Source organism: Paraburkholderia graminis C4D1M, from assembly GCF_000172415.1.
GTDB classification, from domain to species: domain Bacteria; phylum Pseudomonadota; class Gammaproteobacteria; order Burkholderiales; family Burkholderiaceae; genus Paraburkholderia; species Paraburkholderia graminis.
On record NZ_ABLD01000037.1, the window covers coordinates 1 to 42,613 of the forward strand.

The 42,613-nt window shown below is 65.3% G+C and carries 36 protein-coding genes; 15 read left to right on the forward strand and 21 right to left on the reverse strand.

Annotated features, from left to right (window positions below):
- Positions 1–392: 392 nt before the first annotated feature.
- Entirely contained in the window at positions 393–569 is a 177-nt protein-coding gene (locus BGRAMDRAFT_RS35730; RefSeq protein ID WP_232292393.1) for a hypothetical protein, read from the reverse strand.
- A 40-nt stretch (positions 570–609) separates the two neighbouring features.
- Here BGRAMDRAFT_RS35730 and BGRAMDRAFT_RS30625 point away from each other — a divergent pair, with 40 nt between their 5' ends.
- Both BGRAMDRAFT_RS30625 and BGRAMDRAFT_RS30630 read left to right on the forward strand, forming a co-directional pair.
- On the forward strand, positions 610–1,446 hold the full coding sequence (locus BGRAMDRAFT_RS30625) for a helix-turn-helix transcriptional regulator (RefSeq protein WP_232292394.1): 837 nt from the start codon (positions 610–612) through the stop codon (positions 1,444–1,446).
- Between the two features lie 181 nt (positions 1,447–1,627).
- Positions 1,628–4,603 carry an ATP-binding protein gene (locus BGRAMDRAFT_RS30630; RefSeq protein ID WP_006052795.1) on the forward strand — a complete coding sequence of 992 codons (2,976 nt, stop codon included), beginning with the start codon at positions 1,628–1,630 and terminating at the stop codon, positions 4,601–4,603.
- A 47-nt stretch (positions 4,604–4,650) separates the two neighbouring features.
- On the opposite strand, the gene BGRAMDRAFT_RS30635 is transcribed toward BGRAMDRAFT_RS30630, so the two are convergent.
- From BGRAMDRAFT_RS30635 to BGRAMDRAFT_RS30650, 4 genes are all read right to left on the reverse strand, one after another.
- On the reverse strand, positions 4,651–6,495 hold the full coding sequence (locus BGRAMDRAFT_RS30635) for an HAD hydrolase family protein (RefSeq protein ID WP_006052796.1): 1,845 nt from the start codon (positions 6,493–6,495) through the stop codon (positions 4,651–4,653).
- Positions 6,496–6,533: 38 nt separating this feature from the next.
- Entirely contained in the window at positions 6,534–7,589 is a 1,056-nt protein-coding gene (locus tag BGRAMDRAFT_RS30640) for a glycosyltransferase family 4 protein (RefSeq protein WP_006052797.1), read from the reverse strand.
- Between the two features lie 174 nt (positions 7,590–7,763).
- Positions 7,764–8,039: a hypothetical protein gene (locus BGRAMDRAFT_RS30645; protein WP_006052798.1), complete on the reverse strand. Its 276-nt coding sequence runs from the start codon at positions 8,037–8,039 to the stop codon at positions 7,764–7,766.
- 53 nt (positions 8,040–8,092) lie between these two features.
- A complete protein-coding gene (locus BGRAMDRAFT_RS30650) occupies positions 8,093–8,344 on the reverse strand; it encodes a DUF2934 domain-containing protein (protein ID WP_006052799.1) in 252 nt (83 codons plus the stop codon).
- A gap of 250 nt (positions 8,345–8,594) precedes the next feature.
- On the opposite strand from BGRAMDRAFT_RS30650, the gene BGRAMDRAFT_RS30655 reads away from it, so the two are divergent.
- Entirely contained in the window at positions 8,595–9,320 is a 726-nt protein-coding gene (locus BGRAMDRAFT_RS30655; RefSeq protein ID WP_006052800.1) for a DeoR/GlpR family DNA-binding transcription regulator, read from the forward strand.
- A gap of 78 nt (positions 9,321–9,398) precedes the next feature.
- On the opposite strand, the gene BGRAMDRAFT_RS30660 is transcribed toward BGRAMDRAFT_RS30655, so the two are convergent.
- From BGRAMDRAFT_RS30660 to deoC, 7 genes are all read right to left on the reverse strand, one after another.
- A complete protein-coding gene (locus tag BGRAMDRAFT_RS30660; RefSeq protein ID WP_232292395.1) occupies positions 9,399–10,433 on the reverse strand; it encodes an ABC transporter permease in 1,035 nt (344 codons plus the stop codon).
- A gap of 75 nt (positions 10,434–10,508) precedes the next feature.
- Positions 10,509–12,056, reverse strand: a complete 1,548-nt coding sequence (locus BGRAMDRAFT_RS30665; protein WP_006052802.1) for a sugar ABC transporter ATP-binding protein — start codon at positions 12,054–12,056, stop codon at positions 10,509–10,511.
- Between the two features lie 60 nt (positions 12,057–12,116).
- Complete coding sequence (locus BGRAMDRAFT_RS30670; protein WP_006052803.1) at positions 12,117–13,121, reverse strand: autoinducer 2 ABC transporter substrate-binding protein; 1,005 nt, start codon at positions 13,119–13,121, stop codon at positions 12,117–12,119.
- A 130-nt stretch (positions 13,122–13,251) separates the two neighbouring features.
- Positions 13,252–14,325: an ABC transporter permease gene (locus BGRAMDRAFT_RS30675; protein WP_006052804.1), complete on the reverse strand. Its 1,074-nt coding sequence runs from the start codon at positions 14,323–14,325 to the stop codon at positions 13,252–13,254.
- Positions 14,326–14,374: 49 nt separating this feature from the next.
- Positions 14,375–15,343: a ribokinase gene (locus tag BGRAMDRAFT_RS30680; RefSeq protein WP_006052805.1), complete on the reverse strand. Its 969-nt coding sequence runs from the start codon at positions 15,341–15,343 to the stop codon at positions 14,375–14,377.
- Positions 15,344–15,506: 163 nt separating this feature from the next.
- Complete coding sequence (locus tag BGRAMDRAFT_RS30685; RefSeq protein ID WP_044022012.1) at positions 15,507–17,921, reverse strand: aldehyde dehydrogenase family protein; 2,415 nt, start codon at positions 17,919–17,921, stop codon at positions 15,507–15,509.
- A 14-nt stretch (positions 17,922–17,935) separates the two neighbouring features.
- Complete coding sequence (gene deoC / locus BGRAMDRAFT_RS30690; protein ID WP_006052808.1) at positions 17,936–18,943, reverse strand: deoxyribose-phosphate aldolase; 1,008 nt, start codon at positions 18,941–18,943, stop codon at positions 17,936–17,938.
- Positions 18,944–19,411: 468 nt separating this feature from the next.
- Here deoC and BGRAMDRAFT_RS30695 point away from each other — a divergent pair, with 468 nt between their 5' ends.
- The 3 genes from BGRAMDRAFT_RS30695 to BGRAMDRAFT_RS30705 are packed head-to-tail and all read left to right on the forward strand — an operon-like array spanning position 19,412 to position 24,758.
- Positions 19,412–19,975, forward strand: coding sequence for a DUF2760 domain-containing protein (locus BGRAMDRAFT_RS30695; RefSeq protein ID WP_006052809.1), 564 nt, complete (start codon positions 19,412–19,414; stop codon positions 19,973–19,975).
- Positions 19,972–21,831, forward strand: a complete 1,860-nt coding sequence (locus BGRAMDRAFT_RS30700; protein WP_006052810.1) for an Hsp70 family protein — start codon at positions 19,972–19,974, stop codon at positions 21,829–21,831. Before BGRAMDRAFT_RS30695 ends, BGRAMDRAFT_RS30700 begins: the two co-directional genes overlap by 4 nt.
- The gene (locus BGRAMDRAFT_RS30705) at positions 21,828–24,758 is read left to right on the forward strand and encodes an Hsp70 family protein (RefSeq protein ID WP_006052811.1); all 2,931 of its coding nucleotides are present in this window, start codon (positions 21,828–21,830) and stop codon (positions 24,756–24,758) included. Before BGRAMDRAFT_RS30700 ends, BGRAMDRAFT_RS30705 begins: the two co-directional genes overlap by 4 nt.
- A gap of 22 nt (positions 24,759–24,780) precedes the next feature.
- Here BGRAMDRAFT_RS30705 and phnX read toward each other — a convergent pair whose 3' ends face one another.
- Positions 24,781–25,584: a phosphonoacetaldehyde hydrolase gene (gene phnX, locus BGRAMDRAFT_RS30710; RefSeq protein ID WP_006052812.1), complete on the reverse strand. Its 804-nt coding sequence runs from the start codon at positions 25,582–25,584 to the stop codon at positions 24,781–24,783.
- 40 nt (positions 25,585–25,624) lie between these two features.
- Positions 25,625–26,857: a 2-aminoethylphosphonate--pyruvate transaminase gene (locus BGRAMDRAFT_RS30715; RefSeq protein WP_006052813.1), complete on the reverse strand. Its 1,233-nt coding sequence runs from the start codon at positions 26,855–26,857 to the stop codon at positions 25,625–25,627.
- A gap of 133 nt (positions 26,858–26,990) precedes the next feature.
- On the opposite strand from BGRAMDRAFT_RS30715, the gene BGRAMDRAFT_RS30720 reads away from it, so the two are divergent.
- A complete protein-coding gene (locus BGRAMDRAFT_RS30720) occupies positions 26,991–27,860 on the forward strand; it encodes a LysR substrate-binding domain-containing protein (protein ID WP_006052814.1) in 870 nt (289 codons plus the stop codon).
- A 73-nt stretch (positions 27,861–27,933) separates the two neighbouring features.
- Here BGRAMDRAFT_RS30720 and BGRAMDRAFT_RS30725 read toward each other — a convergent pair whose 3' ends face one another.
- Complete coding sequence (locus BGRAMDRAFT_RS30725; protein WP_006052815.1) at positions 27,934–28,680, reverse strand: glucose 1-dehydrogenase; 747 nt, start codon at positions 28,678–28,680, stop codon at positions 27,934–27,936.
- 489 nt (positions 28,681–29,169) lie between these two features.
- On the opposite strand from BGRAMDRAFT_RS30725, the gene BGRAMDRAFT_RS30730 reads away from it, so the two are divergent.
- On the forward strand, positions 29,170–30,510 hold the full coding sequence (locus tag BGRAMDRAFT_RS30730) for a TAXI family TRAP transporter solute-binding subunit (protein ID WP_006052816.1): 1,341 nt from the start codon (positions 29,170–29,172) through the stop codon (positions 30,508–30,510).
- A gap of 31 nt (positions 30,511–30,541) precedes the next feature.
- Here the strand turns inward: BGRAMDRAFT_RS30730 and BGRAMDRAFT_RS30735 are convergent, their stop codons facing one another.
- Positions 30,542–31,405, reverse strand: a complete 864-nt coding sequence (locus BGRAMDRAFT_RS30735) for a ProQ/FinO family protein (RefSeq protein WP_006052817.1) — start codon at positions 31,403–31,405, stop codon at positions 30,542–30,544.
- A gap of 494 nt (positions 31,406–31,899) precedes the next feature.
- The gene (locus tag BGRAMDRAFT_RS30740; protein WP_006052818.1) at positions 31,900–32,103 is read right to left on the reverse strand and encodes a cold-shock protein; all 204 of its coding nucleotides are present in this window, start codon (positions 32,101–32,103) and stop codon (positions 31,900–31,902) included.
- A gap of 306 nt (positions 32,104–32,409) precedes the next feature.
- On the opposite strand from BGRAMDRAFT_RS30740, the gene BGRAMDRAFT_RS30745 reads away from it, so the two are divergent.
- Complete coding sequence (locus BGRAMDRAFT_RS30745) at positions 32,410–33,855, forward strand: NAD-dependent succinate-semialdehyde dehydrogenase (RefSeq protein WP_006052819.1); 1,446 nt, start codon at positions 32,410–32,412, stop codon at positions 33,853–33,855.
- Between the two features lie 107 nt (positions 33,856–33,962).
- The gene (locus BGRAMDRAFT_RS30750; protein WP_085962968.1) at positions 33,963–34,541 is read left to right on the forward strand and encodes a GNAT family N-acetyltransferase; all 579 of its coding nucleotides are present in this window, start codon (positions 33,963–33,965) and stop codon (positions 34,539–34,541) included.
- 59 nt (positions 34,542–34,600) lie between these two features.
- Here the strand turns inward: BGRAMDRAFT_RS30750 and kdgT are convergent, their stop codons facing one another.
- Positions 34,601–35,617, reverse strand: a complete 1,017-nt coding sequence (gene kdgT, locus BGRAMDRAFT_RS30755; protein ID WP_006052821.1) for a 2-keto-3-deoxygluconate transporter — start codon at positions 35,615–35,617, stop codon at positions 34,601–34,603.
- Positions 35,618–35,935: 318 nt separating this feature from the next.
- Here kdgT and kduI point away from each other — a divergent pair, with 318 nt between their 5' ends.
- From kduI to kdgR, 3 genes are all read left to right on the forward strand, one after another.
- On the forward strand, positions 35,936–36,772 hold the full coding sequence (kduI, locus tag BGRAMDRAFT_RS30760; protein WP_044022015.1) for a 5-dehydro-4-deoxy-D-glucuronate isomerase: 837 nt from the start codon (positions 35,936–35,938) through the stop codon (positions 36,770–36,772).
- A gap of 85 nt (positions 36,773–36,857) precedes the next feature.
- Positions 36,858–37,658, forward strand: a complete 801-nt coding sequence (gene kduD / locus BGRAMDRAFT_RS30765; RefSeq protein WP_006052823.1) for a 2-dehydro-3-deoxy-D-gluconate 5-dehydrogenase KduD — start codon at positions 36,858–36,860, stop codon at positions 37,656–37,658.
- Between the two features lie 110 nt (positions 37,659–37,768).
- Positions 37,769–38,647 (forward strand): DNA-binding transcriptional regulator KdgR, encoded by an 879-nt coding sequence (gene kdgR / locus BGRAMDRAFT_RS30770; RefSeq protein WP_006052824.1) that lies wholly within the window; start codon positions 37,769–37,771, stop codon positions 38,645–38,647.
- 58 nt (positions 38,648–38,705) lie between these two features.
- Here the strand turns inward: kdgR and BGRAMDRAFT_RS30775 are convergent, their stop codons facing one another.
- The gene (locus tag BGRAMDRAFT_RS30775; RefSeq protein ID WP_006052825.1) at positions 38,706–39,260 is read right to left on the reverse strand and encodes a cytochrome b; all 555 of its coding nucleotides are present in this window, start codon (positions 39,258–39,260) and stop codon (positions 38,706–38,708) included.
- A 658-nt stretch (positions 39,261–39,918) separates the two neighbouring features.
- Between BGRAMDRAFT_RS30775 and BGRAMDRAFT_RS30785 the strand changes: the two genes are divergently transcribed.
- A complete protein-coding gene (locus BGRAMDRAFT_RS30785) occupies positions 39,919–40,290 on the forward strand; it encodes a hypothetical protein (protein ID WP_006052827.1) in 372 nt (123 codons plus the stop codon).
- 114 nt (positions 40,291–40,404) lie between these two features.
- Complete coding sequence (locus tag BGRAMDRAFT_RS30790) at positions 40,405–40,674, forward strand: hypothetical protein (protein ID WP_006052828.1); 270 nt, start codon at positions 40,405–40,407, stop codon at positions 40,672–40,674.
- 87 nt (positions 40,675–40,761) lie between these two features.
- Here the strand turns inward: BGRAMDRAFT_RS30790 and BGRAMDRAFT_RS30795 are convergent, their stop codons facing one another.
- Both BGRAMDRAFT_RS30795 and BGRAMDRAFT_RS30800 read right to left on the reverse strand, forming a co-directional pair.
- Entirely contained in the window at positions 40,762–41,013 is a 252-nt protein-coding gene (locus tag BGRAMDRAFT_RS30795) for a hypothetical protein (protein WP_006052829.1), read from the reverse strand.
- Between the two features lie 178 nt (positions 41,014–41,191).
- The gene (locus BGRAMDRAFT_RS30800) at positions 41,192–42,370 is read right to left on the reverse strand and encodes a 4-hydroxybenzoate 3-monooxygenase (protein WP_006052830.1); all 1,179 of its coding nucleotides are present in this window, start codon (positions 42,368–42,370) and stop codon (positions 41,192–41,194) included.
- Between the last annotated feature and the right edge of the window lie 243 nt (positions 42,371–42,613).

Below are 42,613 nucleotides of genomic sequence, written 5' to 3' on the forward strand. Positions count from 1 at the left end.
AGACGTATTGCCGCAATCGAGCGCGTGTCAAAAATTCAGCGCCGACAACAGTCATGTATTTGAAGCGCACCCCTTAATCGGCAACCCGCGCCTTCTTCGTGGCTGCAAAGCGCGCGTTGCCGATTAATAGATGCACTTCAAATACATGACTGTTGTCGGCGCTGAATTTTGACACGCGCTCGATTGCGGCAATACGTCTAAAGAAATCACAAAATCAATTGCCGCCGGGCGTCCGCCATCCCGCTCCTGCGCGCAAAGCCAGTCCCGGCGCGGCTCTCGCCCTTCTTATCGCGCTTCTTATCGCGCTTTTTGCCTATTGTTTGTGCATATGGCGAATGAGCCGCCATCCCCAATTCGCCGGAAAACCCGGCATAATGACAATTCACTTACATTTAATTATTTCCGAGTAAATTAACGGCATGCAGTCGGGCGCTGCGACGAACAGGGGTAACGACCATGCTCAACGATAGGCTTGCATCCGCCGCTTCTTCCACTGGGGCTTCTTCCACCGTTTCTTCCACCGTTTCTTCCACCGCTTCTTCCACCGCTTCTGCCACAGGGTCTGCCACCGCGGCTCGCGAGGATTCGCTCGGCTGTCTGTCGAGCCGCTTGCAGCATGACCGCGAACTCGATACCGGCGAGTTCAGGTTCTATCGCAAATGCACGCTCGGCAGCGACACGAACCCGGTCGTCATGGACGGCTCGGGCCGCGGCTTTCTGATCGGCGTATCGCTGAGAACGGGACATCGGCGGCGCATCCACTCGCAGCATCGGTGGACCACGCATGAGTTCGAGCGCGACTCGGTGTACGTGCGCGATCTCGCCGACGACTATCGCGCCGAACTGCTGGGCGGCTTCGACTTCGTGCTGATCGAACTGTCGCGCGCGTTCGTCAGCGACACCTGCCATGAACGCGGCCGCGGCCTCGCACGCATCGCGACCGTCGCGGGACACAAGGACCCGGTGCTCGGCCATCTCGCTCAGGTGCTCGCGCTCACACTCGACGCAGAGAACAACGCAAGCCCGCTTTTCGTCGAACAACTTGGCGTGACCATCGGCACGCATCTGCTGGATCGATATGGCGAGCCCGCGCGTGGAACGGGTCAGGCGAGCCGCCGTCTTTCACCCTTGCAGGAAGCGCGCGCGAAGGAGATGCTGCTCGCCAGATCGCAGGGCAATGTCTCCATTGAAGAGATCGCGGGCGCGTGCAATCTGTCGCGCAGTTATTTTATTCGCGCGTTTCGCGAGACCACGCAGCGCACGCCGCATCAATGGCTGCTCGAGCGGCGCGTCGACCAGGCGCGCGAACTTCTGAAACGATCGGACCGTTCGCTGTCCGACATCGCCATGGCTTGTGGGTTTTCGGATCAGAGCCATTTCACGCGCACATTCTCGCAACTGGTCGGCACGCCCCCTGGACATTGGCGTCGACAGGCTGGGCGTTAAGGCGCGCCACACGCCGCACGCAACGCCCCGCCGGCATGACAGCCGTCTGCGCTCGCCATCGCGAGACTTTCCTACAAAGCATCGCACTAACCGACAAGACGCCGAGGCGCGGACGCGGTAATTTCTGCCCTACCGCCTGCACGTTTTTCCCTCAGCCCGTTGTCCGGAAATTGAAAACGACATGATTGAACTAGGCCGCTTTCAAATCGATCTGGAACTGCGCACCTTATGGTGTGACAGCGAACGTGTGCCGCTCGGCTCGCGCGCCTTCGACATTCTCGCGATGGTCGTCAAGGCCGGCGGTCGCCTCGTCACCAAGGACGAGCTGATGGACGCCGTGTGGCCGAACACCATCGTCGAGGAAAACAATATCCAGGTTCATCTGTCCGCGTTGCGCAAGATTCTCGGCGCCGACCGCGACCTGATCCTGACCGTGCCTGGCCGCGGCTATCAGCTCGTGCAGCGGCACCGCGTGGCGAGCGTGGCGGCGCCTTCGCCAGAGGCACAATGCGCGCCGGCCGGACGGCCGCTTCCGCCGTTGCGCATGCAACTGGTCGGGCGCGAAGCGGACGTCATGCAGATCCGCTCGATGCTGGCCCATACGCGCGTGCTGACGCTCGTCGGCGCGGGCGGCATCGGCAAGACGAGTCTCGCCGTCGAAGCCGCGCGCCAGGCCGCGGCAGATGTCACTGAGCCCTTCACGGAACCGGTCTGGTTCGTCGAACTCGCGACGCTCGGCACGCGCGACGAAGTGCTCGCCGCCATCGCGCAAGCTTGCGGACTGCCGGTCGAACACGCAACGCCGGGCCTCGCGCAAATCGCTTCTGCGCTCGCCGGCCGCCGTCTGCTCGTGCTCGACAATGCCGAACACGTGATCGAGCACGTCGCCGAGGCCGTCGAGGTATTGGCCGCCATGAACGCGGATCTGCGCATGCTCGTAACGAGCCGCGAGCCGCTGCGGATCATGGCGGAAGCGGTGTTTCGCGTCGAGCCGCTCGACGTGCCGCAGCCCGGCAGCGCCGATGCAGACATCCTGCGGCGCTCCGCCGTCAATCTGTTTCTGCTGCGCGCCAACTCGATGCAGCGCGAGGTGGCCACGGACAGCGCCGAACTGCGGCTCGTCGGCGAAATCTGCCGGCGGCTCGACGGCATTCCGCTCGCGCTCGAACTGGCGGCCGCGCGCGTCGTGACGCTCGGCGTGGTCGGCGTGTATCAACGGCTCGACGATCGCCTCGCGATACTCGCGGGCGGCTATCGCACTGCGTTGCCGCGTCACCAGACCTTGCGCGCGACCTTCGACTGGAGCTTCGCGCTGCTCGACGCGAAGTCGCAGGCGCTGTTCCGGCGAAGCGCGGTGTTCGGCGGCGTATTCAGCTTCGAAGCGATGTGCGCGGTCGCATGCGATGCGTCGCTGACGGTCGCCGATGCGATCATCGCGATCAGCGAACTGCTCGCGAAGTCGCTCGTGAATGTGGAGTTCGACGGGCCGGTCGCGCGCTACCGGTTGTCGGAATCGACCCGCGCATACGCGCTCGACAAGCTGCAAGCCGAAGGCGAGCGCCAGGAACTCGCGGTGCGCCACGCGCGCTATCTGTCGCAGTGCTTCATCACGCACACCGCGCAAACCGTGCGCGGCAACGCTGACAGCGCCGCCGCACTCGCCGCCGCACTCAAACACACGCTCGACGACGCGCGCCATGCGTACGACTGGGCGTTCTCGCCCGACGGCGACCTGCAACTCGGCGTCGAGTTGGCATCGACGCTGTCGGCTGCGCTGCTCGACGGCGGCATGATCGCGGAATGCTGCGAACGCGCGACGCGCGCCGTCGACACGCTCGACGCGCTCGACGCGCTGCCCGCCGCGAGCATCGATGCGCGCGACGAAATGCGTGTGCGCGCGGCGTTGGCTTCGGCGTTGCCGCATGTGCGCGGCTCGGTCTCGAAAGCCGAGCAATTGTGGCGCAAGGTCTATGCGCTCGCAACGGAACGCGCCGACGACGCGTACCACGCGCGCGCCCTGTGGGGCCTGTGGACCACGATGATTTCAAGCGGCAACATCCACGCATCGGCGGAATTCGCAGTGCGCTTGCGGCAGCTCGCGCAGCAACGCGAGAACGCCTGGCAGGAAACGTTAGCCGATCAGATCGCCGCCATTTCGCAGCATTGCCTCGGCCGCCATGCGGAGGCCAAGGCCGAACTGCTTCGCACGAGAAACCGCTTCGCCGAGCTCGAATACAGCGGACAGCGCGACAACACGATTGCCGTCGATCCGCTCGTCTACTGCAATGGCACGCTCGCGCGCATTGCATGGCTCGAGGGACATTGCGGCGAGGCGATGCGGCTCGTCGACACGCTCGTCGGCCTCGTGCGGCCCGACATCATGGAGCCGTCGCTCACGCATACGCTCGGCGCTTCGGCCGCGCCGCTGTCGCTGATGTGCGGCGACCTCGGCCGCGCCGCCGTGTATCTGGACATCATGCGCTCGCAAGTGGCGCTGCATGGGCTCGACGTGTGGCGCGACTACTGCAACTGTTTGTCCGCGCATCGCGACATTCTCGACGGTCAACTGCAACGAGGCGTCGCATTGCTGGAGAGTTCGCTCGACGCGCTGATCGCGCGGGGCTTTCGCCGGCTCATCACGCTGTTCATCGCGGCCTATGCGGAAGCGCTCGTTGCAGCAGGACGAATCGACGAAGCGGTGCGCCGGCTCAACGACACGTTGCAGTTCTGCGAGAACAACGGCGAGATGATGTTCGTCCCTGAACTGTGGCGCGTGCTCGGTATCGCCGCGCGCGCACGACGCCGATCCGCCGACGCCGAAGCGCATTTCACCACGGCCATACAAATGGCCCGCAGGCAAGGCGCGACAATGTGGGAGCTGCGCGCGTCGCTGTCGCTGGCCGCGCTGTGGCGTGAAGAATCTCACGACGCGCAGCGCGATTCGCAAGCGCTGCACATGCTCGAGCGCCTCGCGCTGTGTTTCGATGCGCCGTCGAATGCCGCCGATGTGCGTGCGCTGTTCGACACGCTCAGCACGATGCGTGGAGCGGAACGCACGGTGAGCACTGCGTCGCCGATGCTGACAAGTCCCGCGCCGCTCGATGCTCGTCGCAAAGCCGCGCGCAAACCGAACGCGAGCCTCGCGCGCGTCGATTAGATTAGCGTCGCGCAAGCCCCGAGCGCGGATTTATTACGCCATCCGAACTATTCTTTTTTTCCATCCGCGTCTTCGCCATCTGCCGCCGCCACATCCGCATTCTTCGCCGTCAGCACCGCGGGCATCGACGGATTCTCCGGCTGCGTATAACGCTCCTGCACGGCGGCCTTGATGCGCGCGAGGCTCGCGGCTGCATCGAGCGAAGCGTCCTGCTCGATCTGCCGCGCTTGCGCCGCGAGATCCGGATCGCCGATTTCCTTTTCGAACCAGCGCGAATAGTCGCCGCGCTCGCGGTGATACTGCCAGGTGCCCGCATCGACGCCCTCGGCGATTTCGACGAACAGCACGAGGTTATGCGCGCGCAGGTTCAATGCGTTCTGCGGCCCGCGGAAATAGAAACTGCGCTCGGGAATCAGCAGCCCTTCCGCGTATTTGCGCCGATGCCTTAGGCGATGCTTGCTGCCCGGCTCGAGCCGGATCACGCCTTCGGGCTCGGGCTCATCGAGCCGCCATAACAACGCCTGCCCTGTTTCGATCTGCGTTTCCTGAAGCTGCGGCACGGGGCGGCCGGTGGCGTTCGCGAGTTCCTGCACCGCCTTGCCGGCGCTCGGGCCCATTGCGAGTATCAGGTTCACCTGACGCAGGAACGCGCCGTCCAGTTGCTGCGGAGAAACGGTGATCGCGAGCGCGGTCTCGAGCGCCTGCGGAATCGCCTGGTTCGCGCCGGCCCAGCCAGCCGGAAACAGATGATGCGCCTCGTCGAATACGAGCCAGTGCGGCCGCCCGGTTCGCAGACGCAACTGCTGCACTTCGAGCAGCAGCGACGCGCAGAACGCGGGCCGCTCGGGCAACGGCACACGCAGCAGATTGACCGCCACCGCCGGACGCGGAGGCCGCAACAGCAACTGCACGACTTCATCGATGACCGGCGCGGTGTGCGCGTCGCCGATCACGATCGTATCCTCGTCGTTCTGATAGTCGCCTTCCGGATCGATGATGCACAACTGCTGATGCATGCCCGCGAGGCGTTCGAGCAGACCCGCGCACGCGGTCGACTTGCCGCATCCCGATTCGCCGGCGAGCAGCGCGACCGTGCCGTGCGCCGGGCAGTAACGGTCCGCGGGTTCGCGCGTGTCTTGCCTGCCTTGCGTGTCTCCCGCGTCTTTTGCATCGCGTGCATGTCCGATCAGCACGCGGCTCTTCGGCGCGGCGCACGCGCGTTCGCGCAGGTCGTCCTTTACGATCGCGTCGACCAGTTCCGCGACGCCCGCGCCCGCCGCCTGGCTCGTGACCATGTCGGCGTGCTGCTTCAACGCCGGCAGCGCATTCGCCACCGCCACCGAGAAACCGCATGCGTCGAGCAGCGCGTGATCGTTTTCCGCGTCGCCGACGCCCGCGACGTTGAAGGCCGACAACGCGAGTTCGTCGAGCGCCTCATGCAAGCCGGTTGCTTTCGATATGCCCGGCGACACGATCATCACCGCGTCGCCGTTGAAGATGATCTGCAAGCCGAGGCCCAGATCGCGAATCGCCGCGAGCGCGATCTGTTCCGCGGGCTTCATCATCGCGACGAGCGTTTCGCTGACGCTGAAATGGCGCAGGCCGCGGCTTCGCAATTCGTCGACGAAAGCCGGCGGCGGCGGTGGAGCGAGCAGGCGCCGCGCGCCCGTCGACGGCGTGTACAGCACGCCGCCGTTTTCCGCGACGACTCGCGAAAACAGATCGAGCCGCGGACAGATCGCGAGCAGATCGTCCATCTCGCGGCCGCTCACGAGGATCGCCTGGCGGCCCGACGCGCGCAGGCGTTCGAGCGCGGCCCACGTCGCGTCGGCAACGCGTCCGTCGGATGCAAGGGTGTTGTCGTAGTCGGTCGCAATGGCAAAAAATCGCATGGAAAGCGCTCCGTGATCGCGTGTTGTTCAGCCTTGTTTCAGCCGGCCTCGAGCGGTTGCGCGTCGCACGCGTCGCGCAGCATCGCTTCGTAAATGCGGACGTACCGGTCGACCATTCGCTCGACGGTGAAGCGGCGCTCGAAGGCCGCGCGGCACGCGGCGCGGCTGATGGTGTCGATCTTCGCGAGCGCGTCGACCGCTTCGTCGACGGAGTGAACGAGAAAGCCGGTTACGCCGTGTTCGACGATTTCATGCGCCGCGCCATGATCGAAGGCGATCACCGGCGTGCCGCACGCGAGCGCTTCGATCATCACGAGGCCGAAGGGCTCCGGCCAGTCGATCGGAAACAGCAACGCACGCGCGCGTCCGAGGAAATCGTTCTTGTCGGAATCGCCGACTTCGCCGCAATACTCGACATGCGGCAGCTCGAACAGCTCCGCGATTTCCTGCTCAAAATACGCACGATCGCCGTTGTCGATTTTTGCGGCGATGCGGATCGGCCAGCCCGCGCGCCGCGCAATTTCGATCGCGCGGTCGGGGCGTTTGGTGGGCGCGATGCGGCCGAGAAACGCGACGTAGTCGCCCGGCTCTTCATGAAAGCGCAGCAGGTCGACGGGCAAACCGTGATGCACGGTCGCGCGCCAGTTGAGCCACGGCAACGGCGCGCGTTGCGCGGCGGAGATCGAGACCACCGGCATGTCGGCGAACTGCCGGTAAAGCGTGCTCAAGCCAGGCACGTCGAGCCGCCAGTGCAAGGTCGTCAGCGACGCGCAGTTCAAACGCCGGGCGAATGGAAAGCTCGCGTAATCGGTATGAAAATGCACGATGTCGAATTCGTCGGCGCGTCGCACCACGTCCTCGAGCATCGCGAAATGGAAGGCCTGCGGGTCGGCGGTATCTTCGATCAGACGAACCGCGCAGTCGCTGCCCGAGACGAGCCGCGCGCGCGTGCGCGAGTCGCCGCTTGCAAAGAGCGTCACGTCGTGGCCCCGCGCGACGAGACCGTCCACGAGCCACGCCACCACTCTTTCGACGCCGCCATAGGCCACGGGCGGCACCCTCTCATACAACGGCGAAACCTGCGCGATACGCATGCCCTGCTCCATTCGACGAACCTATGTTCGGAAGCCGCCGCATCGTGCATGCCCGGCGCCGTCACGCGCGAGCCGCAATGCTTTTCGCCGATGGAAAAATGTACAGGCCGGCGATGAAATTAAGCGGTACGCGCGGCAATGGTCATTCTGAACCTGAGCGGACTGCATGCGCCGCTAGCTGATCGGGCCGCTATAGCCATCGGCGGACGCCGCGGGCTCCGCTCCGTTTGCCCGTTCGACGTGCTCGTCGATCCATGCCGTCGCGCGTTCACGTGCGAATTCGAGCGCCTCGTGTTCATCGACGAAATCGCGGTGAAACTCCATGTCGTGCGTATCGTCGCCCGAACTCACGCTGCCTGGCGTGACCTCGATCCTCGCATGTGCAACGATCGCGCCGCCGTCGACGCCTGCCGTCAGATGAACGATGCACCCTCCGTATTCGAAATCCATGATGTTCTCCCGCGTGTCGTGGTTGTGTCGCTCAGTTGTGTTGCCAGGTGCCCTCACGAACCGTTATCGGCTCGCGGTTCGCTGTCTTCGCCGACGGCTTCGTCCGCGCGTCGCCCCTTGCTCGACTGGTCGACGGCAACCGGCGGCTCGGCGTTGCCCGTATCGCCTTCGGCTTCGATCTGCGCCTGAGCGCGTGTCCAGTAATCGTCGGCGCTTCCTTCCGGCGAGCCGTCGCTCTGCCATAGCTCATACGCGCGCTTGCGGATTCGGTCCTCTACGGTGGGTTCGCCCGGCAGGCCGTCCATGGCAATCTCCAAACGTTTGTCGTCAGTCGAAAACAGCGCACGCGATGCGGGCCGCTGCGCCGGTGAGGTGAGCAAAGCGCGTTCCCATGCGCGATGCGCGCACGCTGCATGTGAAGTCTCGAAGCAAGCGCTTTTGCGCGACTGCGTTGGCTTTCCGCTCGCCTCACGATGAGCCTGTCGTTATAATCGTTTCAGCAAGCATGAATCAAATCTAACGACATTCACATTCTCTCCACGCGCCAGGACCTCCATGCTCAAACCCGATCGCCTTCGCGCTCTGGCCGACGCGCTGACACGGCAAAGCGTGATGCGCCTGCGCGATGCCGCGACGCTGCTCGGCGTATCGGAAATGACGGTGCGCCGCGACATTGCCGCGAATTCGGATCGCTTCACGTATCTCGGCGGCTATATCGTCAGCGCGACCGATGTGCCGAATAACGCCGGCTATTCGCTGGAGCAGGAAAAGGATCACTTCGCGCAGGCCAAGGCCGACGCGTCGTCGATCGCGGCGGGGTTGATCGGCGACAACGAAACGCTTTTCATCGATTGCGGCACGACGCTCGCTGCACTCGCGCGCCTCGTTCCGCCGGAGCGCCATGTGACCGTGGTCTGCTATTCGCTGAACGTCGCGGAGATTTTGCGGCGCAAGCCGAACGTGCGCATGATTCTGCTCGGCGGCGTCTATGTGCCTTCGTCGGATTCGTTCGCGGGCGAGGAAAGTCTCGAGATGCTGCGCCGCATGGGCATCAACAAGGCGTTTATCTCGGCGGGCGGCGTGGACACCGCGCGCGGCGTGACCTGCTGGAATTTCCACGAAGTCGCAGTGAAGCAGGCCGCGATGGCGAGCGCCGTCGAGCGGCATCTGGTCGTGGACAGAAGCAAGTTCGGCGTCGTGAAAGCCGTGCGCTTTTCACAGATCGAAGACTTCGATTCGATCATCACCGAAGAAGGCCAGGCGCCGCGCAAGCGCACGTAATACGTTTAGCGTGAAGCGGCAGGCGCGCATCGCGACGCGCCTTCCGCTCGCACGAACGCAACCCCGCGCGGCGCGTTTTCAGCGCTTGCGTTGCAGCGCGAACAGCGTGCCGGCGAGCAGAATAAACGCGCCGATAATCACCTTCTGCCACGTAGTCGGCACGCCGACCAGAATCAGCACGCTCTTGATCAGCGTAACCAGCACCACGCCGAGCAGCGTTCCCACCACCGTGCCCGTGCCGCCCGTAATGCGCGCGCCGCCGAGAATCACCGCGGCGATCACGTCGAGTTCCGAGCCGACCAGATCGAACGGATTCGCGAGGCGGTTGTTCGACACATGCAGAATGCCCGCGATGCCGGCAAGCATGCCCGTATAGCCGAACACGAACAGATGGATCGCGCGCAGGTTGTAGCCGAGCCGCTCGGCAATCGCAAGCGAGCCGCCCATCGCGTAGACGCCGCGGCCCATCATCGTGCGGTTGAGCAGCCACCAGGTGACGAACGCGGCGGCGACGAGCGCCAGCACCGAGACCGGCAGCACCGCGCGCAAGCCGTCCGCGGTGTGATAGAAAAACAGCGGAATGCGGCCGAAGCGATCCATGCTGTGCGGAATGTTCATGAAGAACGTCGTGCCGATAAACGTCAGCAGCAAGCCGCGATACAGGTATTGCGTGCCGATCGTGACGATCAGCGAAGGCGCTTTCAGCCGATGCACGAGCAAGCCGTTGACGACGCCGAGCATGACGCCGCCCACTGCACCCGCGACGAGAATCAGCGCGAACGGCGCGTCCGGCCAGAACGCGAATACGGCCTTGGTGATGCCGTACATGGTCAGCGCGGCAATCGCGGTGAACGACACGTCGATGCCGCCCGACGCGAGCACGACGAGCGTGCCGAGCGCGAACAGCGACATGGTCGTTGCCGAATGCAGCAGATCGAACAGCGTCGCCAACTGAAAGAAGCGCGGGTTGATGGCGCCGACGATCAGACACGTGACCACGATCAGCGCGACCGTGAACCACTCGGGGTTGCGCGCGAGCCGCATGCGCAAGCCTCCCGGTTCGACGCTCGGCGCGACTTCGACGACATTCGGAGTGGTCATGGTCTGCTTCATGGGCGATTCGGTGGACGAGTCGGTGGGCAAGTCGATGCGCGGCTGGATGCGCGAGTTCATGGCGGTTGACGTCCTCTAGGCCGCTTCGGAAAGCAGCGCGTGATACAGATCGGCCTCGCTCAATGCGTCGGCCTGATATTCGGCGGCCACGCGTCCCTTCTTCATCATCAGAATGCGGTCGCAGTTTTGCAGAAGCTCGGGCAGGTCGTCGCTGATCAGAATGATGCCGATGCCGCGCTGCGAAAGCCGCTGCATGATCCGGTAGATGATGTCCTTCGAGCCCACGTCGACGCCCACCGTGGGGCCGTGCAGGATCAGCACGCGCGGGTCGATGGCGAGCCAGCGGCCGATCAGCACGCGCTGCTGGTTGCCGCCGGAAAGAGATTGCACGGGCTTGTCGACGCCGGGCGTCGCGATCTGCAAATCCTTCACCGTCTGCTCGGCAAGCGCCTGCGCACGCGCGCGGTCGATCTGGCCGAAGCGGTCGCGCAGGCTCGAAATCATCGCGGTGATCACGTTGTCGCGAATCGGCTTGTCGAGAAAGAGCCCTTCGTTCAGCCGGTCTTCCGGCACATAGCCAATGCGGTGGCGTTTTGCATCCGACGGCGTGCGCAGCGCAATCGGCTTGCCGTCGAGCCGCGCCTCGCCCGCTTGCGCCGGCGCGACGCCCGCCAACGCGCGCGCGAGTTCGTTGCGCCCCGAATCGAGCAGTCCGGTGACGCCGAGAATCTCGCCGCCGTGCAGCCTGAACGTGACGTCGCTGAACTGACCGGCGCGCGTGAAGCCGCGCACGTCGAGCACGACGTCGTCCGCGTGCGCGCTTTCGCGATACCGCTCGTTCGACAGATGGCGGCCCGTCATCAGTTCGCTGATCTGCGCCTTGGTGAACTGCGCGATCGGTCCTTGCGCCATCTTTTGTCCGTCGCGCAGCACGATCACTTCGCCGCCGATCGCATAGCACTCGTCGAGCTTGTGGCTCACGAACAGCACCGTCACGCCTTGCGCGCGCAGATTCGCGAGCACCGCGATCAGATTGTCGACTTCCTTTTGCGTGAGCGACGTGGTGGGCTCGTCCATGATGACGAACTTCGCTTCGCTCGCAATCGCTCGCGCAATCGCGACAAGCTGCCGCGTGGCGAGCGGCAGTTGCTCGACGAGCGTCGCCTGGAAATCCGCGTTGCCGGGCAGGCCCACCGCTTCGAGCGCGCGCGCGGCCGTGGCGGCGAGCACGCGGCGATCGAAAGTGCGCGCGAGCCGTCCGGCATGCGTCGCGAGTTCCGATGTGAGCGCAACGTTTTCGGCGACGCTCATGTTGGGCAGCAGCGACAAATCCTGATACACGGTTTCGATGCCGGCCGCGAGCGCCTCGAGCGCGGAGAGCCGCGCATGCGGCACGCCCTCGATCACGAGTTGGCCTTCGTCCGGCGGCTGCGCGCCGGAAATGATCTTGATCAGCGTGCTCTTGCCGCAGCCGTTTTCGCCGAGCAGGTGATAGATCTGCCCGCGTTCGAACGCGAGGCTCACGCCGCGCAACGCATGTACGCCGGTAAAGCGTTTATGCACGCCGACCACTTGCAGAAAGGGTTGCGAAGACTGGGCGGAAGAGACGTCTTGTCGATTCATGATGAGCGGTCGCGGTGCCGGGGCGCGCCCACCGGACGCGCCCCGAAGTGAACAACGGAATCAGAACGGATACTGCTTGTAGTTCGACTTGTCGACGTTCACCCAGCCCTGGCCGCGCACGATGATGCCCTTGCCCGGCCCTTTCGCGACCGTCACTTTCGTGTAGCCCGGAATGCCGAGGTCCGCGCCGTTCTCCACGGTCTTGCCGTCCACCAGCATCTTCGCGACCTTGTTCATCGCGATGCCCGCGAGTTTCGGGTCCCAGAACGCGATGCCGTTGATCGCGCCGCTCTCGAGGAACTTGCCCGCCTCGGTCGGCAGACCCGTGCCGTACACGCAGATCTTGCCCTGCATGCCGGCTTCCTCGACGGCGCGGCCGATGCCGATCACATCCAGCGACGACGAGCCCTGGAAGCCCTTCAGATCCGGATGCTTGCGCAGCACTTCTTTGGCGACTTCGTACGCGCGCTCGCCGTCGTTATTGGTTTCGAGCTTCGGCTCGACGAGATTCATTTTCGCGTATTTGGCCTTGGCGTTCCCAATGCCGCCGTCGGCCCATTGCACCTGCGAACGGCTGCCGAGCGAGCCGACCAGCACCGCCCACTTGCCTTCGTTATGCATGCACGACGCGAGCCGTTCGTTCAGACCCGCACCGTAGGCCGTGTTGTCGAACGCCTCGATGTCGACCATCGTGTTCTTTGCGTTGTCCGCTTCATGCGTGACGACCTTGATGCCGCGATCCATCGCCTTCTTGAGCGCCGGTTCGAGTGTCGGCGGATCGTAGGGCACGACTGCAATTGCGGTGACTTTCTTCGCGATCAGATCTTCGATGATCTTCAGTTGCTGCGCCGCGTCCGCGCGGCCCGGGCCCGTCTGGTACGCGGTGATGCCGGTGTTTTCCTTCGCGAATTCCTTGACGCCGTCGTCCATCCGGTTGAACCAGTTGATGCCCGTCACCTTGACGACCGTGACAATGGTTTCGTTGGTGGCGGCCTGCGCTGCGGCGATCGCGCCCACCGCCACTGCGCCTGCTGCGAGCGCGGCACCCAGTCGAGTCAGTTTCATGCAATGTCTCCTTTATCGTTCGATGTCGCCCGTGCTGGCCGTGTCAGCCGTCGCGAACAGGGAGGGCACCTTGTTCGCCTTCATCCGTTGCGTTGCGTTGCGTTTGCTTTTACCGATACTTCGCTATGCGTTAGCGCTTTGGCGGCGTGCCGCCGTCGGCGCGAGCCGCTGCCGGTTCCGTTGCCGGATGCGCGCCACCGCCGCCGAAGCCGAAGATTGCGCGCACGCGTTCGCCGCCCGCAAAGGCCAGCGAGAGCAGCAGCAAAAAGCCCCACGCGCAGTCGCCGAAAAACTGCGAGACGCCGAGCAGATTAAAGAGGCTCGACAGAAACTGCAGCACTGTCGCCGCAAAAAACACGCAGACGATGCGCCCATAACCGCCTGCGGGATTCACGCCGCCCATCACCGCAATGAGGATTGCGATCAGCAGATACGAGTTGCCGTAATCCCATTTCGCGCTGGACGTATGCGTCGCGCTGATCAGGCCGGCAAGCGACGCGAGCACGCCGCACATCGCATAGGTCGTGATGAGCATGCGCGCGCGCGGAATGCCCGCGTAAAACGCGGCCTTCGGATTCGTGCCCATCAGATAGAGACGCAGGCCGAAGGGACTGCGCCTGAGCAGCCATCCCAGCACGATCACCGCGGCGATGAAGATGCAGAACGCAATCGGCACCTGCAACACGGTGCCGTTGCCGATGTCCGACAGCGGCTCGACATAGTCGACATGCACCGATGCGCCGTTGCTGATCACGACCGCGAAGCCGGTGAACAGCAACTGCGTGCCGAGCGTGCAGAGAATCGGCGTGAGTCTGAGCCGCGCGATCACGACGCCGTTGAGCAGCCCGCCGAGCAGGCCCATGATGAGCACGATCGCGCAAAAGAGCGACGTGTAAAGCATCGGCGAATCGTCGCCATTGACGAAGCGCGGCACCACGATCGCCGCGACCATGCCCGACAGGTTCGCGAGGCCGACACCGGACAGGTCGATGCCGCCGTTGCCCGACACCATCGACAGCATGATGCCGAGCGCGAGCAGACCGAGTTCGGGCAACTGGCCGCCCATCGACTGAAGATTGTCGATGTCGACGAACTGGCCGCGCGAGAGCCACGTCGCGACCAGCACGACGAGCACGTTGACGATCAGAAGGAAGTTGAGTTGCCGGTCGGCAAACAGTTTTCCCGCAGCAAACGAAGACTTCATGGCGCTCATGATCTCCTGACACTGCACTGCACGTTACTGCACGGATGAGTTACGACACCTGCGCGGTCTGGCCCGACTCGCTGTACTCGCTCAACACCTGGTTCACTTCGGCAAGCGTGGGCATCGAGGGCGCGGTGCCCGCGCGCGTGACCGAGATGCCCGCGAGCGCGCAGCCGAAGCGCATCGCCGCAATCGGGTCTTCGCCGCGCGCAAGCGCAGCCGCGAAGCCGCCCGTGAAGCCGTCGCCCGCGCCCGCCGTTTCCACTACCGTACCGCAGCGGAACGCGGGCAGCCACACCGATTGCGTGGCGTCGTGCAGCAACGCGCCGCCTTCGCCGAGCGTCACGATCGCGGCGCCCACGCCTTTTGCGAGCAGCACATCGGCCGCGCGCCGCGCATCGTCGACATTCGCGATCGGCACGCCGGTGAGCGCGGCCGCCTCGCTTTCGTTCGGCGTGATGTAGTCGCACAGCGGGAAGATGTCGTCGTCGAGCGGCATGGCCGGTGCGGGATTGAACACTGTGATGACGCCATGCTTGCGCGCCACTTCGAGTCCGCGCCGCGCGGCCGCGAGCGGCTGCTCGAGCTGCGTGACGAACACGCGCGCGCCGGCAATCTCGGCTTCTATCGCATCGACATCGGCTGCGCCGAGCGTGCCCGCCGCGCCGGCCGCGACGATGATCGCGTTCATGCCCGTGGTGTCGTCGACGAAGATGTGCGCCGCGCCCGTCGCCACGCCGGGCACCACCGACGCGCGCGCCGTAATGCCCTCGCGCGCCCAGGTGGCCTGTGCGATGGAGCCGAACGCATCGTCGCCGATGCGCGTGCAGAACACGACCTGAGCGCCTGCGCGCGCCGCCGCCACGGCCTGATTCGAGCCCTTGCCGCCAGGGCCCATCGCGAACGCGGAGCCCGCAATCGTCTCGCCGATCGAAGGCATGCGCGCCGCGCGAAACGTCAGATCGGTCACGTAGATGCCGAGAATGACGACGCGTCCGCTCGCTTGCTGCGCGCTCATGACGGCAGCCCTTCGTGCGCCGCGTGCTTCGTCATGCGGCGCGCCGCGTGCGATGGCGCAGCGTTCGTCAACAGCAGGAAGTCCAGAATGTTCGGCACGTTGTCTCCTTCATTTTGTGATCGACGCGCATGCTCTGCGCTGCGGTGCGTGTGCTGCTGTGCGGTCAATCTCCGTACGGTATCCAGATGTTCTTCACCTGCACGGCCTGGCGCAGAAACGGCCTGCCCTCGCTCGCACGGTCGAACCAGTTGAACTGGTGGCCGTAGTCGGTGAAGGTGCGCTTCAGATTGCCGACCGATGCGCGCTCGATCAGCGCCGAATCCGCCGCGTTGCCGAAGCACCAGACCGCGTCGACGTCGTCGTGGCTCGCGAGCGCCGGCAGCAGCGCCGCGCGTTTGCCTGTGACGATGTTCACCACGCCGCCGGGCACGTCGGACGTCTCGACGACCTGATAGAAATCCGTCGCGGCGAGCGAACCGGCCTCGCCCGGCAGCACGACCACGCGATTACCCATCGCGAGCGCCGGCGCGATCAGCGAAACGAAAGCCAGCAACGGCGCCTCGTCCGGACACGCAATGCCGATCACGCCGAGCGGCTCGTGCATCGCAAGCGCGACACCGCGCAACGGCGGCGTGTGCACCGCGCCGTCGAACTTGTCGGCCCACGCCGCGTACGTGAAGAGGCGCGTGACCGACGCCTCTACTTCCGCACGCGCCGCGTCAGCCGTCACGCCATGCCGCAAGACGAGCCGATGCGCGAATTCATCGGCGCGCACCGCGAGATTCTCGGCGAGATAGAACAGCACCTGCGCGCGGTTATGCGTGCTCGCCTGCGACCACTTGTGCCCGGCGCGCGCCGCTTCGACCGCGTTGCGTATGTCCTTACGATTGCCTTCGCTCACCTCGCCGACCGGCGTTCCGTCCGGCGCGTGAATCGTCAGCGAATAGCCGCTGTCCGGGCGCACCTGCTTGCCGCCGATAAAGAGCTTCGCCGTGCGGTCGATCGATACGATGTTCGCGATGTTCGCCGTGTCCTGCTCGGCAGCCGTCTTTACGCCGTCGCTGTCCTCTTGCGTCGCGCTCGGCGGCCGGCGCTTCGGAAGATTGAGCCACGCGCGCGGTTTCAGATATTCGTAAATGCCCTCACGTCCGCCCTCGCGGCCAAAGCCCGACTCGCGATAGCCGCCGAAGCCGACCGCTGCGTCGAACAGGTTCGTCGCGTTGATCCACACCACGCCCGCCGCGAGCCGCGGCGCGACGTCGAGCGCGCGGCCGATGGTCTCGCTCCACACGCTCGCAGCGAGTCCATAGCGCGAATTGTTGGCGAGCGCGACCGCTTCTTCCGGCGTGCGAAAGCTCATCGACACGAGCACCGGGCCGAAGATTTCCTCCTGAGCCAGAGTCGATGCGGGCGCAACGTTCGTGACGAGCGTCGGCGGATAAAAGCAGCCGTTGGCAGGCAGCGTCGTATTGCTCGCCTGCCAGATCGCGCAGCCCTCGCGCCGCCCGCTTTCGACGAGCGAGCGAATCCGCTCGAGCTGCACCGGATCGACGATCGCGCCGACGTCGGCATTCTTGTCGAGCGACGTTCCGACGCGCAGCGACTCCATGCGACGCTTGAGCTTCGCAATGAAGCGCGCTTCGACGCCCTCCTGCACCAGCAGGCGCGAACCCGCGCAACACACCTGGCCCTGGTTGAACCAGATCGCGTCGACCACGCCTTCGACCGCGGCGTCGAGGTCCGCGTCGTCGAATACGATGAAGGGCGACTTGCCGCCCAACTCAAGCGTCAGCGATTTGCCCGAGCCCGCCGTGACCGAGCGGATCAGCTTGCCCACTTCCGTCGAGCCGGTGAACGCGAGCTTGTCCACTTGCGGATGCTCGACGAGCGCCGCGCCCGTCGCGCCGTCGCCGGTCACGACATTGAGCACGCCCGCGGGCAGGCCGGCGCGATGCGCGAGCTCCGCGAACAGGAGCGCGGTGAGCGGCGTGTATTCGGCCGGCTTCAGCACGACGCAATTGCCCGTTGCGATAGCCGGCGCGATTTTCCACGCGAGCATCAGCAGCGGGAAATTCCACGGCACGATCTGGCCGATCACGCCGAGCGGCGCATGATCGGCGAACTCGCTGTCCTGCAACTGCGCCCAGCCGGCGTGATGCAGAAAATGACGCGCGACGAGCGGCACGTCGATGTCGCGCGTCTCGCGAATCGGCTTGCCGTTGTCGAGCGCTTCGAGCACCGCGAAGAGCCGGCTGTGCCGCTGCACCATCCGCGAGAGCGCATACAGATGCCGCGCGCGTGCCGCGCCGCCCGCCGCGAGCCAGCCGGGTTGCGCGGCGCGCGCGGCGGCTACCGCGGCGTCGACATCGGCCGCATCGCCCTGGGCGACTTCGGCAAGGCGCTCGCCACTCGCCGGCGCGTGCGACACAAAATGCGCGCCGCTTGCCGGCGCGTGCCACGCGCCGTTGATGAAATGCCCGAAGCGCGCGTCATGTTGCGCGAGCCAGGCGCGCGCGGGCTGGTCGCCCTCGGACGAGGGGCCGTATTCCATCGAAGAAAAATACTCCGCTACGCTCATGGGTTGGGTCTGCTTCAGGCTACGGGGTGACGGTTGAAAGCGGAATAACGGCCGCTCACGTGATGTTCGAGTTGCCGCTCGATGTCGGCGAGCAGGCTCGATGCGCCGATGCGCAACAGCTCCGGTTCGAGCCACGCGCGGCCGAGTTCTTCCTTCATCAGGATCTGGTACGACAGCACCGACTTCGCGCTCGACACGCCGCCTGCCGGCTTGAAGCCGATGAGCACGCCGGTGCGCTCGTGGTATTCGCGGATCATGCGCGCCATGACGAGCGACACGTCGAGCGTCGCGTTCACGCCTTCCTTGCCCGTCGACGTCTTGATGAAGTCGGCGCCGGCCATCATGCAGACCATCGACGCGCGCGCCACGTTCGACAGCGTGCGGATGTCGCCGGTCGCGAGAATCGCCTTCAGATGCGCGGGGCCGCAGGCCGCGCGAAACTCGCGCACTTCGTCGTACAGCGCCTGCCAGTTGCCGGTCAGCACGTATTCGCGCGTGACGACGATGTCAATTTCCGCGGCGCCGTCGGCGACCGACGCCTCGATTTCCTTCAGCTTCAGCGGATGCGGAATCAGTCCGGCCGGAAAGCCGGTCGACACCGCCGCGACGGGCACGCCGCTGCCTTCTAGCGCATCCACGGCGGCGGCGACGAAGCGGTGATAGACGCATACGGCGCCAGTCGTGATGCGCTGCGGCGCCATGCCGAGCGCGTCGAGAATATCGGCGCGCACCGGCTGGCGCGCCTTCGCGCACAGGCGCCGCACGCGGCCTTCCGTGTCGTCGCCGCTGAGCGTGGTGAGATCGATGCAGGTGACGGCTTTGAGCAGCCAGGCGGCCTGCGCGTCATTCTTGACGCTGCGGCGCGTGACGAGTGTGGCCGAGCGCCGTTCGACCGCCGACTGGTTGACGCGCAAACCGTCGAGCCACGAAGCGTCGAACGGCATGCCCGGATTGCGCACCGGATGAACGAGCGGCCCGCCGCGCAGCGCGACGACCGATGACGACGGAGAAGAATCAGGCATGAGGCGTCCGGGGTTGGAATGCGGCACGACGGCGAGCCGGCGAATGACGGGGCTATGTTACTCCGTTTGATAGGATTGTCACACGCAGTACGGGTAAATCCTCACATTGCCGGCGGCGAACGCTGTTGCTGCGGTGTTTCCATGTGAGGCGAGGCGCTTGAACGTGATGTTGATGTCACAAACGACGTTACGAGGTTGTCGGACTGCCCCCTCCCAAGCCGCCAATCTGACTGCGTTTCTCACGTGAGAACGCGCGGGTTTGCCCGCAGCCGGCGCGTCACAAGGCAAAATACGGGTTTTGCGCGCGCGGATTGCGCCGGTCGCGCCAAGCGAAGCGCACCGCTCGCTGCGTCGCAGGCTTTCCGCGATACGAACATCGCCACAGGGCGCCGTGGGCCGTTTCGCCCGCCGCGCCCACTCCCGGACACAGGACAGCTCGTCCTCTAACAGAGCCTCTCAGGAGCATTTATGACCGATTCAAACCCGTCCTTCCTCGGCAGGATTTCGCTGGCCGTCAGCGCGTTTTTCCGCATTCTCGGCGACGGCGAATTCGCCGCCGCGGTGCTGCGCGTGCGCGACGGCGGCGCGGCTGCGCAAGCGCAAACCCAGGCGCCCTCGCCGGCCCCCAAGGCCGCGCCGACGCTCAAGGAAGCCAGCCCCGACGCCGCGCTGCAACTGCTCGGCCTCTTGCAACGCGACGCGCGCTTCATCGATTTCGTCGAGGAAGACATCAAGCGTTTCAGCGACGCCGACATCGGCGCCGCCGCGCGCCTCGTGCACGAAGGCTGCCGCGCGACGCTGCGCGAGCACTTCACGATCCGCCCGGTGCGCGACGAGGCGGAAGGCAGCCGCGTCACGCTTCAGGAAGGTTTCGACGCGAGCGCGATCCGTCTGACGGGCAACGTGGTCGGCCGCGCGCCGTTTGTCGGCAGCATCAGCCACCGCGGCTGGCGCGTCGACGACGTGCGTCTGCCGAAGCTCGCGGAAAGCCATAACGCGAAGGTCATCGCGCCGGCCGAGGTGGAGCTATGAGCGACGCGCGTTATTCCATCGGCATCGATCTGGGCACTACGCACTGCGCGCTCTCCTACGTCGACACCAGCGCAAGCGACGGCGAGAAGACCACGCTGGCGGTGCTGCCCATCGCGCAATTGACGGGCCCCGGCGCAATTGCCGATCTCGATCTGCTGCCCTCGTTCCTGTATCTGCCGCATCCCGACGAACTCGGTTCGGGTGACCTGCATCTGCCGTGGACGGGCGAGCGCCAGTTCGCGGTCGGTGAATTCGCGCGCAGCCGCGGCGCGGCGACGCCGATCCGGCTCGTTTCGAGCGCGAAAAGCTGGCTGTGCCATCCGGGCGTCGACCGGCGCGCGGCAATCCTGCCGAGCGATGCGCCGCCCGAAGTCGCGCGCGTGTCGCCACTCGAAAGTTCGGTCCGCTATCTGACCCATTTGCGCGAAGCGTGGGACCACGCGCATCCGGACGCGCCGTTTCACGAGCAGGACATCACGGTGACGATTCCCGCATCGTTCGATCCGGCCGCGCGCGAACTGACCGCCGAAGCCACGCAAGCCGCGGGCTACGGCCGCATGACGCTGCTCGAGGAACCGCAGTCCGCGCTGTATAGCTGGATTCAGAAGAGCGGCGGCCAGTGGCGCAAGCAGGTCAAGGTCGGCGACATCATTCTCGTGGTCGATGTGGGCGGCGGCACGACCGACCTCTCGCTGATCGCGGTGGTCGAGCGCGAGGGCAATCTCGAACTGCATCGCGTGGCGGTCGGCGAACACATTCTGCTCGGCGGCGACAACATGGACCTCGCGCTCGCGCACGTGGTCGCGCGCAAGCTCGCGGCGCAAGGCACCCAGGCCGACGCGTGGCAGTTGCGCGCCCTCACCTATGCGTGCCGCTCGGCGAAGGAAACGCTGCTAAGCGACCCGACCACCGACACCGTGCCGCTCGTCGTGCCGAGCCGCGGCTCGAAGCTGATCGGCGGATCGATCCGCACGGAACTCACGCGCGCCGAGTTGACGCAGACGATTCTCGACGGCTTTTTCCCGCAGGTGGACAGCGCCGCCCGGCCGGTGAGCCGCACGCGCGCCGGCCTCACGCAACTCGGCTTGCCCTATGCGCAGGACGCGGGCATTACGCGGCATCTGGCGGCGTTTCTCGGCCGTCAGGTCGGCGCGCTCGCGGAACTGGAAGGCTTGCGCGAGACGGCCGCCGACGCGTCCGCGCAAGGCGCGAGCTTCCTGCATCCGACGGCGGTGCTGTTCAACGGCGGCGTGTTCAAGTCGACGCTGCTCGTCGAGCGGATCATGAGCACGCTGAACGGCTGGCTCGCCGCGGAAGGCGCGGCGCCCGCGCGCCTGCTCGAAGGCGCCGATCTCGATCTGGCCGTCGCGCGCGGCGCGGCGTATTACGGCTACGTGCGGCGCGGCCAGGGCGTGCGGATTCGCGGCGGCACCGCGCGGGCGTACTACATCGCGATCGAATCGGCGATGCCCGCCGTGCCTGGCCTCGAGCCGCCCATCCAGGCGCTGTGCGTCGCGCCGTTCGGCATGGAAGAAGGCACCGAGGCCGAGTTACCGGCGCAGGAGTTTGGGCTTGTCGTCGGCGAGCCGGTGCATTTCCGTTTCTTCGGGTCGTCGGTGCGTCGTCAGGATCAGGTCGGCACGCTGCTCGACTTCTGGGGCCCCGATGAGTTGCAGGAGCTAGAAGAGATTCAGGCGACGCTGCCCGCCTCCGGCCGCACGTCCGGCGAGGTCGTGCCCGTGAAGCTGCACGCGCGCGTGACCGAAGCGGGCACGCTTGAACTCGAAGCCGTGCCGCGCGGAACGGACGAGCGCTGGAAAGTCGAATTCGATGTGCGCGGCAACGCGAATGCATGACTGAGATGAAGCGGTACAGCGTCGGCATCGACCTCGGCACGAGCAACACGGTGCTTGCGTATGCGCAGGCCGGCTCGCAGGAGATTCGCGTCTTCGAGATCGAACAGCTTGTTAGTCCGGGCGAGGTTGCCGCGCGGCCGCTACTGCCTTCGGTGCGGTATCACGCCGCGCCGGGCGAGCTGGATGCGGGGGATTTGCAGTTGCCGTGGACCTCGGGACGCGGGGTGCAGGCGGTCGGGGCAAGCGTCTCGGTCTCGGTCTCGGTCTCGGGCGAAAGCGCGGCGCGAGCCGCAGCGCCTTCCACCGACGATCAGGACGCGCCGCCTGTCGTCATCGGCCGGCTTGCGCGCGTGCTCGGCGCGCAGGTTCCCGGACGCCTCGTCGCCAGCGCAAAAAGCTGGCTCTCGCATGCCGCCGTCGATCGCGTCGCGCCGATCCTGCCCTGGGGCGCCGCCGACGATGTCCGCAAGGTCTCGCCCGTCGAAGCCAGCGCGAGCTATCTCGCGCACGTGCGCGCGGCGTGGAATCAGCGCTTTCCCGACGCGCCGCTCGAACAGCAGGACGTGGTGCTCACGGTCCCCGCATCGTTCGACGAAGGCGCGCGGGCGCTGACCGTCGAAGCGGCGCGCATGGCCGGGTTGCCGTCGTTGCGGCTGCTGGAGGAACCGCAGGCGGCGTTCTACGACTGGCTGTTCCATCATCGCGAGCGGCTTGCCGACGAACTGGCGCACACGCGCCTCGTGCTGATCTGCGACGTCGGCGGCGGCACCACCGACCTGACGCTGATCGAAGTAAGCATGGCCGACGGCGAGCCGCAGCTCACGCGTATCGGCGTCGGCAATCATTTGATGCTCGGCGGCGACAACATGGACCTCGCGCTCGCGCATCTCGTCGAAGCGCGGCTGCCTGGCGGCGGCGAGCGCGCGCGTTTGTCGGCGGCGAGCCTGTCGCAACTGGTCGAGCGCTGCCGCGGTGCGAAGGAGTTGCTGCTCGGGCCGCAAGCGCCCGACTCGGCGTCGATCACGCTGCTCGGCGCGGGCGCGAAGCTCGTCGGCGGCGCACGCACCGCGCAGGTCACGCGCGACGAGGTGGAGCGTGTGATCGTCGATGGATTCTTTCCGGCGGTGGCTGCACACGAACGGCCGGGCCGGCCGCGCGGCGCGATCGTCGAGTTCGGTCTGCCATACGCAACCGATGCCGCCGTCACACGGCATATCGCCGCTTTTCTGGGCCGCTTCGAGGCGCAGTCGCGCAAGGCGTTGGGGCGGGACAAAGATGAATCCGCCCCACTCCCCGTCCCCGATACGCTGCTGCTCAACGGCGGCGTGTTCCGCGCGCAGGCGTTGACGCAGCGCCTCGCCGATACGTTGGGCGCGTGGCGCGGCGAACCGCTGCATGTGCTGGAGAACGACAATCCGGACGTCGCCGTGGCGCGCGGCGCTGTTGCCTATAGCCTCGCGCGCGCGGGCGGCGCGCCGAAGATCGGCGGCGGTTCGCCGCGCAGCTATTTTCTCGTACTGGACGAACCCGCCGACGCGCGCGAGGAAAGGCTGCGTTCGCAACCCGCACCGCCCGAGCAAACCACCCAACGCGGCATCTGCCTCCTGCCGCGCGGCACCGAGGAGGGCCACGAAATCCTCATCGCCGATCGCACGTTCGCGTTGCGGCTCGGGCATCCGGTGCGCTTTCACCTGGTGTCGTCGAGCGCGGACACCGTGTATGCACCAGGCGAGCTGGCGGACCTTGCGGGCGGCGACTTCGTGCGCCTGCCGCCCATCGCCATCATCGTCCCGCCGCAGGGCGCGGGCAGCGCCCGCGAGCGAGCCGTGCGCATCGCCACGTCGCTGACCGAAGTCGGCACGCTCGAAGTCCACTGCATCGACCGCGACAATCCTGCCGAGCGTTGGTTGCTTGAGTTCCAGTTGCGTCGTGAGCATGCTCAAGTCGATCTCGCGGACGATGCCGCCGCGGCGCGGCATCCGCGGCTCGACGAAGCCATCGCGCAGATCGACCGCTCGTTCGGTTCGCGCTCGCAAGACGTCGATAAAAAGGAAGTCAAACGTCTGCGCGCGCAGCTCGAACAACTGCTCGGCCCGCGCGAGAGCTGGAACAGCGCGCTGCTACGCGAACTGTTCGGCGCGCTGTGGGAACGCGCGCGCAGGCGGCGCCGCTCGGCGGATCACGAGCGGCTCTGGCTGAACCTCGCCGGCTATTGCGTGCGGCCAGGGTTCGGCTATCCGCTCGACGAATGGCGCGTCGAACAACTGTGGTCGCTCTTCGACGACGGTATTCAGTACGTCCAGGAAAGCCAGGTCTGGTCCGAATGGTGGACGCTGTGGCGGCGCGCCGCGGGCGGCCTCGACGAAACCGCGCAACTGCGCGTGCTCGATGCAATGACCTATCTGCAAACGGCCGCCCAGTCGCGTCACAAGCTGCCGTTCGACGTCGCGAAAACGGGCATCGCCGATATGGTTCGGCTGAGCGCGTCGCTGGAACGCATTCCGGTGGAGCGCAAGATCGAACTCGGCGAGTCGGTGCTCGCGCGGTTGCGCAAGCCTTCGGAGAATCATCAGAGCTGGTGGGCCGTCGGGCGGATCGGCGCGCGCCGGCCGTTCTATGGCAGCGCGCATAACGTCGTGCCGGCCGATGTCGCGAGTGGATGGCTCGACGCGATTCTCGCGCTCGACTGGAAGAAGATCGACCCGGCCGCGTTCGCCGCCGTGCAGATCGCGCGCATGACCGGCGACCGCTCGCGCGATCTGCCGCACGAGTTGCGCGACGCCGTGATTCGCAGGTTGGAGGCGACCAGCGCGCCGCGCGCGTGGATCGCGATGGTCGGCGAGGTCGTCGAACTGGATAACGCGGACGAAGGCCGCGTGTTCGGCGAGTCCTTGCCTGCGGGGTTGAAGCTGATTTCGTCGGATTGAGTTCGGCTCGTCCCAAGTCCCCTCAAGGCCGCTCGCCTCGCGCGAGCCGCGCGTCGATATCGCGGACCACCGGCATCAGATCCGCGACGCTGTCGATCACATAATGCGCGCCCGCGGCCCGCAATCTGTCGATGGCGGCCGCGCGGCGCCGCGCGAAGTCGTCGGGCGCGAGCGCCTTGACGTCGTCCTCCGCCATACCGAACGCATTGCCGCTGACGGCGACACCCACCGCCCACGTGCCGCCGTTAATGCCTTCCTCGATGCCGACTTCCGTATCGTCGACCTTGATCGCGTCTTTCGCGCGCCACACGCCCAGTTCCGGCAGCGTCTTGTAGATCATGTACGGCGACGGCCGCCCTTCCGGCGTATCGCCCGTGCACACGATGCTGTCCGGCGAGAAGCCCTGGGCCGCCGCGCCCGGCACGATCTCGGCCATGATCTCGCGCGTGTAGCCCGTCGTCGTGCCGATGCGGATGTCGTCGCCGCGCAGCGCGCTCGTCACTTCGGCGACGCCCGGAATCACCGAACTGTAGCTCGCGGCCACCGCGATGTTCTTCGGCACGAACACGTCGTACACGGCGTCGATGTCGGCGTCGCCCGGCGCGTGGCCATACCTGTCGGCCCATGCGCGCGCGACGCGCGGCAGCGCCATCAGCGCCGCGATATGCGGGCGCTTGGCCATGCCCATCGGCCCGCGCGCTTCGTCGATCGTGATCGGCACGCCGAACTGCTCGAAGGTTTCGACAAACGCGCCCATCGGCGCAAGAGAACCATAATCGACCACCGTGCCGGCCCAGTCGAAAATCACCGCCTTGACGTGCTTCATCGTGTTTCGTTCGCTTCCATTCGATGTTGTCTGCTATCGCTCATGCAAGCTCCGCCAGCAGCTTGCGTTCTTCGATGGCGGCGGCCGGCGGCGCGGCGTGATCGACGCCCATCGTCCGCAGCGCGCTCGCGCACGCTTGCACGACGCGGCGCATCACCTGCGCGTCCACCTGGCCGATGCAGCCGATGCGGAAACTCTCCACCACCGTCAGCTTGCCCGGATAAATGATGAAACCCTGTTGCTTCATTAGTTCGTAGAACTGCTCAAAGCTGAACGCCGGATGCGCCGGCGAGAAAAACGTCACGATGATCGGCGAACGCCAGCGCGCATTCAGGAGCGGCTCGAAGCCGAGTTCCTGCATGCCCGCGACCAGCACGTCGCGATTGTTCGCATAACGCGCGAGGCGAGCGGGCTGCCCGCCTTCGAGCTTGTGAAGCCGCAGCGCCTCGATAAACGCGGCGACCGTGTGCGTTGGCGGCGTAAAGCGCCACTGGCCGGTGCGGTTCATCACGTCCCATTGATCGTGCACGTCGAGCGCGAGCGAATGGCTGCGCCCGCGCGCGTCGTGCAGCGCGCTCTTCTTCGCAATCACGAAGCCGAAGCCGGGCACGCCCTCGATACACTTGTTCGCCGACGAGACGAACGCTTCGCACGCGATCTCACGCACGTCGAGCGGCACCGCGCCGAATGCGCTCATCGAGTCGATCAGCAGCTTGCAGCCTTTCGCCGCCGTGACCGCGGCAATCTCCTCGATCGGATTGAGAATGCCCGAGCTCGTTTCGCAATGCACGGCGACGACATGCGTGATGGCCGGCTCGGCATCGAGCATGCGTTCGACTTCCGCGGCGCGCGGCGGCAAGTAATCGCCCTTGTCGAGCACGGTATGCGCGCGGCCGAGATAGCGCAGCGTCGTCGCGATGCGTTTGCCGTAGGCGCCGTTCGCGAGCACGAGCGCATGGCCGTCACGCGGAATCAGACTGCCCAGCATCGCTTCGACGCAATAGCTGCCGCTGCCTTGCAACGGCACGCAATCGTATTCGCCGGCCTCGTCGCTTGCGTCACCTGCGATGTCGAGCAGGCTGCGGCGCAGTCGCGCGGTCATCGCGCGAAAATCGCCGTCCCACGAACCCCAGTCGCGCAGCATCGCCTGCTTGGTCGAGAAGGCGGTGGTCAGCGGGCCGGGCGTCAACAGATAAGGCTCGCCTTGGGCCGGCGGCGCGCAGCTTGCGCTTTCTTGCGCTGTCGCCGGGGAATTGCCAGTCGCGCTTTGCATGCCGAATCTCCGGTCTGGCTGGTTGAGATAGCGCCTACAGTACCGAAACGTGGTGCATCGGTAAAATCGATATAATCGATGCGTTCATCGTAAATACTTATAGCCGGCGAGTTTCGCTGCGACGGAGGCTCAGGTGCAATACGCGCAATTGCGGGCGTTTCATGCGGTCGCGGAACATGGCGGCTTCTCGCGGGCGGCCGAAGCGCTGTCGCTCTCGCAACCGGCGGTGTCCGACCACGTGCGGCGGCTCGAGCAGGATTACGGCGTGAAGCTGTTCGAGCGCGGACCGCGCGGCGTCGAGACCACCGAACTCGGGCTACGGCTTTTCAGCGTGACGCGGCAGATGCTCGGTTGCGAGCGCGACGCGCGGCAGTTGCTCGAATCGGCGGGCGGCCTGGAGTCAGGGTCGCTGTCGCTCGCGGCGGACGCGCCCGATCTCGCGGTCGCGCTGATCCGCGCGTTTCGCAAGCTGCATCCGGGGATCGTGGTGACGCTGTCCATCGCCAATGCGGCGGACTGCATGCAGCGCGTGCTGTCGAGCGCCGTCGACGCCGCCATTACCGCCGCGCCGCAGGTTCACAGCCGGCTCGAATCGCGCGTGTTGCGGCGCGACCCGCTGGTCGCGATGGTGCCGGTGCGCTATCCCGTCGCGAAGAAACGCAAGCTGAGTTACGGGGAACTCGTGCAGCAGCCGATGATTTTTCGCGAGCCGCAATCGGTCACGCAGCAATTGCTGGAGATCGAACTGGTGCGCGAGTCGCTGCAAGTGGAGCCGGTCATGTATGTCGACGGCCGCGAGGCGCTCGAGGAAGCCGTCGCGCAAGGCATGGGCGTCGGCGTGATCGCGCGCGCGGAATTCAACCCGTCGCGGCGTATCAGAATGATTCCGCTGGAAGATTGCCAGGTGCGCATGACCGAATCGCTCACGCGGCTCGCCGGACGGCCGGGGTCGAATCTGCTCGATGCGCTCTTTGCCGTCCGCTTGCCGGGCAGCGAGGAATAAGCGAGGCAAGAAGCGACGCGCAAAAAAAGCGGCACCCGAGGGCGCCGCTTTGCCGCTACTTCAATGGATATTCTTAACGCACGCCGCCGCTGACGATCAGGCTTTCGCCGGTGATCCAGCGCGCGTCGTTGGATGCGAGAAAGGTGACGACGTCCGCGATGTCGTCCGGCTGGCCGAGGCGGCCAAGCGGCGTCGTGCTCAGCGCCCACTGCTCCAGGTCCGAACCGATGATGCCCGCGCTATGCGTGCCTTCCGTCACGACCATGCCCGGATTCACCGAGTTCACGCGAATCTTGCGCGGCGCGAGGTCCTTCGCGAGCACGCCCGTGATGCTGTCCACCGCGCCCTTCGTCGCCGAATAGACTGCGCTCGTCGGCGGCGTGATGCGGCTCGCGACCGAGCTCACGTTGACGATGCTCGCGCCCTCGCCCAGATGCTTGACCGCTGCCTGCGTGACCAGCAGCAGACCGAGCACGTTCACATTGAAGTGCTTATGGAAGTGCGCTTCGGTGATGTCCTCGATCGCCGCGAATTCGTACACGCCCGAGTTGTTGACGAGAATATCGAGGCGGCCGTAGGTTTCGACGGCGCTGTCGATAATGCCTTTCGCATCGGCGGCTTTCGATACGTCGCCGCCGACGGCGATGGCCTTGCCGCCCGCGGCGGTGATCGCAGCCACCACTTCGTCCGCGCCGGCCTTGCTCGACGCGTAGTTCACGACTACCGACGCGCCTTGCGCGGCCAATCCCTTTGCGATTGCCGCGCCGATACCTTTCGATGCACCCGTTACGACTGCGACCTTGCCTGTGAGCTTACTCATGATCTGGTTCGTCCTTTGACTGGATTTGCGCCGGCGTGCTGCCGCGGAGAATCGCGGCATTCACGCTGCTTCAGCAGGACGCTGCGGCGCTGACACTGGTGACAATGTAAGCACCACGGCCACGCGGATAAAGCGGCTCAAGGCGAATAGATACGTCAAGGCAGCCGAACAATGGGAAAGATGCGGTCGGCCGGCGATGTGTCGCGCTCACCGCTTGCGTCCGAAGACGAGAATATGCAGAGCGATGCTCAGCAGCACCGCCAATGCACCTAAAGTATCCAATGCAGCAGACAACACGATCGTCTCCTTGGCAGCTCGGGCTGCTCATTGCTTGAGAACGATTGCATGGCCCTTCGATTAAAGGACTTTTGCAACGCGCGCCGCGAACAATGCAAACAACAGGGCAACAAACAATAGAGCAAACTTCCGACGACAACTCCGCCCGCCGCAGTAGACAATGCCCTGATCCCGGCTCCGCTCGCCATGCCTATGAAAGCGCAACGTCCGCGTCGTCCTCCGCCGCTTCCTCGCGAATCGCTTCATGCCGAGTGGCGCGATCACACGCTGCCTTATATCGTCGTCGCCGCGGCGGTCGCGCTTGTCGTCACGCTGATCGTGTGGCTCGTCGATCCGGCGCCGCCGAAAACGATCACGCTCAGCGCCGGTCCGCAAGATAGCTCGTTTGTCGCCGCCGCCGATCAGTACAAGAAAATTCTCGCGCAAAACGGCATCAAACTGAACGTACTCGAATCGGACGGCTCGGTGCAGAACCTTCAGCGTCTGCTCGATCCGAAGCAGCACGTCGACCTCGCGCTCGTGCAAGGCGGCGTGGCGGACGGTCTGGATACATCGTCGCTGATGTCGCTCGGCAGCGTCTTTTATGTGCCGATCGTGGTGTTTTATCGCGGCACCGGCGTAACGGAGCTGGCGCAGCTCGAAGGCAAGCGGATCGCCGTGGGCCGTGAAGGCAGCGGCACGCGCCTGCTCGCGCTGAAGCTGCTGGACGCGAACGGCATTGGGTCCGGCGACGATACGACGCTCGTGCCGAGCGACGGTCTGCAAGCGGCCACGCAGCTCGTCGCGGGCGAGGTCGATGCGGCGATTCTCAGCGGCGATTCCGCGACCCGCGGGCTGATGCTGCGCCTGCTTCGCGTGCCGGGCATTTCGGTGATGAATTTCGACGAAGCCAGCGCCTATACGCGGCTTTTTCCGTATCTGGATCAGATCGATCTGCCGCCTGGCGTGCTGGATCTGCGGCACAAGATTCCGCCCGAGACCGTGCATCTGATCAGCCCGACCGTCGAGCTTGTCGCGCGTACCGATCTGCATCCGGCCATTTCCGATCTGCTGATCGAGGCGGCGCAGGAAGTGCACGGCAGGCCGGGCCTGCTGCAGCGCGCGGGACAATTCCCGAGCCCGATCGCGCACGAGTATCAGATCAGCGAAGACGCGCAGCGCTACTACCGCACCGGCAAGAGCTTCCTATACCGGACGCTGCCGTTCTGGCTCGCGAGCATCGGCGACCGCACGCTCGTGCTGCTGTTGCCGATCGCCGTGCTGCTTTTTCCGGCGATGCGGCTGGTTCCGGCGCTGTATCGCTGGCGTGTACGTTCGCGCATCTATCGCTATTACGGTTCCCTGATCGCGATCGAGCGCGGCGCGCTCGCGCAAACCACCGACGAAGAGCGCAAGCGGCTCTTCGCGGAACTGGATCAGATCGAGGAATCGTTGAATCGGCTGCGCATGCCGCTCGCTTACGCCGACGCGTTCTATGTGCTGCGCGAACACGTCGGCTTCGTGCGCGGCCGGCTGGGGGCGGCGGTGCGTTGAGCGGCCACCGGGTGATTCAGGTGGCCGATGCTCAGGCTTCGCGAGTGGCGGGAGCCGTCTCGGAGAGGTTGGCGGATTGCGCAGCGAGTTTGTCGTCAGACGGCGCATCGGCGGCGGTGGATTGCGGCTCGTTGGGCTCGGCTTGTTGCGGGGTTGCTTGCGACGCTTCTTGCGAACCCTGCTGTGACGCTTGCGCATCCACAGGCGCTTGGTTCTGCGCATGGACCGCATCGGCGGAAGCAGCAGATGCAGCCGGCGCAGCCGCTGCCGCCGCACTCTTCGCGCTCTTCGCCGCGCGATGCGCCTGCAGGCGCTGCGCGCCCGCCGCTTCCTGAGCCGTGACCTTGCCCGCCTCGGCGCCCGTCAGGTCGACGCGCGCGGCGCCTTCCACGAGACACTTCCAGTAGCGGCTGCCGCGGCACCACGTCTTGATCGCGTCGCGCAACTCCGCTTCGCTCAGCGACAGTTCCTTGGCATGCACCACGAGGTCTTCGAAGATGCCGACCTTCAGCGGCAGCTTCGGCGCCGGGTTCTTCGGGAACGCGTTCGGGAAGCGCTTTTGCAGACGGCCGATGGACTTCACCACCGGATCGACCGGCTTGGCGTCCGCGGCCGGCGCGCCAGCATTGGGACCCCCGCCGGGACCGCGCCGCGATTGTGACGGCTGTGACGGCTTGCCGGCAGGCCGCGCGCCCTGTCGGGCGCCCGCACCGGGGCCCGCGCCCGGCTTCGCGGATTTCGCAGCCGGCCTGCCATCGCTCCTGACATCGCGCCTTGAATCCGGCTTGCCCTCGGGCCTCGCGCCGGATTTGCCGTCAGCCTTCGCGGCCGGCGCAGCCTGGGCCCGTGCCGCGGCCAGTTGCTTCTTCAGTTCAGCGAGTTGTTCGAAACCCATAGCGCACAACCAATCAAGAAAGGGGAGATTGTAGCAGCGCTCCGTAAGAGATTAGTGACGGCATTGCAACGCCGGGCGGGCCGCCAGCATGCGCGGGCGCCTCTTTGCGATGCCGTTAGGCACTAACGCAGCGGATGATGCAAGGTGCAATAACCGTTCGGACGCTCGCTCCCCGCCCGGCGAGCGAACCGGGTGTCCGCACGGGCATTGCGTCGGCATCGCCCGCACGAGGGTTGCAGAAGGTTTCGGGATGCTGATTAACTTGCCGGCAAGTTTCCACTCAGCGGGCCGCTCAGCGCGGCCACTAAGCGCGGCCACGACGACCCCATCGGCGCACGACGGGCCGCGCTCACCGAAGCCGGCGACGCTCGAGCGCGGCGTCCGCGACGACGCCACGCGCTGCGGCGATCGCAGCAAGCGCGGCGCTCGCCGTCATCATGCAAAGCGCCGCGCAACGATCGCGAACGTGTGCGCGGCGCTAGCCGCATCGCCGGCTAGATAGGCTTGATGTCCGCGGCCTGCTTTCCTTTCGGCCCCTGCTTCACTTCGAAGCTGACCTTCTGATTTTCCTGCAGCGATTTGAAACCCTCGGAGCGAATCTCCGAGAAATGGGCGAACAGGTCTTCACCTCCGTCGTCGGGTGTGATGAAGCCGAAGCCTTTTGCGTCGTTGAACCACTTCACTGTACCGGTAGGCATGTCGATTCCTCATGTGCATCTGGTTGACTGGGACTGCCGCTCGACTGTACGCCACTTGACGCGCCGGCGCTCTCCCCGGGCTTTCCATGACTAGCGCCTGGCGTCGACGCACAGGCCGCGGCGGCCGTCCGGAAACTGGGGTCGCAAGATGCGTGCCGCGCCCGCCGCGAGCGGAGCGGCCGCCGGTACGTTTGAGCGCAATCAGATAAGATGTTTCCTTATCGGCAGTCCATTCTCGGCCACGCGCGTTCGGCTCTGTACGCGAGCGCAGCGCAGCCTGTCGTTTTCCCATTTACAGGAACCAGCATGGCAATTTCGAGCTATACCGATACCCGACTTCTCATCAACGGCGAGTGGTGCGATGCCGCGAGCGGCAAGACTCTCGACGTACTGAACCCCGCTACCGGCCAGGTCATCGGCAAGGTGGCGCACGCCGGCATCGCCGATCTCGACCGTGCGCTCGAAGCGGCTCAGCGCGGCTTCGAAGCGTGGCGCAAGGTGCCCGCGCACGAGCGCGCCGCGGTGATGCGCAAGGCAGCCGCGCTGGTGCGCGAGCGCGCGTCCGACATCGGCCGTCTGATGACGCAGGAACAGGGCAAGCCGTTCGCCGAAGCGAAGGTCGAAGTGCTGGCCGCGGCGGACATCATCGAATGGTTCGCCGACGAAGGCCGCCGCCTTTATGGCCGCGTGGTGCCGTCGCGCAATCTCGCCGCGCAGCAGCTCGTGCTGAAGGAACCGATCGGCCCGGTCGCCGCCTTCACGCCGTGGAATTTCCCGGTCAACCAGATCGTGCGCAAGCTGAGCGCGGCGCTCGCGAGCGGCTGCTCGTTCCTCGTGAAGGCGCCGGAAGAAACCCCGGCGTCGCCGGCCGGTCTGTTGCAGGCGTTCGTCGAAGCGGGCGTGCCGGCCGGCACCGTCGGCCTCGTGTTCGGCGATCCGGCCGAAATCTCGAACTACCTGATCCCGCATCCGGTGATCCGCAAGGTCACGTTCACGGGCTCCACGCCGGTCGGCAAGCAACTGGCCTCGCTGGCCGGCGCGCACATGAAGCGCGCGACGATGGAGTTGGGCGGCCACGCGCCGGTCATCGTCGCTGAAGACGCCGACGTCGCGCTCGCGGTCAAGGCAGCCGGCGGTGCGAAGTTCCGCAACGCGGGCCAGGTGTGCATTTCGCCGACACGCTTTCTGGTGCACAACAGCATCCGCGAAGAGTTCGCCGCGGCGCTCGTCAAGCACGCCGAGGGCCTGAAACTCGGCGACGGTCTCGCGGACGGCACGACCCTCGGGCCGCTCGCCAACGCGCGCCGCCTGACGGCGATGAGCAAGGTGCTCGACGACGCGCGCAGGACCGGCGCGAAGATCGAAACGGGCGGCGAGCGCGTCGGCACCGAAGGCAACTTCTTCGCGCCGACGGTGCTCACCAACGTGTCGCTCGAAGCCGACGTGTTCAACAACGAGCCGTTCGGCCCGATCGCGGCGATCCGCGGTTTCGACAAGCTCGAGGAAGCGATCGCCGAAGCGAACCGCCTGCCGTTCGGTCTCGCGGGTTACGCGTTCACGAAGTCGTTCGCGAATGTGCATCTGCTGTCGCAGCAACTGGAAGTCGGCATGCTGTGGATCAACCAGCCCGCCACGCCGACGCCGGAAATGCCGTTCGGCGGCGTGAAGGATTCGGGCTACGGCTCGGAAGGCGGACCGGAAGCGATGGAAGCGTATCTGGTCACGAAGGCCGTGACGGTGATGTCGTCGTAACGCATGGGGTAACGCTGGCAACGGCTGATCGTTGCTGGCTGTAGAGAGTCCGCGAGTTGATGCTCGCGGACTTTTTTATTTCATCGACAAACGTTTTGTGCGAACTCATGCAACCCACGCTGACGGGCAACACGGTCGAACTGCGGCCACTGCAACGCGATCACGCGCAAGCGTTGCTCGAAGCCGCCGCCGATGGGCAATTGTGGAATCTGACGCTGACTGTCGTGCCCGGGCCCGGCACGATCGACGGTTATATCGACGCGGCGCTCGCCGGACGTGACGCGGGAACAGTGATGCCGTTCGTGATCGTGCGCCGCGATACGGGTGCGGTGGTCGGCAGCACGCGGTTCTGGAAAATCGACTACGCGAATCGCAAGCTCGAAATCGGGCACACGTGGCTCGGCGAATCGGCGCAGCGTTCGGCCGTCAATACCGAGGCGAAATATCTGCTGCTGCGTCATGCATTCGAAGCAATGCAATGTGTGCGCGTGCAGTTCACCACCGACGAGCTCAACGACAAGTCGCGCGCGGCGATTCTGCGAATCGGCGCAAAGCAGGAAGGCGTGGTTCGCCACGAGCGCATCATGCCGGACGGCCGCAAGCGCAACTCGGTGCGCTTTAGCATCATCGACGACGAATGGGCGCACGTTAAGGCCATGCTCGAAACGAAACTGGGGCCGCGTTAAAGCGGCCCCGGCGTTTCTACGCTCGGTCAGCGAGCATCAGCGCGCATGCTCACACCCGCTCACACATGCACGTCGCTCTCCTTCAGCGGCGTCGCCGCGGGCGTCAGCAATTCCTCGCGCAACGTATCGCGCGCATGATGACGGCGCACCCATAGCGCGGTCAGCATCGGCACCAGAATCGCGGTCACGAGGCAGGCGGTCGCGACCATCGCGGTCGCGGCCGGCACCAGCGGCTTGAAGCTCGGAATCATCTCGCCGATGATCGCCGGGTTGGCCACCGCCGCGCCCGCCGTCGACGAAGCCGCGAGTCCCGCCGCGCCGTTGCCGCCCGCGATCCAGCGGTCGGCGAGAATCAGCGGAATGCCGGTCACGACGATCACCGCAAGGCCGAGCAGCACGCCCGCCATGCCGCTCTTCGCGATCACGTTCAGGTCGATGCCGTTGCCGAGCGCGAAACCGAAAAACGGAATCAGCGGATGCACGCAGCGGCCGAAGAACTCGCGCAGATCGCTGTCGATATTGCCGAGCGCGAAACCGATCAGAAACGGCAGCACCGCGCCCACGAAAAGCCGCGGCTCGAAGAATGCGACGCCCGTCGCGCCGAGAATGATCATGCTGACGAGCGGCCCCGACTCGACCGACATCAGCACGAATGCGCCGGCCTCCTCTTTCGTGCCGTACTGCTGCATCACCGCGGCGTAGAGACCGCCGTTGGTCATGTCCATCGACGTCGTGATCGCGAGCACCGAGAGCCCGGCGAAGAGCCCGGCCCTGATGCCGTCGATGGGAATGAAATGCGATGCCACGAGGGTCGCGATCCACGCGACCACCATCTTCGTGACGAGCAGCGTGCCGGACTTGCGCAGCACGGTGCCGGTGGCGCGCAGGTCGATCGTCGCGCCCATGCAGAAAAACCAGACCGCGAGAATCGGCACGGTGCCGGCGATCAGGCCGTTGGTGAACGAGCCGAAATACTTGCCCGCGCCGGGCGCGAACGTATGAACGCAGGCGCCGAGCAGCAGCGGCACGAGCATCAGGCCGCCAGGAATGCGGTCGATGGCCTTCTTGAGCTTCATTGTCTCCTCCGTGGACTTGACGTCCAGTTGTCCGGTAACTCCACCTTGGGTAAGCACCGGTCTGACGCCGGCTGCTCCCTTTCGGCGCAATATAGCATCGAGTTAGGAACGTCGTTCCGGTTTTTTGCGCGACGAGGATAATCGCTTACCCGGCCTATGCTGGCGGGCCGCCGCTGGCTCACCGATGCTTCGCAATTTTTTATGGACCACTGTTCCGAAATAGCGAATAACGCGCTACAGTCGAGCCCATGCGTGCGCCGCCGCTAGGTAACTGCGGGAAGGCGTCCACCCACCGGAGACAGAATCATGGAAGCAACGCTGCAAGTGAGGCAAGCGGTCAACAGCGAGTATGCGAAGACGCTCAACACCGCCGCATTGCGCAAGGAGTTCCTCGTCGACGAGGTGTTCGAGCGCGACGCGCTGCGGCTCACGTATAGCCACATCGACCGCATCATTGTGGGCGGCGCGTGGCCCGCCGCGCGCGCCGTCGAAGTGCCCGGCTCGCTCGGCAAGGCGATCGGCGTCAGCTATCTGCTCGAGCGGCGCGAACTGGGCGCGATCAACATCGGCGGCGACGGTTGGGTCGACGTCGACGGCACGCGCTACACGGTGCGCAACGAGGAGGCGATCTACATCGGCCGCGGCGCACAATCGGTAGCCTTCGGCAGCGACGACGCCACGCAGCCGGCGAAGTTCTACCTGAATTGCGCACCCGCACACGAGTCGCATCCGACTCGCACGATCTCGCTCGCGCAGGCGTCGCCGCAAACGCTCGGCGATGCCGCGACGAGCAACCGCCGCACCATCTACAAGTTCATCGTGCCCGAGGTGCTGCCGACCTGCCAGTTGTCGATGGGCATGACCAAGCTCGAACCCGGCAGTCTGTGGAACACGATGCCCTGCCATACGCACGAGCGCCGCATGGAGGTGTATTTCTATTTCAATGTCGCCGACGACGCCGCCGTCTTTCACATGATGGGCGAGCCGAGCGAGACGCGGCACATCGTCGTGCATAACGAACAGGCGGTGATCTCGCCGAGCTGGTCGATCCACTCGGGCGTCGGCACGCGGGCCTATACGTTCATCTGGGGGATGGTCGGCGAAAACCAGGTGTTCAGCGACATGGACCATATCGCGGTGCGCGATCTGCGCTGAGCGCTGCACGTTGCGCGTTGCGCGTTGCGCGTTGAGCGTTGAGCGCCCGCATCGCATCGGCCGCTCGCCATACGAAACTGACGACATGGGCTTTGACATTGTGAACATCTCCGCCACCAACCGCTCCGCGACCCATCCGTTCGATCTGACCGGCAAGGTCGCCATCGTCACCGGCAGCAACGCGGGCCTCGGCGCGGGCATGGCGCTCGCGCTGGCTGAGGCGGGCTGCGACATCGTCGGCGTGTCGCGTGCCGATGCGGGCGATACGCCCGAGCGCGTCGCCGCCGCGGGGCGCAGATTCGCGGACGTGCGCGCGGACCTCGCGTCGATTGCGCCAGTGGACGACATCGTGCGGGCCGCAGTCGAAGCGTTCGGACGCGTCGACGTGCTGGTGAATAACGCAGGCATCATCCGTCGCGAGAACGCGCTCGACTTCACCGAAGACGACTGGGACGCCGTGATGGACCTCAATCTGAAGAGCCTCTTCTTTCTCGCGCAGGCCACGGCAAGACAATTCGTCGCGCAGCAAAGCGGCGGCAAGATCATCAACATCGCGTCGATGCTGTCGTTTCAGGGCGGCATACGCGTCGCGTCGTACACGGCGTCGAAAAGCGGCGTGCTCGGCCTCACGCGGCTTCTTGCCAACGAATGGGCCGCGCAGCGCATCAACGTGAACGCGATTGCGCCCGGCTACATGGCCACCGCGAACACCGCGGCGTTGCGTGAAGACGCGCAGCGCAACGACGAAATCCTGAGCCGCATTCCGGCGGGCCGCTGGGGTGCGCCGGACGATCTCGCGGGACCGGTGGTTTTTCTGGCGTCGTCCGCGTCGGACTACGTGCACGGGCATACACTCGCAGTAGACGGCGGATGGCTCGCGCGCTGAGTCTTCAACATACGCGACGAGACGCGGTATGCTCGCGGCGTCCGCCGCAGCGCGGCACGCAATAGCGTTCGAATATGGTTCGATAGAAGTTCGATCAGGGAATCACGGAAATGGCAGCAACCGGCAAACAGCAGCGTAAGGACGTTCCCGCGACCCTTGCGCACGACACGGACAGCGTCGAGTGTGGCAGCGACAAAGGCGAATCGGCTTCGTCGATTGGCCGCGTGTTCGCGATCCTCGGCGCGATCGGCGACAGCGGGCAGATCGGCATCAGCGAACTGTCGCAACGGCTCGGCATGTCGAAGACGACCGTGCATCGCGTCGTGCAGACGCTGAAGGCGCTCGGCTACGTGACGCAGGAAGTCGAGACCGAGCGCTACCGTCTGACCATCCGTCTTTTCGCACTCGGCGCGAAGGCGTTGGAGAGCGTCGATCTCGTGCGCGAAGCCGACGTCGAAATGCGCCGCATCGGCCAGCTCACACGCGAGGCGGTGCACCTCGGCGCATTCGACGAAGACGCGATCATCTACATCCACAAGATCGACGCCGATTACGGGCTGCGCATGCAGTCGCGGATTGGCCGGCGCAATCCGCTTCACAGCACGGCAATCGGCAAGGTGCTGCTCGCGTGGATGGAGCCGGCCGACGCGCGCGAGGTGCTCTCTCACGTCGAATTCCGCAAGTCGACGCAAAAGACGTTGTCGTCGGCCGAGGCAGTGCTGAGCATTCTGCCGCGCGTTCGCGAGCAAGGTTACGGCGAAGACAACGAGGAGCAGGAAGAAGGCTTGCAGTGTATCGCGGTGCCGGTTTTCGACCGCTTTGGCCGCGTGATCGCCGGCCTGTCCATTTCATTTCCGACCATGCGCTGCGGCGCCGATACGAAGTCGCATTACGTCGCGCTGCTGCGCGAGTCGGGCCTTGCGATCTCGACGCGGCTCGGCTATCGCGAAGCAGCCGCGCCGCAGCATGCGGCCGCGGAACCGGGTTGATCGAGCGCTGATGCAGCGTTCAGGTTGCGTTCAGGTTGCGTCCATGCAATCGCACCGCTCAAGGCAGCATCCGCTGCAACACATCGTCCTTCAGCACGAAGCGATGAAAGAGCGCGCCCGCCACATGCAAGCCGATCAGCACGAGCAAGACCCACGCAAGATAGCCGTGGATGTCGCCCATCTCATGCCCGACGCTGGAGCCGGTCGGCGAAATCGACGGATACGGCAGCACGCCGAAAAGCTTGATCGTCCAGCCGCGCGATGACGCGTTCGCCCATCCGAGCAGCGGCACGACGACGAGCGCGAGATACAGCAGTCCGTGCGTGATGTGCGAAACGACGCGAAAAAACGGCGACACCGATGCCGGCGACGGACGATGCGTGGCACGCCAGACGATTCGCAGCACGACGGCCGCAATCAAGGTTGCGCCCACACCCAGATGCCAGGCAATCAGCCCTTCGGGCAGCGTGCCCTTGTGAATGTCCGGCATGGTCCAGCCGATCACGAACTGCGCCGCAATCAGCAAGACGATCAGCCAGTGAAGCAAGCGGGCGACGCCGTCATAGCCGGTCGCATAACGGCGCGTATTCGTATCGAAGGATTGCATCTTCATAGGACGTCTCGTTTCTCGTTTGGCATCGTGGGTTGGGCACGGGGCGGGCGCCGGCGTGCGAGCCAGTATGCTACCGGTCAAATATTAATAAAAGCTGAACTGCGGCCCGACGAGTGACCAATCTCAGGCCTCGCGTCGCAAACGGTCAACGTAAAACGCCAGTCTGCAACCGAATGTATCCGCGCGGCATATAGGCCGCGTCTCGCCCTGCCTTCCGCTTTTCAGCCCTGCTCGCAACGGGCCTTTGTCGCGCCGCGGCTCATCCAAGACCTGCGTACGCGGCCTTTTCATAGCGTGCTCAATGGCTTGCCCCTCGTTCGCAGTTCGTAGCCGCGGTCGTCACGCGGCACGTGCGCCCTCGCCTGCACGCGCCCTGCACAAACAGTCCACGCGATGCACGCGACACGTCCTGTTACACACGAACACAACGGTAATACCGCCTCTCAGTAGAGTTCGGATCAACAGCAACGAGGAGCAATCTCATGAAACGAATTTTTGCGCTGGTCATTCTGGCGGCGACGCTCGGCACCGCGTTGAGCGGTTGCATCGTGGTGCCCGATGGCGGCTATCACAACCATTACCGTTACCACGACCGTTACTGATCGCGGCGCGCGCCGAGCCCTACACACTCAATCATAAGAACACGGGAACCCACCCCATGAATCAATCACGAAGCCGCTTGCTCTCTATTGCGATCGTCGCCGGTGTCGGCATCGGGGCGTCGTCGGCGGCGCTCGCTCACGTCGACGTCGGCGTGAACATCGGCGTTCCGGGCGTCGTGTATGCGCCCGAGCCCGTTTACGCGCCGCCTCCGCCGCCGGTGTATGCGCCGCCGCCGGTGGTCGTCGTCAGTCCCGGCTGGTATGGCGAGCGTTACTACGACGGTCATCGCTATTGGGAACGTCGCGAATGGGAAGAGCGTCATCGCGAACGCGAATGGCGCGACGCGCGCGGTCCGCACGGAGACTGGCGCGGCCACGGCGAAGGACATGGCCGCGGCGAGTGGCACGGCCACGGCGGCGATCATTGATCGCGCGTAGTGCGGCGCTACACGTTATGACGATCGCGCCGCGCTGCGTTGGGCTTTGCCTTTGCATTGAGGTCTGCGTTTGCGTTTGCATCGGCAGCTTGCAGGAGCGACAACTTGGTACGCACTGATCCACGGCGAGTCAGCGCGCAGATCGACGGCATGCTCGTCTGCGCGGAGTACAGCGAACAGACCGGCCAGTTGTGTTTGCGGCAGAACGGCGCGCTCGTTCGCGAATGGTTTCCACCGCATTCGTGGATGGCGATTGCGTCCGTCGCGGGCGCTCGGCATTGGGGCACGCGACCAACCGACGACGACCTCATCGCACTGCTGCGCAACGAGATGACGTTGTTGCGCTCGCCGCAATCCGGCACGATGCAGAAATAGAAAACCGCGCGGCGCCTAGGGCGTCACGCGGTTTTTTCGTTTGCGGTTTGAACGCGAAAACTCCGCGCCCTGCTCTTTCGACAAACTTTATCGTGCGTTATAAACCGGCGGCGAATACGAACTGAACGTGACGTCGCCGCCGCGGCCCGCTTGCCACGAACCGTGGCTGCCCGAACCATAGCCGCTGTTCTCGACTCGCGCGGCGCCCTGCTGGCTCGCGGCCTGACTTTGAATAACCTCGACGCCTTGCTGCGCGGCTTGCCCCGACGTCTGCGCCATCGAAACGATCGGCGCGCCGAGCGCGACGGCAACTGCAACAGCCTGAATGAGCGATTTCATTTGACCACCTCCAGTCATGCTTCTTATGTGTGCTGCGAACGGAATTCGTTGCAGCGGTGAAGGCAGTGTAGGTGCGCCGTCGTAGACGATAAATCCGCTAATCCAGAATTCACTGTTGCTGTTGCACCGACAATCGCAGCCGCCGGCCTTGCGCTCAGTCTCAATCTCCGTCTCGCGCTCAGTCTTGCGGCACGGCGACGCCGACGTAGTTCTCCGCCATCACCGTGGCCGCGCTGCGCGACGTCGTCACGTATTCCAGTTCGGCCACCTGAAGCTGCTGCTCGAACGGCGACGCGCCCTCGATCCGATGCATCATGCTCGTCATCCAGTACGAGAAATGCTCCGCGCGCCAGATGCGCTTGAGCGCCGTTTCGCTATAGCGTTCGAGCAGATCGCTGCGGTTCTCGACGTAGAACGCGTTCAATGCCTTCGTGAGCAACCGCACGTCGGCGACCGCGAGGTTCATCCCTTTTGCGCCGGTCGGCGGCACGATATGCGCGGCGTCGCCGGCCAGGAAGAGCCGGCCATGCTGCATCGTCGCCGAAACGAAACTGCGCATGCCGACAATGTTCTTCTGAAAGATCTTGCCGTCCTTCACGTGCTGACCATCGTGCGAATCGACGCGTGCATGCAGTTCGGCCCAGATGCGGTCGTCGGACCAGTTATCGACGGAATCTTTCGGATCGCATTGAAAGTACATGCGCTGCACGTTGGCCGAGCGCGTGCTGATCAGCGCAAAGCCGCGGTCGTGGCGCGCATAAATGAGTTCATCGGAAGACGGCGGCCCTTCGCATAGGATCCCGAACCATCCGAACGGGTACACGCGTTCGAAGTCGCGGCGCAACGCCTGCGGAATCGATGCGCGCGAAACGCCCTGCGAGCCGTCGCAGCCGATCACGAAGTCGCACTGCAACTCGCAGAGTTCGCCTTCGTGACGGTAGCGGATCGACGGCTTGTCGGTGTCGATGCCATGCAGCGACGTCTCCGATACGCCGAAGCGCAATTCCCCGCCCGCTGCCACGCGCGCCGCGACCAGATCCTTGATGACCTCGTGCTGCGCATACACGGTGATCGAGTGGCCCGTCAGTCCAGTCAGATCGATGCGGCGGCGCTTGCCTTCGAACGCAAGCTCGAAGCCGTGATGCAGCGCGCCCTCCGCCTTCATGCGCTCGCCGACGCCGGCTTGCGTCAGCAGATCCATTGTGCCCTGCTCGAGCACGCCGGCGCGTATCGTCGATTCGATCTGCTCGCGCGTGCGCGTTTCGAGCACGACCGACTCGATACCGCGCAGATGAAGAAGATGGGAAAGAAGCAGGCCCGCCGGCCCCGCGCCGATGATGCCAACCTGAGTGCGCATGATGTGTCTCCTGAGTGCGAATGTGATTTGCGCCCAGTTTGACGATTGGCCGGGCTATCGCGCAACGCGATACGGCGGATACGCTGTATCGTCTTTTGAGATAGCAGGACGGCGCTGCAAGCGTCACGCAAAGCCGCCGATACGGCGCGACGCCCTGTTGACGGCGCTTGCAGCGCAGTGCCTGTTTATGCGGTGCGATTGCTCGTACGTGAGGCGCTCAAGGTAAACCCCGAGTGCGCCGAT

Excerpts from the sequence above, each read along its gene's own strand:
- BGRAMDRAFT_RS30630 (WP_006052795.1), top strand. The coding sequence starts at position 1,628 with ATGATTGAACTAGGCCGCTTTCAAATCGATCTGGAACTGCGCACCTTA.
- BGRAMDRAFT_RS30635 (WP_006052796.1), bottom strand. The coding sequence starts at position 6,495 with ATGCGATTTTTTGCCATTGCGACCGACTACGACAACACCCTTGCATCC.
- BGRAMDRAFT_RS30640 (WP_006052797.1), bottom strand. The coding sequence starts at position 7,589 with ATGCGTATCGCGCAGGTTTCGCCGTTGTATGAGAGGGTGCCGCCCGTG.
- BGRAMDRAFT_RS30645 (WP_006052798.1), bottom strand. The coding sequence starts at position 8,039 with ATGGATTTCGAATACGGAGGGTGCATCGTTCATCTGACGGCAGGCGTC.
- BGRAMDRAFT_RS30650 (WP_006052799.1), bottom strand. The coding sequence starts at position 8,344 with ATGGACGGCCTGCCGGGCGAACCCACCGTAGAGGACCGAATCCGCAAG.
- BGRAMDRAFT_RS30655 (WP_006052800.1), top strand. The coding sequence starts at position 8,595 with ATGCTCAAACCCGATCGCCTTCGCGCTCTGGCCGACGCGCTGACACGG.
- BGRAMDRAFT_RS30660 (WP_232292395.1), bottom strand. The coding sequence starts at position 10,433 with ATGAAGCAGACCATGACCACTCCGAATGTCGTCGAAGTCGCGCCGAGC.
- BGRAMDRAFT_RS30665 (WP_006052802.1), bottom strand. The coding sequence starts at position 12,056 with ATGAATCGACAAGACGTCTCTTCCGCCCAGTCTTCGCAACCCTTTCTG.
- BGRAMDRAFT_RS30670 (WP_006052803.1), bottom strand. The coding sequence starts at position 13,121 with ATGAAACTGACTCGACTGGGTGCCGCGCTCGCAGCAGGCGCAGTGGCG.
- BGRAMDRAFT_RS30675 (WP_006052804.1), bottom strand. The coding sequence starts at position 14,325 with ATGAAGTCTTCGTTTGCTGCGGGAAAACTGTTTGCCGACCGGCAACTC.
- BGRAMDRAFT_RS30680 (WP_006052805.1), bottom strand. The coding sequence starts at position 15,343 with ATGAGCGCGCAGCAAGCGAGCGGACGCGTCGTCATTCTCGGCATCTAC.
- BGRAMDRAFT_RS30685 (WP_044022012.1), bottom strand. The coding sequence starts at position 17,921 with ATGAGCGTAGCGGAGTATTTTTCTTCGATGGAATACGGCCCCTCGTCC.
- deoC (WP_006052808.1), bottom strand. The coding sequence starts at position 18,943 with ATGCCTGATTCTTCTCCGTCGTCATCGGTCGTCGCGCTGCGCGGCGGG.
- BGRAMDRAFT_RS30695 (WP_006052809.1), top strand. The coding sequence starts at position 19,412 with ATGACCGATTCAAACCCGTCCTTCCTCGGCAGGATTTCGCTGGCCGTC.
- BGRAMDRAFT_RS30700 (WP_006052810.1), top strand. The coding sequence starts at position 19,972 with ATGAGCGACGCGCGTTATTCCATCGGCATCGATCTGGGCACTACGCAC.
- BGRAMDRAFT_RS30705 (WP_006052811.1), top strand. The coding sequence starts at position 21,828 with ATGACTGAGATGAAGCGGTACAGCGTCGGCATCGACCTCGGCACGAGC.
- phnX (WP_006052812.1), bottom strand. The coding sequence starts at position 25,584 with ATGAAGCACGTCAAGGCGGTGATTTTCGACTGGGCCGGCACGGTGGTC.
- BGRAMDRAFT_RS30715 (WP_006052813.1), bottom strand. The coding sequence starts at position 26,857 with ATGCAAAGCGCGACTGGCAATTCCCCGGCGACAGCGCAAGAAAGCGCA.
- BGRAMDRAFT_RS30725 (WP_006052815.1), bottom strand. The coding sequence starts at position 28,680 with ATGAGTAAGCTCACAGGCAAGGTCGCAGTCGTAACGGGTGCATCGAAA.
- BGRAMDRAFT_RS30730 (WP_006052816.1), top strand. The coding sequence starts at position 29,170 with ATGAAAGCGCAACGTCCGCGTCGTCCTCCGCCGCTTCCTCGCGAATCG.
- BGRAMDRAFT_RS30735 (WP_006052817.1), bottom strand. The coding sequence starts at position 31,405 with ATGGGTTTCGAACAACTCGCTGAACTGAAGAAGCAACTGGCCGCGGCA.
- BGRAMDRAFT_RS30740 (WP_006052818.1), bottom strand. The coding sequence starts at position 32,103 with ATGCCTACCGGTACAGTGAAGTGGTTCAACGACGCAAAAGGCTTCGGC.
- BGRAMDRAFT_RS30745 (WP_006052819.1), top strand. The coding sequence starts at position 32,410 with ATGGCAATTTCGAGCTATACCGATACCCGACTTCTCATCAACGGCGAG.
- BGRAMDRAFT_RS30750 (WP_085962968.1), top strand. The coding sequence starts at position 33,963 with ATGCAACCCACGCTGACGGGCAACACGGTCGAACTGCGGCCACTGCAA.
- kdgT (WP_006052821.1), bottom strand. The coding sequence starts at position 35,617 with ATGAAGCTCAAGAAGGCCATCGACCGCATTCCTGGCGGCCTGATGCTC.
- kduD (WP_006052823.1), top strand. The coding sequence starts at position 36,858 with ATGGGCTTTGACATTGTGAACATCTCCGCCACCAACCGCTCCGCGACC.
- kdgR (WP_006052824.1), top strand. The coding sequence starts at position 37,769 with ATGGCAGCAACCGGCAAACAGCAGCGTAAGGACGTTCCCGCGACCCTT.
- BGRAMDRAFT_RS30775 (WP_006052825.1), bottom strand. The coding sequence starts at position 39,260 with ATGAAGATGCAATCCTTCGATACGAATACGCGCCGTTATGCGACCGGC.
- BGRAMDRAFT_RS30785 (WP_006052827.1), top strand. The coding sequence starts at position 39,919 with ATGAATCAATCACGAAGCCGCTTGCTCTCTATTGCGATCGTCGCCGGT.
- BGRAMDRAFT_RS30795 (WP_006052829.1), bottom strand. The coding sequence starts at position 41,013 with ATGAAATCGCTCATTCAGGCTGTTGCAGTTGCCGTCGCGCTCGGCGCG.
- BGRAMDRAFT_RS30800 (WP_006052830.1), bottom strand. The coding sequence starts at position 42,370 with ATGCGCACTCAGGTTGGCATCATCGGCGCGGGGCCGGCGGGCCTGCTT.